At 68.3% G+C, this 56,152-nt stretch carries 52 protein-coding genes and 1 tRNA gene (1 of these 53 cut by a window edge); 23 read left to right on the top strand and 30 right to left on the bottom strand.

Annotated elements, in window-relative coordinates; genetic code table 11:
* Nucleotides 1-151: 151 nt before the first annotated feature.
* From NM961_RS17910 to NM961_RS17920, 3 genes are read left to right on the top strand one after another with little or no spacing between them, the layout of a single operon-like run.
* Complete coding sequence (locus NM961_RS17910; protein ID WP_255915783.1) at nt 152-826, top strand: AsmA family protein; 675 nt, start codon at nt 152-154, stop codon at nt 824-826.
* The gene (gene mutY / locus NM961_RS17915) at nt 823-1,905 is read left to right on the top strand and encodes an A/G-specific adenine glycosylase (protein ID WP_255915784.1); all 1,083 of its coding nucleotides are present in this window, start codon (nt 823-825) and stop codon (nt 1,903-1,905) included. Before NM961_RS17910 ends, mutY begins: the two co-directional genes overlap by 4 nt.
* A complete protein-coding gene (locus NM961_RS17920; RefSeq protein ID WP_255915785.1) occupies nt 1,902-2,174 on the top strand; it encodes an oxidative damage protection protein in 273 nt (90 codons plus the stop codon). The genes mutY and NM961_RS17920 overlap by 4 nt, the downstream gene beginning before the upstream one ends.
* Here NM961_RS17920 and NM961_RS17925 read toward each other — a convergent pair.
* From NM961_RS17925 to NM961_RS17995, 14 genes are all read right to left on the bottom strand, one after another.
* Nucleotides 2,153-3,415 (bottom strand): FAD-dependent oxidoreductase, encoded by a 1,263-nt coding sequence (locus NM961_RS17925; RefSeq protein ID WP_255915786.1) that lies wholly within the window; start codon nt 3,413-3,415, stop codon nt 2,153-2,155. The genes NM961_RS17920 and NM961_RS17925 overlap by 22 nt on opposite strands.
* Nucleotides 3,416-3,650: 235 nt before the next feature.
* Nucleotides 3,651-4,406: a 2OG-Fe(II) oxygenase gene (locus NM961_RS17930; RefSeq protein WP_255915787.1), complete on the bottom strand. Its 756-nt coding sequence runs from the start codon at nt 4,404-4,406 to the stop codon at nt 3,651-3,653.
* Nucleotides 4,403-4,744, bottom strand: coding sequence for an Ada metal-binding domain-containing protein (locus NM961_RS17935; RefSeq protein ID WP_255915788.1), 342 nt, complete (start codon nt 4,742-4,744; stop codon nt 4,403-4,405). Before NM961_RS17935 ends, NM961_RS17930 begins: the two co-directional genes overlap by 4 nt.
* Entirely contained in the window at nt 4,731-5,435 is a 705-nt protein-coding gene (locus NM961_RS17940; protein WP_255915789.1) for a 2OG-Fe(II) oxygenase, read from the bottom strand. The genes NM961_RS17935 and NM961_RS17940 overlap by 14 nt, the downstream gene beginning before the upstream one ends.
* 51 nt (nt 5,436-5,486) lie before the next feature.
* Nucleotides 5,487-6,551 (bottom strand): bifunctional DNA-binding transcriptional regulator/O6-methylguanine-DNA methyltransferase Ada, encoded by a 1,065-nt coding sequence (gene ada / locus NM961_RS17945; RefSeq protein ID WP_255915790.1) that lies wholly within the window; start codon nt 6,549-6,551, stop codon nt 5,487-5,489.
* An 83-nt stretch (nt 6,552-6,634) separates the two neighbouring features.
* On the bottom strand, nt 6,635-7,276 hold the full coding sequence (locus tag NM961_RS17950; protein ID WP_255915791.1) for a DNA-3-methyladenine glycosylase family protein: 642 nt from the start codon (nt 7,274-7,276) through the stop codon (nt 6,635-6,637).
* Entirely contained in the window at nt 7,273-7,830 is a 558-nt protein-coding gene (locus NM961_RS17955) for a methylated-DNA--[protein]-cysteine S-methyltransferase (protein ID WP_255915792.1), read from the bottom strand. Before NM961_RS17955 ends, NM961_RS17950 begins: the two co-directional genes overlap by 4 nt.
* Before the next feature lie 40 nt (nt 7,831-7,870).
* The gene (locus tag NM961_RS17960; protein ID WP_255915793.1) at nt 7,871-8,038 is read right to left on the bottom strand and encodes a hypothetical protein; all 168 of its coding nucleotides are present in this window, start codon (nt 8,036-8,038) and stop codon (nt 7,871-7,873) included.
* A 104-nt stretch (nt 8,039-8,142) separates the two neighbouring features.
* On the bottom strand, nt 8,143-8,793 hold the full coding sequence (gene alkB, locus NM961_RS17965) for a DNA oxidative demethylase AlkB (protein WP_255915794.1): 651 nt from the start codon (nt 8,791-8,793) through the stop codon (nt 8,143-8,145).
* On the bottom strand, nt 8,790-9,512 hold the full coding sequence (locus tag NM961_RS17970; RefSeq protein WP_255915795.1) for a 2OG-Fe(II) oxygenase: 723 nt from the start codon (nt 9,510-9,512) through the stop codon (nt 8,790-8,792). The genes alkB and NM961_RS17970 overlap by 4 nt, the downstream gene beginning before the upstream one ends.
* A complete protein-coding gene (locus tag NM961_RS17975) occupies nt 9,509-10,081 on the bottom strand; it encodes a methylated-DNA--[protein]-cysteine S-methyltransferase (RefSeq protein ID WP_255915796.1) in 573 nt (190 codons plus the stop codon). Before NM961_RS17975 ends, NM961_RS17970 begins: the two co-directional genes overlap by 4 nt.
* 339 nt (nt 10,082-10,420) lie before the next feature.
* On the bottom strand, nt 10,421-10,840 hold the full coding sequence (locus NM961_RS17980; protein ID WP_255915797.1) for a DUF6491 family protein: 420 nt from the start codon (nt 10,838-10,840) through the stop codon (nt 10,421-10,423).
* A gap of 104 nt (nt 10,841-10,944) precedes the next feature.
* Entirely contained in the window at nt 10,945-13,350 is a 2,406-nt protein-coding gene (locus NM961_RS17985) for a M56 family metallopeptidase (RefSeq protein WP_343231929.1), read from the bottom strand.
* Complete coding sequence (locus NM961_RS17995) at nt 13,343-13,735, bottom strand: BlaI/MecI/CopY family transcriptional regulator (RefSeq protein ID WP_255915798.1); 393 nt, start codon at nt 13,733-13,735, stop codon at nt 13,343-13,345. Before NM961_RS17995 ends, NM961_RS17985 begins: the two co-directional genes overlap by 8 nt.
* A gap of 481 nt (nt 13,736-14,216) precedes the next feature.
* On the opposite strand from NM961_RS17995, the gene NM961_RS18000 reads away from it, so the two are divergent.
* A tRNA-Phe gene (locus tag NM961_RS18000) sits at nt 14,217-14,292 on the top strand.
* A gap of 1,101 nt (nt 14,293-15,393) precedes the next feature.
* Here NM961_RS18000 and NM961_RS18005 read toward each other — a convergent pair.
* Nucleotides 15,394-15,759 (bottom strand): hypothetical protein, encoded by a 366-nt coding sequence (locus tag NM961_RS18005; protein WP_255915799.1) that lies wholly within the window; start codon nt 15,757-15,759, stop codon nt 15,394-15,396.
* Nucleotides 15,760-15,921: 162 nt separating this feature from the next.
* On the opposite strand from NM961_RS18005, the gene NM961_RS18010 reads away from it, so the two are divergent.
* Together NM961_RS18010 and NM961_RS18015 are read left to right on the top strand one after the other, a co-directional pair.
* Nucleotides 15,922-16,185 carry a DUF2188 domain-containing protein gene (locus tag NM961_RS18010; RefSeq protein WP_255915800.1) on the top strand — a complete coding sequence of 88 codons (264 nt, stop codon included), beginning with the start codon at nt 15,922-15,924 and terminating at the stop codon, nt 16,183-16,185.
* Nucleotides 16,186-16,248: 63 nt separating this feature from the next.
* On the top strand, nt 16,249-16,962 hold the full coding sequence (locus NM961_RS18015; protein ID WP_255915801.1) for a hypothetical protein: 714 nt from the start codon (nt 16,249-16,251) through the stop codon (nt 16,960-16,962).
* 234 nt (nt 16,963-17,196) lie between these two features.
* On the opposite strand, the gene NM961_RS18020 is transcribed toward NM961_RS18015, so the two are convergent.
* From NM961_RS18020 to katG, 5 genes are all read right to left on the bottom strand, one after another.
* Complete coding sequence (locus NM961_RS18020; RefSeq protein WP_255915802.1) at nt 17,197-18,015, bottom strand: hypothetical protein; 819 nt, start codon at nt 18,013-18,015, stop codon at nt 17,197-17,199.
* Between the two features lie 151 nt (nt 18,016-18,166).
* Nucleotides 18,167-18,844, bottom strand: coding sequence for a class I SAM-dependent methyltransferase (locus NM961_RS18025; protein ID WP_255915871.1), 678 nt, complete (start codon nt 18,842-18,844; stop codon nt 18,167-18,169).
* A 323-nt stretch (nt 18,845-19,167) separates the two neighbouring features.
* Nucleotides 19,168-19,572: a GFA family protein gene (locus NM961_RS18030; RefSeq protein WP_255915803.1), complete on the bottom strand. Its 405-nt coding sequence runs from the start codon at nt 19,570-19,572 to the stop codon at nt 19,168-19,170.
* Between the two features lie 386 nt (nt 19,573-19,958).
* Nucleotides 19,959-22,562 (bottom strand): TolB-like translocation protein, encoded by a 2,604-nt coding sequence (locus NM961_RS18035; protein WP_255915804.1) that lies wholly within the window; start codon nt 22,560-22,562, stop codon nt 19,959-19,961.
* Nucleotides 22,563-22,935: 373 nt separating this feature from the next.
* Nucleotides 22,936-25,083, bottom strand: a complete 2,148-nt coding sequence (gene katG, locus NM961_RS18040; RefSeq protein WP_255915805.1) for a catalase/peroxidase HPI — start codon at nt 25,081-25,083, stop codon at nt 22,936-22,938.
* 449 nt (nt 25,084-25,532) lie between these two features.
* Between katG and nirK the strand changes: the two genes are divergently transcribed.
* Genes nirK through NM961_RS18055 form a run of 3 tightly spaced genes read left to right on the top strand, consistent with a single transcriptional unit; the run spans nt 25,533 to nt 28,347 of the window.
* Nucleotides 25,533-26,993, top strand: coding sequence for a copper-containing nitrite reductase (gene nirK, locus NM961_RS18045; RefSeq protein WP_255915806.1), 1,461 nt, complete (start codon nt 25,533-25,535; stop codon nt 26,991-26,993).
* The gene (locus NM961_RS18050; RefSeq protein WP_255915807.1) at nt 26,990-27,781 is read left to right on the top strand and encodes a formylglycine-generating enzyme family protein; all 792 of its coding nucleotides are present in this window, start codon (nt 26,990-26,992) and stop codon (nt 27,779-27,781) included. Before nirK ends, NM961_RS18050 begins: the two co-directional genes overlap by 4 nt.
* Nucleotides 27,778-28,347, top strand: coding sequence for an SCO family protein (locus NM961_RS18055; protein WP_255915808.1), 570 nt, complete (start codon nt 27,778-27,780; stop codon nt 28,345-28,347). Before NM961_RS18050 ends, NM961_RS18055 begins: the two co-directional genes overlap by 4 nt.
* Nucleotides 28,348-28,402: 55 nt before the next feature.
* Here the strand turns inward: NM961_RS18055 and NM961_RS18060 are convergent, their stop codons facing one another.
* The 4 genes from NM961_RS18060 to NM961_RS18075 all read right to left on the bottom strand — a co-directional run bounded on the left by NM961_RS18060 (nt 28,403) and on the right by NM961_RS18075 (nt 33,423).
* Nucleotides 28,403-28,804 (bottom strand): SirB2 family protein, encoded by a 402-nt coding sequence (locus NM961_RS18060; protein ID WP_255915809.1) that lies wholly within the window; start codon nt 28,802-28,804, stop codon nt 28,403-28,405.
* A 5-nt stretch (nt 28,805-28,809) separates the two neighbouring features.
* A complete protein-coding gene (locus NM961_RS18065; protein ID WP_255915810.1) occupies nt 28,810-30,057 on the bottom strand; it encodes an NnrS family protein in 1,248 nt (415 codons plus the stop codon).
* Nucleotides 30,054-32,318: a nitric-oxide reductase large subunit gene (locus tag NM961_RS18070; protein WP_255915811.1), complete on the bottom strand. Its 2,265-nt coding sequence runs from the start codon at nt 32,316-32,318 to the stop codon at nt 30,054-30,056. Before NM961_RS18070 ends, NM961_RS18065 begins: the two co-directional genes overlap by 4 nt.
* 346 nt (nt 32,319-32,664) lie before the next feature.
* Complete coding sequence (locus NM961_RS18075) at nt 32,665-33,423, bottom strand: helix-turn-helix domain-containing protein (protein WP_255915812.1); 759 nt, start codon at nt 33,421-33,423, stop codon at nt 32,665-32,667.
* 173 nt (nt 33,424-33,596) lie between these two features.
* Here NM961_RS18075 and NM961_RS18080 point away from each other — a divergent pair, with 173 nt between their 5' ends.
* Nucleotides 33,597-34,022, top strand: a complete 426-nt coding sequence (locus tag NM961_RS18080; RefSeq protein WP_255915813.1) for a universal stress protein — start codon at nt 33,597-33,599, stop codon at nt 34,020-34,022.
* 99 nt (nt 34,023-34,121) lie between these two features.
* On the opposite strand, the gene rnk is transcribed toward NM961_RS18080, so the two are convergent.
* Entirely contained in the window at nt 34,122-34,538 is a 417-nt protein-coding gene (gene rnk, locus NM961_RS18085) for a nucleoside diphosphate kinase regulator (RefSeq protein ID WP_255915814.1), read from the bottom strand.
* 832 nt (nt 34,539-35,370) lie between these two features.
* On the opposite strand from rnk, the gene NM961_RS18090 reads away from it, so the two are divergent.
* From NM961_RS18090 to NM961_RS18150, 13 genes are all read left to right on the top strand, one after another.
* Complete coding sequence (locus tag NM961_RS18090; protein ID WP_255915815.1) at nt 35,371-38,838, top strand: Kelch repeat-containing protein; 3,468 nt, start codon at nt 35,371-35,373, stop codon at nt 38,836-38,838.
* Between the two features lie 238 nt (nt 38,839-39,076).
* Complete coding sequence (locus NM961_RS18095; RefSeq protein ID WP_255915816.1) at nt 39,077-40,567, top strand: hypothetical protein; 1,491 nt, start codon at nt 39,077-39,079, stop codon at nt 40,565-40,567.
* A 231-nt stretch (nt 40,568-40,798) separates the two neighbouring features.
* Complete coding sequence (locus NM961_RS18100; RefSeq protein WP_255915817.1) at nt 40,799-41,515, top strand: c-type cytochrome; 717 nt, start codon at nt 40,799-40,801, stop codon at nt 41,513-41,515.
* Nucleotides 41,512-42,804: a c-type cytochrome gene (locus NM961_RS18105; protein ID WP_255915818.1), complete on the top strand. Its 1,293-nt coding sequence runs from the start codon at nt 41,512-41,514 to the stop codon at nt 42,802-42,804. The genes NM961_RS18100 and NM961_RS18105 overlap by 4 nt, the downstream gene beginning before the upstream one ends.
* 37 nt (nt 42,805-42,841) lie before the next feature.
* Nucleotides 42,842-44,281, top strand: a complete 1,440-nt coding sequence (locus NM961_RS18110) for an aminotransferase-like domain-containing protein (RefSeq protein ID WP_255915819.1) — start codon at nt 42,842-42,844, stop codon at nt 44,279-44,281.
* A 92-nt stretch (nt 44,282-44,373) separates the two neighbouring features.
* Nucleotides 44,374-44,580: a twin transmembrane helix small protein gene (locus tag NM961_RS18115; protein WP_255915820.1), complete on the top strand. Its 207-nt coding sequence runs from the start codon at nt 44,374-44,376 to the stop codon at nt 44,578-44,580.
* Between the two features lie 9 nt (nt 44,581-44,589).
* On the top strand, nt 44,590-44,889 hold the full coding sequence (locus NM961_RS18120) for a hypothetical protein (RefSeq protein WP_255915821.1): 300 nt from the start codon (nt 44,590-44,592) through the stop codon (nt 44,887-44,889).
* A gap of 216 nt (nt 44,890-45,105) precedes the next feature.
* Complete coding sequence (locus NM961_RS18125; protein ID WP_255915822.1) at nt 45,106-45,765, top strand: response regulator transcription factor; 660 nt, start codon at nt 45,106-45,108, stop codon at nt 45,763-45,765.
* 206 nt (nt 45,766-45,971) lie between these two features.
* On the top strand, nt 45,972-46,328 hold the full coding sequence (locus NM961_RS18130) for a roadblock/LC7 domain-containing protein (protein WP_255915823.1): 357 nt from the start codon (nt 45,972-45,974) through the stop codon (nt 46,326-46,328).
* Between the two features lie 209 nt (nt 46,329-46,537).
* Nucleotides 46,538-47,452: a hypothetical protein gene (locus NM961_RS18135; RefSeq protein WP_255915824.1), complete on the top strand. Its 915-nt coding sequence runs from the start codon at nt 46,538-46,540 to the stop codon at nt 47,450-47,452.
* A 1-nt stretch (nt 47,453) separates the two neighbouring features.
* The gene (locus NM961_RS18140; RefSeq protein WP_255915825.1) at nt 47,454-48,326 is read left to right on the top strand and encodes an arginase family protein; all 873 of its coding nucleotides are present in this window, start codon (nt 47,454-47,456) and stop codon (nt 48,324-48,326) included.
* 120 nt (nt 48,327-48,446) lie between these two features.
* The gene (gene hemN / locus NM961_RS18145; protein WP_255915826.1) at nt 48,447-49,847 is read left to right on the top strand and encodes an oxygen-independent coproporphyrinogen III oxidase; all 1,401 of its coding nucleotides are present in this window, start codon (nt 48,447-48,449) and stop codon (nt 49,845-49,847) included.
* Between the two features lie 232 nt (nt 49,848-50,079).
* A complete protein-coding gene (locus NM961_RS18150; protein ID WP_255915827.1) occupies nt 50,080-50,814 on the top strand; it encodes a helix-turn-helix domain-containing protein in 735 nt (244 codons plus the stop codon).
* Nucleotides 50,815-50,879: 65 nt separating this feature from the next.
* Here the strand turns inward: NM961_RS18150 and NM961_RS18155 are convergent, their stop codons facing one another.
* The 5 genes in view from NM961_RS18155 to NM961_RS18175 are tightly spaced (each overlapping or abutting the next) and all read right to left on the bottom strand, a layout consistent with a single transcriptional unit that may run on beyond the window.
* Entirely contained in the window at nt 50,880-51,593 is a 714-nt protein-coding gene (locus NM961_RS18155) for a sulfite exporter TauE/SafE family protein (RefSeq protein WP_255915828.1), read from the bottom strand.
* Nucleotides 51,583-51,744 (bottom strand): cbb3-type cytochrome oxidase assembly protein CcoS, encoded by a 162-nt coding sequence (gene ccoS, locus NM961_RS18160; RefSeq protein ID WP_255915829.1) that lies wholly within the window; start codon nt 51,742-51,744, stop codon nt 51,583-51,585. The genes NM961_RS18155 and ccoS overlap by 11 nt, the downstream gene beginning before the upstream one ends.
* Nucleotides 51,741-54,113 carry a heavy metal translocating P-type ATPase gene (locus NM961_RS18165; RefSeq protein WP_255915830.1) on the bottom strand — a complete coding sequence of 791 codons (2,373 nt, stop codon included), beginning with the start codon at nt 54,111-54,113 and terminating at the stop codon, nt 51,741-51,743. Before NM961_RS18165 ends, ccoS begins: the two co-directional genes overlap by 4 nt.
* Nucleotides 54,110-54,619, bottom strand: a complete 510-nt coding sequence (locus tag NM961_RS18170; RefSeq protein ID WP_255915831.1) for a FixH family protein — start codon at nt 54,617-54,619, stop codon at nt 54,110-54,112. Before NM961_RS18170 ends, NM961_RS18165 begins: the two co-directional genes overlap by 4 nt.
* Nucleotides 54,616-56,152: the 3' portion of a 4Fe-4S dicluster domain-containing protein gene (locus NM961_RS18175; protein WP_255915832.1), read on the bottom strand. Its footprint extends 26 nt past the window's final position; the window shows 1,537 of its 1,563 coding nt (coding positions 27-1,563); its start codon lies beyond the right edge, outside the window — the gene reads right to left on this strand; the stop codon is at nt 54,616-54,618. Before NM961_RS18175 ends, NM961_RS18170 begins: the two co-directional genes overlap by 4 nt.

A 56,152-nucleotide genomic window follows, 5' to 3' on the forward strand; every position in this document is an offset into this window, starting at 1 on the left:
GTTAAAAACCACTGGTGGGGGGCGGGGGGGGCTTTGGCCCCCCCCCACGTCCGCTCACGCTTTCCGCCAGGGGGGCCAGCTTGGGCGCGAGCAGCGCTGCCGGACTCTCCATCCTGGGTCATCGCAGCAGCCCGCGCATTATGCCTGCCCCGTGAATATCCATCAATCCACTTTTGGGCATGGCCGCAAGCGCCGCCTGGCCCGGATCGCCGCGGTGTTGCTGTTGTTGCTGATCGGCGGCGGCCTGCTCGCCGTGCGCTACTACGCCCAGCCCGAGCGCGTCGCCGCCCTGCTTGGCGCCCAGGCCCGGGCGCGGCTGGGCCTGGAGCTGGAATTCCGCCCGCCCGCGCGCTACGCCCTGTGGCCGCGCCTGCATCTGGAGCTGGACGAGGTGCAGCTGCGCCTGCCCGCCGACAGCACGCCGCTGCTGGCCCTGGAACGGCTGGACGTGAGCCTGCCCTGGAGCAGCCTGCGCGATTCGCGTCTGGTGATACAGCAGCTGGATCTCACCAGCCCGCGGCTGGAACTGAGCGCGCTGCAGCGCTGGCTGGACAGCCCCGGCGAAGCCGCCACACCGGACCTGGCCATCCATCTGCGCATCAGCGACGGCACGCTGCTGCGCGAAAGCAAGCCGCTGCTGCAGGGCTTCCATTTCGATGGCGCTATCGACGCCCTGGCGCTGCAGGACTGGTGGCAGCGCGCCGCCGCGGCCGCGGCCGATGCTTCGCCGCTGCCGCCGCTGAGCGGCAAGGCGCGCGTGGAGTCGCTGCAGCTCGACGGCATCACGCTCAAGGGCCTGCAACTGGAGACGGAACCGGCGCAATGAATGCAACACCGGATTTCGCCGCCCGCCTGCTGGCCTGGTACGACCAGCACGGACGCAAGAATTTGCCCTGGCAGACGCCGCGTACGCCGTACCGGGTATGGCTGTCGGAAATCATGCTGCAGCAGACCCAGGTCGCGACCGTGATCGGCTATTTCGAGCGCTTCACCGCTGCCCTGCCCGACCTGGCCGCGCTCGCCGCCGCGCCGCAGGACCAGGTGCTGGGGCTGTGGTCGGGCCTGGGCTATTACAGCCGCGCGCGCAACCTGCACAAGGCGGCGAAGATCTGCCTGGCCGAACATGGCGGCGAGCTGCCGCGGGATTTCGACGCCCTGGCCGCCCTGCCCGGCATAGGCCGCTCCACCGCCGGCGCCATCCTCGCCCAGGCCTGGGAATTGCCGCACGCCATCCTCGACGGCAACGTCAAGCGCGTGCTCAGCCGCTACCACGGCGTGCACGGCTGGCCCGGCAGCACGGCGACCGCGCGCGAACTGTGGCAGCACGCCGAAGCGAACACGCCGCACCAGCGCGTGGCCGACTACACCCAGGCCATCATGGACCTGGGCGCAACCCTGTGCGTGCGCAGCCGGCCGCGCTGCGGCGTCTGTCCGCAGGCGGCGGATTGCGTCGCGCGGCGCGAAAACCTCACCGCCCAGCTGCCCGCGCGCAAGCCGCCCAGGCAGGTGCCCACACGCGCGACCTGCCTGCTGATCCTGCGCGACGCGCAGCAGCGCATCCTGCTGCAGCGGCGCCCGGCCAGTGGCGTGTGGGCCGAGCTATGGAGCCTGCCCGAAGCCGCCGACGCGGCCGAGGCGCCGCGCATCGCACGCAGCCTCGGCGCCCAGGCCGGCGCGGTACAGGCACTGCCCCCCTTCACTCACGTCTTCAGCCACTACAAGCTGGAGATCACGCCGCTGCTGGCCAGCGCCCAGGCCCTGCCGCAGGTAGCCGAACAGGCCGGCCTGCGCTGGTGCGGCGCCGAAGAATTCATCCCGCTGGGCCTGCCCGCGCCGGTACGGCGCCTGCTGCAGGCACTGCCGCCAACCCCTGCCGGCGCCGCGGCGCCAGGAGACTACGCATGAGCCGCACCGTCCATTGCGTCAAGCTGCAGCGCGAAGCCGAAGGCCTGGCCTTCGCCCCGTGGCCGGGCGAGCTGGGCAAGCGCATTTTCGCCTCCGTGTCCAAGGAAGCCTGGCAGCAGTGGCTGGCCCACCAGACCATGCTGATCAACGAAAACCGCCTGTCGCCGCTGGATCCCAAGCACCGCGCCTTCCTCGCCGCGGAAATGGAAAAGTATTTCTTTGGAGAAGGCTCGGCCAAGCCGGCAGGCTACGTCGCACCCGAGGGCTGAGTCGCGGCCGCGGCTTGCACTGCCGTGCCGCGCGCCGGCGGCAGCGGTGCCACCGCTACACGGCCGAACAAGCCGCGCTTCACGCCGGCCAGCACCTTGAGCATTTCTCCGCGCAGCAGCGGCGCCTGCCCCAGCGGCCCCAGACAGGCGTCGCGCAAACGGCCGGCCCAGCCGATATCCGACTGGAACAGCGGCGTCAGCCAGCGGCTGACGAACTGATAGATCCAGATATGGCTGCGCCGCTCACGGTCGTAGCGCGCCAGCGCCGCGCCCAGCGTCGCCTCGCTTGCGATGGCGCGGGCCAGCGCGGATGCATCGAGCAGGGCCATGTTCGCGCCCTGTCCCAGCTGCGGACTCATCGCATGCGCCGCATCGCCCAGCCAGACCACACGGCCGCGGTGGAAACGGCGCAGGATCGCATCGCGGTACAGCGCCGGCGCCAGCTGCTGCACGTCGACGATGCTCGCCAGCACGGGCCGCAGCTGCGGCCAGTAATCGCCGACTTCCTCGCGCCAGGCGGCGACGCCGCGCTGCACGGTCTCCTGCAGACACTGCGCCGGCAGGCTCCAGAAAAAACCGATCTTGCGCTGCTGCACGTCTTCGCCCGGCAGCACGCCCACCGGCAGCAGACCGGCCATGCGCCGCGGCCCGTCGTAGCGCTGCAGCAGGCGCTCGCGGAACAGCCCCTGCGGGTCGGCGCACAGACACCACAGCGCGCCCCAGGCATAGGGCCGGTCGCGCCGGGTCAGCGCCGCATCGCGCAGCGCCGAGGCCGCGCCGCCGCCGACCAGGATCAGGTCGTAAGGCCCGTAGCGGTTTCCCGCCGCATCGCGCAGCTCGCCCTTGTCCGCATCTACCGCGGCGATCTCACAGCCGCTGTGCAGGCCGCGCTCGACGGCCGCATCGCGCAGCAGCTGGAACAGTGCACCGCGCTGTATGCCCAGACCGAACCAGTGCGGATCCAGTCCCGCATAGGCCATGTCGATCACGCGCCGGCCGCGCGTGGTCTCGCCGCGCAGCTCGTGTATCGCCTCGCCGCAGGCGAGGGCCTGCTCGAACAGGCCCAGTTCGGCCAGCACGCCCAGGCCGGTAGGCTGCAACAGCAGCCCCGCGCCGACCGGCCGCGGCTGCGCCGCGCGCTCGAACAATTCCAGGCAATGGCCCTGGCGCGCGAGCAGCCGCGCAGCCGCCTGACCCGCCGTGCCATAGCCGACGATGGCGATGTCCAGCCGTCCCTGCATGCAGTGCCTCCGCCCCGATCCGCCATGCCGCTAACTTAGCGCTTCGCCGCCGCCGCAGCAGCGGCGCGACAAATCGCCGCAATCTCGCGCGACAGGCTGCCGGAAGACCGATTCGCGTTGCGCGCGTCCGTCCCGGCGGATCGCAAATCAGACAACGCGCCCGCCTGCAGCACCCGTTGCGCCTGAACTGGTTCGCCAGTCAGCCCGGCACCTGTTGCACCGCCGCGGAGGCAAGCTATTTCGCGTCATGGAAGATGATTCCCAGCGCATGCCGCCGCCCCCAATGCAGCCGGCTCACGCCATGCCGCACGTTCGCGCGATAGCAGCCGCGCGCTGAAGCTGCCGGGTGGTAATTGACCGCCAGCACCACGGCGTCGCCCTGGCGCAGCGGAACCACCTCGGCCCGGCCGGCGTGCCTGGGATTGCTCTGCGTCAGCAACAGCTCGCCGCCGCCGAAATCGCGCCCCGGTTCGTCGAGCAGGAAAATGACCTGGAACGGAAAGACGTGCTCGCCGTACAGATCCTGGTGCAGGCAGCAATAGTCGCCGGGCTGGTAGCGCAGCAGCAGCGGCGTCGGCCGCTGCTGACCGGCCGCATGGCAGATGGCGCGGAATTCCGCATGAGTGGCCGGGAAGCGGCCATCGAGGCGCAGCAGCCCATGCCAGCGGTTGGCGACAGGCGCCAGGCGCGGATACAGCGCCTCCCGCAATCTCGCGACCAGCGGCGGCAACGGATAGCGGAAATATTTGTACTCGCCGCGGCCGAAGGCGTAGCGCTCCATCACGATGCGGCTGCGGAAACGCGCTTCTTCGGCAAAGTAGGCGGCGATTTCCGCGCATTGGGCCGGTGTCAGCAACGCCGGCAGCACGGCGAAGCCATCGCGTCCCACTTTGTCTTCGACAGCCTGCCAGTCCGCGGCGTCGATGCCGCTTTCCGGCGCAGGCGGCGCGAGATCATTTCCAGCGGGAACCGCCGTGAGCAGCGGATTCATGCGCCCGCCCCGTTGCGTCTGCCGCATGCCGGCCTTGCGGGCCGGCCCCTCTTCCACGCCGCATATTCCCGCGGCATGCACACTGCGCACGGCCGGTAGCCCGCGGCAACCGCCGTAGCCTCGTCGGCAAAGAACACGCGCTGCTTCGCATAGCCGCCGCGGGCCAGCGCCAGCAACGCGGCGCGACAGTCCAGGCGGCCGTAGAGCCTGCCGCCGCGATGGCCGCCGAGGGTACCCGGCACGCTGCTGAAAACCGGCTTGCCGTCGGCACCGGTCAAGGTGAATGTGCGCGGCGATGCAGGTATCTGCGCCGCTCCCCGTACCTCAGCGCGCGTCATGGAACGACAGCTCCAGGCCCACGCGCCGGCCTTGACGCACGCGGCTGACGGCATGTTTGAGGTTGACCCGGTAATAGCCTTTGCTGCCGCGGAACGGACGTTCGGCCGTGGCGATGATGGCCGCATCGCCCAGCGCCAGCGGCAGCACCATCGGCCGCGACTGCATGCGTGGACGCTGTTCCGTCATCACGAATTCGCCGCCGGTGAAATCCGTACCCGGCGCGGACAGCAGCGCGACGAACTGCAAGGGAAACACCACCTCGCCATCGTTGCACTGGTGCAGCGCAATGTGGTCTTCGGCGCGAAGCCGGTTCAGATGCGACTGCGCCCGAGCCTGGCCCGCGGACCGGTTGAGCTGCTGAAAGTCCCGCAGCGCGGCCGGAAAGCGGCCAGCCACGCCCGGGATCTCGTTCCAGCGATTGGCGATGACGGCAAGCGGCGGATACAGGGCCGCGCGCAGATTCTCCAGCAGCGCCGGCAGCGCAACGCCGAAATGGATCAATTCGCCGCTGCCCAGGCTGCCGGAGGCCAGCGATGTGCGCACGGCATCCGCATGCGCCGCTAGTTGCAAGAGTTCGCGCGCCGCAGCGGCATCGAACAGGCCTGGCAACAGCGCATAGCCTTCGGCATCAAGCTGTACGGCAATAGCGGCCCAGTCCAGACGCGCGATGCCGGTGTCGGATGGAATCACGGATTTTCCTCGGCGCTCAGATCGGACCTGTGCTTCCCGCACCTGCGCAACTCAGGCCTGGGCTTCGCGGCGCAACAGCTCGCGCTTGCGCTCCACGCCCCAGCGATAGCCGGCGAGATCGCCGTCGCGCCGCACCACGCGGTGGCAGGGAATTGCCACGGCCAGGTGATTCGCACCGCAGGCCTGGGCTACGGCGCGCACCGCGGTGGGCGCGCCTATGCGCGCGGCGATGTCGGTATAGCTGACAGTGGCGCCCGGCGGAATCTCGCGCAGCGCGCGCCAGACGCGCTCCTGGAAAGCCGTGCCCTGCACATCCAGCGGCAGTTGCAGGCCCAGCGCGGGCGCTTCGATGAAACCCACGACCTGGGCGACCAGCTGCTCGAACCCGCTGTCGCCGCCGATGATGCGTGCCCTGGGAAACTGATCCTGCAGCTCCCGCGCCAGCGCATCCGGATCCTCGCCCAGCAGAATGGCGCAGATGCCGCGCTGGCTCTGCGCGACCAGGATGGCGCCCAGCGAACATTGGCCGACCGCGAAACGGATGACCGCGCCGGCGCCGCCGGCGCGGTAGTCGCGGGCGCGCATGCCCAGCAACTGCTCCGAGGTTTCGTAGAAGCGGCTGTTGGAATTGAAGCCGGCGCCGTAGATCGCCTCGGTGATGGAAGCGGCCGGGGCCGCGCTCAATTCCTCGCGCAGCTTGCGCGCGCGGTAGGCCGAGGCATACGCCTTGGGCGTAAGGCCGGTCTCGGCCTTGAACAGGCGGTGGAAATGGAACGGGCTCATGCCGACCTCGGCCGCCAGATCGTCCAGCGCCGGCGGCGTCTCCGCCGCCTCGATCAGGCGGCAGGCGCGCGCCACCAGCGCGGCGCGTCCGGCCGCCGCACTGCCCTGGTCGCCGCGGGCGCGGCGGCTGGGGCGATAACCCGCGGCCTCGGCGGCGGCGGCCGTGGCGAAGAATTCCACGTTCTCGCGCTTGGGCAGCCGCGCTGTGGAACTGGGCCGGCAGTACACGCCGGTGGTGCGCACGGCGTAGACGAAATGACCATCGGCCGCGGGATCCCGCGCCTGCACGGCGGCCCAGCGGGCGGCGTCGGTTGCGTAGGCGGTCGTGCTCATGGCGGCAATCCTGACAGAGTCGGTCACAGGTGCAGAATAGGCCGGGTTCGCGGCGCAAGAACTCCGATTCTTGCGCCGCCAATTCAACGGCCCGGCAGCCGCCACAGATACCAGGCGGCGACGGTGCGCCAGGGGCTCCAGGCCGCGCCTGCCGCGCGCATCTGCCGCGGCGTGGGCGCCTGCTCCAGCCGTTTCAGGCGCCGGTAGCCTTCGCGCACGCCGAAATCGTCCACCGGCAGTATGTCGCTGCGTTCCAGTGAATAAATCAGGAACATTTCAACTGTCCAGCGGCCTACGCCGCGCAGCGCGGCGAGGCGCGCAATCAGCACCTCGTCGGACAGTTGCCGTGCCTGCTCCAGGCTGGGCACGACGCCGTCCAGCGCCGCCTGGGCGATGCCGCGCACGGCCGCCAGCTTGGCCGCGGAGAAACCGCAGGCGCGCTGCGATTCCACCGTGCCGGCCAGCAGCTGCGCCGGCGTCGGAAACGGCACGTCCGGATATAGCGCCAGCAGGCGCCCCAGGATCGCGTCGCCGGCGCGGGCATGCAGTTGCTGGTAGGCGATGGCGCGCACCAGGGCCTCGTACGGTTCGCGCGCCGGCCGGGTTTCAAGCCGGCAGGGACCGACCGCGGCGATATGCCTGGCCCAGTCCGCATCCAGCCCGGACAGGAAGGCAGCCGCGCGGCCGTAAGCATCTGCGGACAATTCGGCGACGGGTCCGCTCATGCGCCGAACCCAGGCAACGCGGCGCTTTGCGGCGAAACCGCCGCGGGCGCCAGTGCGTTCTCGTGGTGCAGCAGCCAGTGCTTGCGCTGCACGCCCCAGGCATAGCCCTTCAGCTCGCCGTTGCCGGCGATGACGCGGTGGCAGGGCACAATGAGCGCAATGGGATTGGCGCCGTTGGCCGCGCCTATGTCGATGGCCGCGCGCGGATCGTCGAACCCGAGCAGCCTGGCCAGCTTGCCGTAGCTCGTGGTCGAACCCGCCGGAATGCGGCGCAGCGCGGCCCAGACCCGGCGCTGCAGCTCGGAGCCGGCCGTTTCCGTGCGCAGCGCGTCCAGCGCCTCCAGCTCGCCCGCGAAATAGCGCGCCAGCGCCCCGGCGATCGCGGCGGGTGGCGCGATCTCGTCAAGCTCCACCACGCCGTAGTGCTCGCGCAGGCCGCGGCGCAGGCGCGCCCGGTGGTCGGCGAATTCCAGCGCACGCACTGTCTGCTGCGCATCGGTAACCAGCAGCATTGCGCCCAGCGGCGAATCCAGATGGCTCAGATACAGTTTCATGGGTCACTCCGGTTCCGGTCAGTTTGCGGTTTCCGCCGCCTCATTTCAGCCGCGTCACGCCCTGGGGGCCGAACAGATAGGCCTCGCCGCTGTGCAGGTGCAGCTCGGTAGCGCCGTCGGCGTTGATGTGCCAGTGCGCGGTGCCGGCCTCGACCAGCGCCTGGCAATGGCCCTGGACCCGGCGGCGCGCTGCGGCCGATTCCGGCAATCGCTCCTGGGAAATCGCGTTCCTGGAAGACCTCGGCGGCTGCGGCCATTCTGGCGGCGGCGCGGCGCAGGAAAACTCCGTTGCTTGCGGCGGAATTCCGCGTTTCATCCGGCTTTGCGGAAGGTGAGATTGATGCGCCGGCTGCCCAGCAGCGGATGCGGTTCGTCCTGCAGCGGCATCACGCCGTGATAGCGCAACCGGTCCGCACCGCCCCATACCATCACGTCGCCATGCCGCAGCGGCAGCTTCAGCGTGGGATCGCTGCGCGCAGGGCCGCCGAACAGGAACCGCGCGCGCATGCCCAGCGATACCGAGACTATCGGCGCCGCATAGTCGCGCTCGTTCCTGTCCTGGTGCAGCGAAAGCCGCGCGCCGGGCAGGTAGCGGTTGACCAGACAGGCGTCAGGCTCGAAGCCGTCGTATCCCGCGGCCGCGGCAGCGGCTGTTGCCAGCTGCGCGAAAGCCGGCGGCATAGCCGGCCAGGCTGCGCCGGTCGCGGGATCGACCGCGCTGTAGCGATAGCCGCGCCGGTCGCTGATCCAGCCCAGCGCGCCGCAGTTGGTCAGCGCGACCGACATGGTGAAGCCGCCGGGCGTCTGCATATGCCGGAACGGCGCGGCGGCCTCGATGCGCGCAATCGCGTGCATCAACGCGCAGGCCCGGGGCAGCGCGTATCCATGCAACAGCACGGCGCCCGGTCCAAGGCGCTGTTCCTGCGCCGCCGCATCGAAAAGTCCGCCGGTTTCCATGCTCATTTCGCATCGTGGAAGATCAGACCGACGGTATGACGCCTGCCGCTGCGGATACGGCTGACACCATGCCGCATCGCCACCGTGCGCACGCCGCGCCGTCCCGGCGCCGGACGCTGGTTGACGGTGAACACCACCGCATCGCCCTGGCTCAGTGCGACGACTTCGGCGTACTGGCCCTGGGCCGAAAGCCCGGTCATGACGAACTCGCCGCCGCTGAAATCCCGGCCGGGCTGCGACAGCAGGATCGCTACCTGCAACGGGAATACATGCTCGCCGTAGAGATCCTGGTGCAGACAGTTGTAGTCGCCTTCGCCGTATTCGAGGATCAGCGGCGTAGGCCGGGTCTGACCCGCCGCGTGGCAGCGGCGCAGGAACGCATCCAGTTCGGCGGGATAGCGCACGGCCGCGCCCAGCCGCAGATTCCAGCGATTGGCAATCGGCGCCAGGCGCGGATACAGCGTCTGGCGCAGCCGGGCCAGCAGCGGCGGCAGCGGATAGGCGAAATACTTGTACTCGCCGCGGCCGAAGCCGTGGCGGGCCATGACGATGCGCGAGCGATAGCCTTCCTCCCGCGGATACAGCGCGGCAAGCGCCGCACATTGCCGTGCCGTCAGCAGGCCCGGCAGCACGGCATTGCCGTGGGCGTCGAGCGCGCGCTCCACGCCGTCCCAGTCGCAGGCCGCGAGCGCAACCGCATCGTCATCGCCGGCCAAGGCTTTCATGCGGCGTGCTGCAGCGCTGCTTCGGCCGCCAGCAGCGCGCGCTTGCGCTGCACGCCCCAGCGATAGCCGGACAGCGCACCGTCGCTGCGCACTACACGATGGTAGGGAATCGCCAGCGCCAGCACGTTCGCGGCGCAGGCCCGCGCCACGGCACGCGCCGCGGCGCTCATGCCCAGTGACTGCGCCACGGCGGCGTAGCTGCGTGTCCCGCCCGCCGGGATCGCGCACAGCGCCCGCCACACCTGCTGTTCAAATGCGCTGCCGCCGATATCGAGAGCAATCGGGTCTGCGCAAAGTTCGGTGTCGGCGAAGCGGATGATGCAATCGAGTTCGTGCCGCAGCCCGGCCTGGTCGGCCTGCAACTGCGCCTGCGGAAAGGCGCCGGCCAGTTGTTCCTGCAGTACCTGCGCATCGTCGTCAAAAAAGATGGCGCAGACACCGTTGCGGCTGCATCCGATCAGCAGCAGGCCCAGCGTCGTCCGGCCGACGGCGTAGCGGATATCGCCTTGCGGCTGGCTGCCCGGGGCGCGGAACCTGTACTTGAAAGCGGTAGCGGCGGAAGTTTTCATGACAGGTCGCTCTCTGCGGCGGATTGGCGAAGCCAGTCTAGAAATCCGCCGTGGACACGAAACTCCGCTACTTGCGGTTGAATTTCCGGCCGGGCGCCGGACTCCCGGCGGCAGGCCGCGGCACGCGGCGAAAGCGGCTGGCGGCGCCAGCCGTCCGGGTGTGGTGTGGTTGCGCCGTCGCCATCGCCGCAAGGAAACAGCCGCCGCGCAGACAACGCAATGCGCCGTCCAACGCAGCTGTTGAAAGCGCCGGCGATTCTTCAGAGCAACGAAAAAACCGCCGCACCTCGCGGCGCGGCGGCTCAGTGATCGCGGCTTGTGGCAACACCGTGCGGCGGCTCAGCCCCCCTTCTTTTCCGCGCCTTGGCCCTTGCGCGCGTCGCGCAGGGCCTTGTAGTCGATGGGCTGGATGGAAGAAATGGTGCAGCGGTCCTTGCCCGCTATCACATGGTCGAACTTGGCGCTGACCTTGTGCGAGGTGGAACTCAGTCCCACCGTCTTGGCCCAGGGCAGGTCGGTGCACGGCGGCAATACCTTGATGAGCCAGGCGGTGTTGACCGCGGTCCAGACCACGACCGCCTCGGTGCCGAAGGCCTCGTAGCTCTGCAGGCGCCAGAACGGCATCTCGCCGACCGGCTCGCCGGCGAAGCGCTGGTATTCGGCCAGGCGTTCGGTCTCCTTGTCGGTCAGCGCCTGGGCCGGCAGGGCCAGGCCCAGCGCCAGTAGCGCGAGCGGAAGCGACAGCAGTTTCAGATTCATGACGGTTCTCCGGAAAGGGTGCGTCAGCAGTGATGGTGACGCAGCGGGACGGCTGCAAGGTCGCAAAGGTCGCAGGCGCCGCGCGCCGTCCCGCCAGCTCCGGTTCAGCCGCGCACCAGTCCCGCGGCCTGTTCCACCTGTTCGCGCTCGAAATCCGACAGGCGCGAGGCCACATCGACCAGGCGCTGACGCACCTGCGCATCGTCGGGCATTACCCGCGCCAGTTCCACCAGCACCGTACGGCATTCAAAATCCGAACCTATGCCCGCCGCCGCGTCCAGTACCGCGAGCGCGCCGTCGCGGCGCAGGCCGCCGCTGCGCAGCAGGGCCAGCAGCGCTTCGCGGCGCTCGAAATCCGAGCCTATCGAAGCGGCGGCGCGGGCATAGCCGGCGGCGATGGCTTCGGCATCCTTGGTCCTGGCCGCGACATGGACCAGCAGTTCGCGGTGCTCGAAATCCGAGCCTATGGCATCGCCAGCGGCCAGGATCTGCAGCAGCGCCGCCGTGTCCTCGCTCTTGCCCAGCAGGGCATCCAGCGCACGGCGGCGTTCAAAATCCGAACCCAGGCCGTCGAGACTGCGCAGCCAGGCCGCGCGCAAGGTTGCATCGCCGCCGACGCGGTCGGCCGCCTGCATCAGCAACTGCGCGCGCTCGTAGTCCGAACCTATGCCGGCGCCGGACTGCAGCACCTTGACCAGCTGCGCCGTGGCAACCTGCTGGCTGTCCAGCGCAGCCGACAGCACCTGGCGCTTCTCGTAATCCGAGCCGATCCTGTCGGCCTGGGCCAGGGCCAGATCGAGTTCACCGGCGCTCAGCGCGTGCCGCCCCAGCAGCTCGGCCAGGTAGCGGCCGCGCGCATGGTCCGACTTGATCAGCGCGATCTCGTCGAGCACGGCCTTGTTGCCACCGCGCTGCTGCAGGCGCGCGATCCGCGCCGGCACATCGATGGCCGCCTCGCGCAGCAGCTGCGGCAGCAGGCGGGCCAGCCAGGCCTCGGCCTGCGCATCCAGCGGCTGCGGCTTGCCGTCGAGATAGAAGGTAGCTTCCAGACCCTTGGCGCCGTTGCGGTATTCGACCTTGCGCGAGGTCGTATCGACGACTTCCTCGATGCTCGCCGTGGCGCCGGCGGCCAGCGATTCCAGCGCGGTCTCCTGCGGGTTGAAACGCACCGCACCGCTGGCCTGGTAGGTCACGCGCCGGCCGGGCAGGCTCCAGCGCACTGACATGACATCATTTTTTCCATGAATGGAAACGCAGTTTCCGGCAACTGCGTTGCAATCGCCGGATTCGTCGCCGGCGCTGCGCGCCGCGACGCGCTCGGCCGCAGCGGAAACCGGCACGACGAAAGCCGGCAGGGCCAGCGCCGCGGCGATAACGCCGGCCAGCACCGCCAGACGCAGACCGCGGGGAATGGTGAACGGTGACATGGGAACTCCTTCGAGCAACTGCTCGGCACGTTGCAACAGAGGCGAACGCGGCGCGGCCATGGCCGCGGCGAACGCGGGGAATCGGCGATCCAGATGCTGCTCCAGGCACTGCGCCAGGCATTCGGCCAGCGGCCGGCCGTCGCCCAGGGCGCGCGCCGCGGCGGCATCGCATTCCAGTTCGGCCAGGGCTTCCAGGCGCTGTTGCGCCAGCGCGGCCAGCGGCAGAGGCCACAGCAGGGCACGCCACAGCGCCAGCACGGCACGCCAATGCGGATCGCGCCGGCGCAGATGCGCCAGTTCGTGTGCGAGCACTGCGCGGCGCTGGTCGCGCGACAGGGACAGCGCCCAGACCGGCAACAGGATGCTGCCGCCCGGCGTGGCCAGCGGGCTGCCGATGGCCGGCGAAATCTTCAGCTCGGGTGCGCTCACCGCAAAGCCGCGCGCGAGTTCCGCCGCGTCGTCCTGCCAATCCTGCGCTTCCAGCAGCAGGGCGGCAGCACGCAAACGCCGCAGCGCGAACGCCGAGAAAACCAGGCGCAGGCCATGCCAGAGGCTGACCAGCAGCCAGAACGCGAGCAGCCAGGGCAAGGCCTGCAGCACCTGCGCGCGCAGGTTGACGGCGATGCCTGTTGCGTCAGGTGCCGACGCGGACATGGCCGGTGCGATGAAACGCGAAGAAGCTGCGCGAGACGATGCTGCGGTCGATGGCCGCGATGCCGTCGAACCCGCAGATGCTTTGCTGGCTGGAGCCGGCGCCGTCACCGGCGCTGCCGGCTGCGCCGACGCGGACGCCCGCGCAGAGGCCGGCCCGGACGATGCCATCGCAGCGCTTTCGCGTGCCGCCAGCTCCACCCGCAGCCAAGGCGCCGGCCCCAGCGAAGAGGCGCCCAACCCCACTTGCAATGCCGCGCTGGCCACGCCGCCCAGCACCGCGCTGCGCCAGACGAACTCCCGCGCCCGCGCGCGCCGCACCCAGCCCAGCCGTTCCACCAGCCAGGCCAGACCGAGGAAAACCAGTCCCTGCAACAGCAGCGTAAGCAGCACAACGCCGGCCAGCGCGGCCAACCCATTCAGCTCACTCATGTTCGCGCCCTCCCCGCGCCAGCTTCTTGCGCAGCTTTTCCAGATCGCCCGGCGCAATCTCCGCCTCGTCCACCAGATGCGATACCAGCGCCCGCGCGTCGCCGCCGAACAGGCTGCCCAGCAATTCGCTCACCATGGACCGCCGCACCTCCGGCTCGCTCACCCGGGCCTGGTAGTAGACCTGGCGCGCATCCCGCCGCAGCGACACCACGCCGCGCTTTTCCAGCCGCGTCAGCATCGTCGCCACCGTCGTGTGCTTGATGCCGCGCTCCGCCGCCAGTACCTCGGCCACCTCGGCCGTACTGCACTCCCCGCGCGCCCACAGCACCCGCATCAGCGCGATCTGCAGATCGCTGAGCACCACATCGCCAGACTTGCCGCTCATGCCCCGGGCCACTCTCTACACCTGTCGTACTACAGTTGTAGTAGAGAGAACTGACCGGGACAACAGGCCGGAAGTCATGGCCCGCCCGGGAAGGCGCGCACCGACGCCGCGCTTCGCGCAACAACGCGCTGCCGCCGCCATCGGCGCAGCCGGCGACACATCCACCCGAGCGAGCGCGGCCACGCAAAACGCGGCCTGAGCAATGGCGATCCCGCTACGTACCTGCCAGGCGTCCCGGCCGAGACGCGCAATCGTTACCGCCGCAACGGTTGCGGGCCGCCCGCCAAGCGGACCTGTCAGCCCCCGCGGCGCCGCGCTTGGCAATCCGCCGAAGCATCGCTCCGCGTCCTGCTGGCAGTCCGCAGCCTGCATCTGGGCAAATTCTGCCCAAGCGAAATCCGCGCTTGACTCCGCCTCCCCATCCCGTTTTAATACGCGACCTCGCGCTGCGGCCTCTCTGGGCGCACACAGCAACGCCTCAGGCCGGGTAGCTCAGTTGGTAGAGCAGGGGATTGAAAATCCCCGTGTCGGCGGTTCGATTCCGTCCCCGGCCACCACTTTTCATCGCAAATCAGCACACTTAGCCACACTGTCCATTGCGGTCCGTTACAGCCTAATGGCGGGAATTGCTGACACGACTACACAGGAACTACACAGAGAATTTGTGTACTTCTGCGCATACCTTTCATCTAAGCATGGTGCGTTGAATTTCGGTCGAATGACCGCATGTGGGCGACAGGGGAATCCTTGTCCATATTGAGGAATTCGACCGTGCCAAATGCCGTTGCTGTCCATTCGCCCGCTCACGTGATCCTTGAAGAACGCTGGTACGTTGTGGGGTCGTTGCGCCCCCGCCACGGTCAAGCAAACGAGGCGTTTTTTGTTGAGCTTGCGTCGCTTTGCCCCGACGTCTCATTCAAGACCGAGCAGTACCCTGTCGATGGCCGTCCAACTCAGCGGTTGTTTGTCGACCGCCGCGCTCACGTCCACCGAGACGACGCTGAAGCTGCGTGGCGACAATTGTCCCAGGCATGGGCCATGAAGACTGGAAACCCGCCAAACCTCGCGGTAGGCGTGACGTAATCCGCCCAGCCGATGAAAAGCCGGCAACGTTGCCGGCTTTTCCTATTTCGTGAACCTATCGCCCCCTACCCAGCCGGACGGTAGCCGCCACTCCGGCTTGAGTGTTCCGAGCACCAACCCAATCCATCCGAAATTGGCCCCGCCGACTGCGGCAACTTGGGTGGAAAATGCTCCAGCGCGCCAAGCGACAAGGTCCCCGGGCTTCAGGGTGGGGCCAACGGGGCCGGCCGTCTCAGCCGGCAAGATAAATCCACCGTCCTCGTTTGCGACGCGAAGCATCACCAACTGATTGCCGGCGCTTGATCGCCTAGTCGATTCAGCCGCACCGAATTCTTTCGCGTCGACGATCAATGCCGGGAGTACGGCGCCCACCGAGATGCTGCAATCCAAGTACTTGCAGGCGTATGCGAACGCCGCGCTGCCGTCCTTGAAATGCAGGGATTCCGGCGCAGGCATCTCCTTCGGAGCTGAGCTTGACTCTCGCCCCGCACGCTGCGACAAGGACACCAACCAAGTGACGATGCACGCGACGCCAGCTATCACAATGGCAAGGAGCACGTATGGCATTGCGGCAGTCACGGCGAACCCTGCTGCGCCAGCAGCCGGCGCTTCTGTTCGGCGAATTCGTCATCGGTCAGCGCGCGGGAGTTCTTGAGCGCGACCAGTTTCGCCAGCTCGTCGGCCACGCTGGGCTTGGCCTTCGGCGCATCCTGTTGCCTGGCCAGCTCACGGGCGCGGCGCATCTTCTCCTGCATGTCGGCCTTGGCCTTCCGTCCGTCCTGCAGCAGCAGTGCGGCCAGAAGCCAGCCAATAGGCCCAAGGAAGAAACCCCACAGGAAGCCCTTGTAGGTCGGGGCGTGCTTCATGCGCGCGACGACAGAGCCGACCAAGCCGCACAGCAGCCCGCCTACGAACACCACCAGCACAACCGAATCGCCCATGCCCGTCTCCCGTTGAACGCCGCTGAGCTGTCGCGAGGGAACGAAGGCTCTCACTATGCGTAGCGCGGAGCGACCTCATGGAGAATCGTTGCGGAAAGTCCGCAGCGGTGGGAGGGCAGAGACTCAAGTAACAGTGGACTGGCAGGCTCAGGAGAACAGGCCATGTCCAAGCGCTACCGTTTCTACGTTGTTCCCGGCACGCTGCCGCCTGAGGCCTGGCTGGTCAAAGCTCAGGATCCGGGCGCGCCCCAGGCTGAGTACATTCAAGGTTTTCCAACTCAGGCAGACGCGATCCAGTACGCCGTGCAGGTCGCTCGTAAGCTATGCGAGTCGGGCGAACTAGCTCAGATCCACGTCCAGCGGCCGGACGGTCGCTTCCGGATCGAGTGGACCTATGGTGATGATCCGCCCGAGCATCAGGGATAGTTCGTTGATAGGTTTTGACCCCGGAGTACAGCCCGGGGGCCATCACTAGGTAGGAGGTGTAGCGTGGGCCTGGCAGCGCCATTGGTGCTATTGGCATTTGCGGCATTTGCCGCACTAGTCGTTCTGGCTGGAGTCTTTGGATTGTTCACAGCGTTACTCCGTGATGCTGCGGGGCGGCGCATGCTGGCGTGGCTAATATGCGCGGCACTTGCGATCTGTGCGATTGCCCCTCTTGCGTTTGAGGCGATGAAGAAACAGCGTGCATCAGAAGAGGCGCGCACCGCGGCCATTGAAGAGCGTCAGCGACAAGAGGAACGACGGCGACTAGCAGCCCCTCCGAGCGAATTTCTTCCAAAAGGCGACGAATGGGAACAGTGGGGCGACTACCTTAGCGCCATTTGGCGGCATTCGCAAAAAGGCGGCGGTCGGCACATTCCTTACATTTTCATTCTGAGGGACGAGTTCAAAGCGCGATATCCACAACGCTTCGGCGGCCTTGCCATCGGAGAAGTGGCGCAGGGATTCACAACGGTCGTAGGGAGACGAATGGGTCCTGGCGAGGTCTTGGTTGTTGGTGCGCCAAACTCCTGGCGCGGTGAAAATGCCCTTGAGCGCTGGTTTAAGACGATTCCTAATGGAGGAGCATCCGGCGCCCGCGTGATTCTCGCCACGCGTGGAAAATCGAGCCCGTCGAGCGCACTTGCAGCTGCAGCCGAACGTACTGGTGCGAAGCTGGAGTACATGGACGCTGGAACCTTGCCGCCGGCTGGGGGCTGAAAGTTTGGCAATCAGCCTGCGGAAGCGAGATTTCGCCGTGCGCAACCTTGCGCGCCAGTTCAGGCGCTTTCTTGGCCACCGTGCCGGCCATGCGCTGCGTGCGCTCGCTGGCGCCGGACTGGGCGGCTAGGTCGGCAACGGTCGCAAGTGGCAACGTTGCCGCTCGATCGCCGCGGCGGGCGCCGCCCGATCCTCAGCTGTAGCCAATTCCGCCAATTGGCGGAACGGGGTGCCTCACCGCCGGTTGAGGTTGAACCCGCCGATGCCGGCCAGGTTCTCCAGGCGCCGCGCCATTTCGCGCGTCAGCACGTCCATGGCCTGGCTGTCCTTCACCAGCGTGTTCACATCAACCGCCTTGCCGACGACTTCGACCTGTATCCGTCCGGAGACTCCGCCACCGCTGGCACCGGATCCGCTGCCGCTGCCCTGTTGCTGCTGCTGGCGCTGCTGTTGATCCTGCTCGCGCCGTCGCTGCTGGTTCTGCTCCAGTAGCTGTTGCTCGCGGGCGATCTGCTCAAGCTGCGCATCGCCCAGGTAGTTGAACTGCCGGCGCAGGGCCTCGATGCGCTGGGCCTGCTCGTCGTACTGCAGATTCTGCTGGCGCAGGCTATCCAGCAGCTCCTGCGCCTGACGCTGTTGTTCGGCGCCTACGGTGAACGTGATGCGGTCCAGGCCATGCGCATTGGTCGCTGCATCCGCGAACGCCTTGGACATCTCCAGCGCGACGGATGCGGCTTGCGAGGCGGAGGAAGCCACCTTGTCCAGCCCCTCCGCGGCCTTGCTGGATTCCTGGCCCATCTTCGTCGCGCTGTCCGCGGCGTCCTCGGCAGCCGCACCGAGCTTGCCCAGCGAGTCCGCTGCATTGTCCGCCGCGGCCGCGGTGCGCGAGCCCACCTCCTCGCCTTGCTCACCCATCGCTGCCAGAGCGGACGTAACGCCCCTGGCCGCGGCCTCAGCGCGCAAGTGGGCTTCGACTTGATCGCGGGCGCCCTGCGTCGACTGCGCGACCGCGGCGCGTGCTGCAGCGGCGTAGGCCTCGAACGCGCGCAGCACGTCCTCCTGGCTGGCCCGGCCGCGCCAGCGAGCCCCTGTCACGCCTTGCCGAACTGCCCGACGGCCTGAGTGGCGCAACCCATGCGTCGCACAGCCGGGAAAGCGGCTACGACGGTGTAGCAGCAGCCAATCCGTTTCCGCGCAGCGGAAGCTAGACCGGGCTGTACGCAACCCAGCCCTTGAACGTAAACCCCGCATAGAACAATTCCACGCCGTCGAATCCAGCCTCTTTCAACAGAGCTTCGTCCTCCTGCGGACTGAGCAGGGGTAGCCGGCTGGCGATGGCCTCGATCGCGCTTTTCGCATTGGATTCGGGTGTTCCCGACGCAACGCCGAAAGCCGCGTAGCGTTCCAGCCAGCGGCGCTTCGCCGTCGCTTCCTGCGGGAAGCTGTGATGGGCCACGACCAGCGGCGCACCGGGTTTCAGGCGGCGGCGCAGCTCGACCAAGGTGCGCAGGCGTTCCTGCGCTTCGATGAAGTGCAGGGTCAGCAGGCAGGTGGCGCCGTCGCAGAGATCCTGCGCTGCAGTATCGATAAAGCCTTCATGCAATTCCACGCGCTGCGCGAGCGACCCCAGCGTGGCCAGGGCCAGTTTCAGCATCTCGGCGGAAGGGTCGATGCCAAGGAATCGCCAGCCCGGCCGGGCTTGGGCAAAAGCCTTCAGCTCCAGGCCGCCGCCGGCGCCGAGTACCAGTACCCGTCCCTCATCGGGAACGGACTCTGCCAGCAGCAGCAAGGCCATCTGTTGCAGGGCATGGAAGCCGGGAACCTGCCGCACGGGGCCTTCGGCATAGCGGGCGACGGCCTGGGGATCAGAGAATAAAGACATGCGGGCCTCGGGGAACGGCGTGGAAGTGGACATGCTAACGCGCTGGCTTGCGCAGGCGACGAAGGAGGCAGAACGTCCGCGGCGACAACGATGGGGCGCGCCGGTGTGGTGAGTACGCGCGAAGTTCCCGGCAGCGACATTGCTCGTCTGCGGACGGTTCGGCTTCAGACACGCCCCCGGCGCTCCTGACAGCCCTGTTGCTGGTCCACGGCTTGCCCGGCATCAGCGACGTGGATCTGTAAACGCAGTCGGCCGTACGGCCTGTGCAATGGACTTGCGGCAGCAATGAGTCCAGCCCTCGTTCATGCCTCAGCGACGGTGCGCTATTCGGGATCCTTTTGATGACGCGCTATCCCCTCGGGCAACACCACCCACGCATGCCGCCGGCATTCGTAGATCGATACCTGCGGCGGCGTGAACCCCGGGTCACCGAACGCACCGACGGCGACCGATACGTGGTTCTGCTCGCCTTCCTCGGTGTGGAACACGGTGGAACCGCAGACAGGACAGAAACGGAAGCGGAACATCGCGCCCTGGTCACCGCTGCGCAGGTATTCGGTGGCATTGCCGCTGACGCGCCAGGGTGCGGCAAAACCGGCCAGGGCCGCGAATACGCTGCCGGTGCGCTTCTGGCAGGCCAGGCAGTGGCAGACGCCCACGCCGCGCGGCTCTCCCTGCACTACGATGCTGAGCTGTCCACAACTGCAGCTCGCAGTCCGGGTCGACATGACGGGCTCCTGTGAAGGTTTTCCGGTAGGTATCGGCATTGTCCCTGGAGCGGTGCGTGCGCAACAGATGGCTGCGCACGGCTGCCGCTTCGGATCGGCGCGGACGAGTGTCCAGCGGCAGGGCCAACGAACGGGTGATCGTCTTCACAGCGATCTGCAACGATGGCCCGCGCCAGGTATACGGGACAGGCGCGGCACTCGCTCGGACCGCGTCTTCCTGTCTGCAGACAGCAAATGTCGCAGTCACGCGCGGAAAATCCATCGGCGCGACAAAAACTGCGCGCCGACGTTGATGCGCAGCCTGGCCGGGCAAATCGCCGGCCAAGCGCGGATGCGGCTACGACGAAAAGCGCCGGCCCGCGCTGCGCAGGCCGGCGCTGCAAAGGCTACGGCTCGAACGAACCGCCTCGGCCGCCGAAGATGCGATCCCAGTCCGTGACCAGGTAGGCGTCGGCAATGGCCCTGTTGCCGTCGCCCGCGCCGTAACCGCTGCCGTAGGAGATGAAGGCCACCGCATCGCCATTAGGACTGAAGCGTGGCCAGGACTGGGTGCCGTCCTCGACGCGGCCGTCGCCGCGCATCAAGGTCGTCGCGCTGCGGCTGGCTACGTCGAGTATGACGGTGGCCGGCACGGTATTGCTCCAGCTCAGCGCGGGAATGTAGCCGCTGTACTGGAAGACCACGCGGGAGCCGTCGCGGGAGATCTGTGGCGAAGCGATGCTGCCGCCGAAGATTATGCTGCCGTTTTGCAAGGTGGACAGGCTTTCCAGCGTGCCGGCCTGGCGGTCGCGCCGGTACAGATAGCGGCCCGGCGCAGGCGTGGGCGCCGCGCCGCTGCCCAGCCAACTGCTGCTGACGAACACCACGTAGCGGCCGTCGGCGGAAATGCTGCCGCTGCCGGAGAAGCCCGCTCCCTGCACCCCGGCGGCGGAGACGCTGACGCGCTCGGTGGTATTGGCCTGCAGATCGCGCACGAACACGTCCTGCTGATTGTTGGTATCGCCGCTGACCAGGTCGCTCGCAGAGGACGAGAACACGACGAAGCGGCCATCACCGCTGATCTGGCCCTCGATCGCCGCGCCGTTGGCAAAGGTACCCGTCGGCGTGGCCGAGACCAGTTCCGGATTGCCGAAGGCGCGGGCGGTTTCGCTGCGCAGCCAGATCCGCTGCAGCGATGAACCCGGCTGGCGCGCGCCGAAGATCACGACGCTGCCGTTGTCGCTGATCACCGGGTTGAAGACGGCGGTGAAACCGTCCGAATCGCGAGTCACTGCCTGCCACTGCCCCGCGTTGCGGTCGTAGCGATACACATTGCTGCCGACGACCGAGCCGAGCGCCAGATCGCCGCAGGATCGCGCGACCACGTAGCGGCCGTCCGGCGTCAGCGCCGGGTTGTCGGTGCTGCAGGCCACTTCGTTGCCGTTGTTGTCCACGCTCAGGCGCTGCAGGGTGCCGGCGCTGCGATTGCGCAGGAACACGTCGTTCAATGCATTCGTATCGCCACCCACCATGTTCGACGCGGCCGAGGTGAACACCACCAGATTCAGATCGGCCGAAGTGCTGATCGCCGCGGTGTACTGGCCGGCGACATGGTTATTGCCCGCGGCCGCAACCAGTTGCGCCGAAGACAGGCTGGGGCTGCTGAGCGCTCCGGTCGTGGTGTTTCTGACGAACAGGTTGAAGCCGCCCAGGGACGGCGCGCCGGCATACAACTCCTGCGCGATGGAAAGAAAGGCGACGTAGCCGCCGTTGTCGGAGAAGGCAGGGCCATAGGAATCGGAACCGCCCTGCGCACCGGTGCCGCTGACGCTGTGGCGCAGGTTAGTACTCGTGGCCAGCGTACGCGAGAACACGTCGATCACGCCGTTGGTATCGTTGACGACGAGGTTGTCGCCGAGGCAGCTGAAGTACACCGTCAGCGCACCCGGCGCTATACGCACATCGTTGCAGGCGCCATTGGACGGCGCGCCGGCGTTCTGCGACAACAAGGTGACGCTGGCGGTGAGGTCGTCGTAGAGATAGGCCTGGCCCAGCGTGTTGGAGCCTGCGGTCAAGGCAGCCCGCGAGGTGAAGACCACCTTGCTGCCGTCACTGCTGATGCGGCGGCCCCAGGACGCCGTGTCCACAGCCACATTGGCCGAGACATTACCCGTGGTGCGGCTGGCCAGGCGGATGCTGCCGCTAGACAGGTCCTTGAGGTAGAGATCGTAGGCCGCGTTGGTGTCCGCAGCGTCGAGATTCGTTCCCTGCGAGGCGAAGACCACCTTGCTGCCGTCGTCGGAAATATCGCCGCCGCGGGCGCCGCCGTTGCTGGCCACACCGGAGGCATTCGTGTCCACGCGCAGCAAGGTGCCGGTCTGGCGATCGAGCCGGTATATGGCGCTCAGGCCTGACGGATCGGCGCCGGGCAGATTGGTCGCATTCGAGGTGAACAGCACATAGCGGCCGTCTGGCGTGATGCGCGGAAAAAAGGAATGGCCGTTGGACTGGCCGACGGTGGGCAGGCCTAGGCGCGTGATCGTGTTGGTCGCGCGCGTCCACAGGAAGATGTCCTCGGTACCGTTGCTGTCGCCGGCGACCAGATCCGACGCCGCCGAATAGAACACGACCAGGCCACCGTCCGCCGTTACCTGCGCGCCGGAGCTGTAGGAATTGCCGCCGCGACCGGACAGCGAGCGCGAGACCAGGGCCAGAGTGCTGGTCTGCTGGTCGTAGGTATAGACATCTTCCAGCCCGAGGCGGTCTTCGCTGAGCAGGGTCGACGCCGTCGAAGAGAACACGACATGGCGCCCGCTGCTGCTGAAGCTCGGTATGAACTGGTTGCCGTCGTTGGGGATGGGGCTGGTGATCGAGGTCTGGCTGATCAGGTCGACCTCGGTGGCGCCGGCGAGGCCGCTGCCCAGCAGCAGGCCCAGCGCGAGCAGACTGCGCGGCGGTGATACGGAAAGAAAGCCGCGGGCGCGGCGTGTGACAACGTTGTGTGGATGCATCCGGTTTCCCCCTGATTGACTGACCCCACGATGCAGCCCGGCGCTGCGGTCGGGGTGGTTTGCTACGGTGGCCGAGGGGCCTGGACGGGTTCCCTCGGGGCGGCCGGGGCCGTGCAGCTGGCCAGCGGGCGCTGGGCTGCGGTCGGATATTAGTGAGGCTTGGAGGGCGATTCTCCCACTGGCGGCATGGGGTGGACAGGAGAGGCGGTTCCGGGCCGGCTTCTTCGATTGGGGGGAACCCGGATTCTTTGTCCCGGCTGCCCGATTCGGCGTTGCCCGGACCAATCCGCAACCTTTCCAGACAGCCTATTCCCAACAAAAAAGCGCCGGCATTACTGCCGGCGCTTTTTATTCCGCGTTGCCCGAACGCAACTCAGCCAAGATCAAACCGATCCAGATTCATCACCTTGACCCAGGCCGCGACGAAGTCCCTGATGAACTTCTGCTTCGCATCGCTGCTGGCGTAGACCTCGGCCAGTGCACGCAGCTCGGAGTTGGCGCCGAAGACCAGGTCGGCACGGGTACCGGTCCACTTGACCGCACCGGTGCGCCGGTCGCGGCCCTCGTAGGTGTCGCCAGCAGGCTTCCACTCCGTGCCCATATCGAGCAGGTTGATGAAGAAGTCGTTGCTCAGCGTTCCCGGCTTGTCGGTGAAAACACCATGCCTGCTGCCCCCGACATTGGCGCCCAGCACGCGCAGGCCGCCGACCAGCACGGTCATTTCCGGCGCAGTGAGCGTCAGCAACTGCGCCTTGTCGACCAGCAGCACCTCGTCGGGAATACCGGGCTTGCCCTTGGTGTAATTGCGGAAGCCGTCGGCGACGGGTTCCATCACGGCGAAGGATTCGACATCGGTCTGGTCCACGCCAGCATCGACACGTCCCGGCACGAACGGTACGTCGACCGCAGCTCCCGCCGCCTTTGCGGCCATCTCGATGCCCACGCCGCCGGCCAGCACGATCAGGTCGGCCAGCGAGATCTTGCCGTAGGCTTTCTGTATTTCCTCCAGCTTCGCCAGCACCCGGGCCAGTTGCGCCGGCTGGTTCACTGCCCAGTCTTTCTGCGGCGCGAAGCGGATGCGCGCACCGTTGGCGCCGCCGCGCTTGTCGCCGTAACGGAAGGTGGAGGCCGACGCCCAGGCCGCCGACACCAGCTCTCCCACCGACAGGCCGGACGCGGCAATCTTTGCCTTGAGCGCATCGATATCCGCAACGCTGGGCACGGGATGGCTGGGCTTGGGCAGCGGATCCTGCCAGATCAGCTCTTCTGCCGGGACTTCCGGACCGAGATAGCGCGCCTTGGGTCCCAGGTCGCGGTGAGTCAGCTTGAACCAGGCGCGGGCGAAGGCTTCGGCGAAGGCCTGCGGGTTGTCGAGGAACCGGCGCGAGATCTTCTCGTAGGCCGGATCCACGCGCAGCGAGAGATCGGTGGTCAGCATCATCGGCAGCTTGTTCGGGCCGCCGTGCGCATCCGGGATGATCGCGTCGGCGTTCTTGGCCACCCATTGGTGCGCACCGGCCGGCGACTTGGTGAGTTCCCATTCGTACTTGAACAGGTTCTCGAAGAAATTGTTGCTCCACTGCGCCGGAGTCCGGGTCCAGGTGACTTCCAGGCCGCTGGTGATCGCGTCGCCAGCCTTGCCCGATTTGTAGCTGCTGCTCCAGCCCAGCCCCTGCGCCTCCAGCGGCGCCGCCTCGACATCGGCGCCGACGTGGTCGGCCGGCCCGGCGCCGTGGGTCTTGCCGAAGGTATGGCCGCCGGCGATCAGGGCGACCGTCTCCTCGTCATCCATCGCCATGCGGGCAAAGGTTTCACGGATGTCGCGAGCGGCGGCCAGCGGGTCTGGATTGCCCTCGGGACCTTCCGGATTCACATAGATCAGGCCCATCTGCACGGCCGCCAGAGGATTCTCCAGCTCGCGATCGCCGCTGTAGCGCTTGTCCCCGGCCAGCCAGGTTTTCTCCGCGCCCCAATAGACGTCCTCGTCCGGTTCCCAGACGTCCTCGCGGCCGCCGGCGAAGCCGAAGGTGCGGAAACCCATGGATTCCAGCGCGACATTGCCGGTCAGGATGAAGAGGTCGGCCCAGGAGATGCGCTGGCCGTATTTCTGTTTGATCGGCCACAACAGGCGGCGCGACTTGTCGATATTGACGTTGTCCGGCCAGGCATTCAGCGGCGCGAACCGCTGCTGGCCGCGACCGCCGCCGCCACGCCCGTCCGCGGTGCGGTAGGTGCCCGCGCTATGCCAGGCCATGCGAATGAACTGCGGACCGTAGTGGCCGAAATCGGCCGGCCACCAGTCCTGGGAGTCCGTCATCAGGGCCAGCAGGTCTTTCTTCAGCGCGGCGTAGTCGAGCTTGCGGAACTCGTCGCGGTAATTGAAGCCCGGGTCCAGCGGATCGGACTTGGACGAATGCTGGCGCAGCAGCTTGAGATTGAGTTTGTTCGGCCACCAATCGCGGCTGGTGGTACCGCCGCCGGCGGCAGCGTGATGGAAAGGGCACTTGGCTTCGGACGACACGGCATCGACTCCAGGGTCGGGTGAAGGAGAGAGGCGTCGCGTGGCTGTGCGACGTTGTGCACTTTATGCCGGCCGCGGCCTTACAGGAAATCGATTGAAACTACCGGCGCGATAAGCCTGGCCTATGGTGCGGCGCAGCGCCGGCAAGCGCTCCCTGGCAACGGGCGCGGGCCGGGCGGAGGCATGGCCATTCCGAGGACTTTTTTGGGCATCCATCGAACTGGCCGCGCACTATCCGGAAGCGCATTTCTGGGGCGGCCCTATTCACGCCCCGCAGGTTCTGGTCCCCACTCCGCAGAACCCGACGCTGCAACCAGGCAGCAATCCAGGCACGTCAGCCCACTCTCCTGCCCCGGCCACCCACATGCGGCCCGCTTGATCTCAGTCAATGCGCGCCCCGATACCGGCGCGGATCCTGGCTGCATCAGAACTGCACGAGGATGCGCCCGATGAAACCGCTGCTTGCGTGGATGCTGGCCGCCGCCCTCGCGGCGCCCGCGGCCAGTCCGGCCCAGGACGCCGCCAGGAAGCCCTCCGCAGAAACCGGGGATACGGTGAAAGCGGTACTGACTTCGCCACCGCAGGTGCCGCCGCCGACCGGCCGCAGCAAACCGGCGAAGGTGGTGGTCGAGCTTGAGGTAGTGGAGAAGGAACTGCCCATCGCCGAGGGCAGCAGCTATACCTTCTGGACTTTTGGCGGCACCGTGCCGGGCAGCTTCATCCGCGTGCGCCAGGGCGACACAGTGGAGTTCCATCTGCACAACCATCCCAGCTCCAAGATGCCGCACAACATCGATCTGCACGGCGTCACCGGCCCCGGCGGCGGCGCCGCGTCGAGTTTCACCGCGCCCGGCCATTCTTCGCGCTTCACCTTCAAGGCGCTGAACCAGGGGTTGTACGTCTATCACTGCGCCACGGCACCGGTCGGCATGCATGTCGCCAACGGCATGTACGGACTGATCCTGGTCGAACCGCCGCAGGGACTGCCGCCGGTGGACCGGGAGTTCTATGTGATGCAGGGCGATTTCTATACCGTGGGCAAGTTCCGCGAGAAAGGTCTGCAGGCCTTCGATATGCAGAAGGCCATAGACGAGAATCCGACCTACGTGCTGTTCAACGGCTCGGAAACCGCGCTGACCGGCGACCGCGCGCTTGCGGCCAAGGTCGGTGAGCGGGTGCGTCTGTATGTGGGCAACGGCGGTCCCAATCTGGTGTCCAGTTTCCATGTCATCGGCGAGATCTTCGACAAGGTCTGGTACGAGGGCGGCACCCATTTCCAGGAAAACGTGCAGACCACGCTGGTACCGGCCGGCGGTGCGATGATCGCGGAATTCCGCCTCGACGTACCCGGCAGCTATGTGCTGGTCGATCACTCCATTTTCCGTGCCTTCAACAAGGGCGCTCTGGGCGTCCTGAAAGTCGACGGGCCGGCGGATCCGACGATCTATTCGGGCAAGGAAGTGGATTCGGTCTATCTCGGCGACAAAGCCGCCACGCTGGCCGCCGTGGACACGGCGGCGCGTTCGGCTGCCGCGGGCACGCTGTCCAAGCAGGAACAGATCGATGCCGGCAAGGCGCTGTACGCGGGCACCTGCTCGGTCTGTCATCAGGATTCCGGCGCAGGGCTGCCTGGCGTGTTTCCGCCGCTGGCCAAGTCGGACTATCTGTCCGCGCAGAAGTCTGCGGATCTTGTCCGCATCGTGCTCAGCGGCCTCAGCGGCCCCATCCAGGTCAACGGCCAGCATTACGATTCCGTGATGCCGCCGATGAGCCAGCTCACCGACGACGAGATCGCCAACATACTCACCTTCATACGCAACAGTTGGGGCAACAGCGGCGAACAGGTGGAAAAGGCCGAGGTGGAAGCGGTGCGCAAGGCCACGCCGCGTGCCGAGGGAGCCGCGCATTGAAGCGCACGGCCGGCCTTTGCGCCCTGCTTGCAGCGGCCGCCGCCGCTCCGGCCGTCGCGACGGAGTGGGCCGCACTGCCGGGAGCAACAGGTTTCCGCACCGTGCTGGCCTATGAGGACACCCAGAATGGTGTGCGTGTCGCGCCGTTCGAGTTGCTGCGCCACCCCGTGACCAATGCAGAATTCCTGGCTTTCGTGCGCAGCAATCCGCAGTGGCGCCGCGGCGGCGTGCCCGCTGTCTTCGCGGAGTCCCGCTATCTGCAGCATTGGACCGCCGACCAGGAGCCGGGTGCGGCACAGTCCCGGCAACCCGTCGTCCAGGTCAGCTGGTTTGCAGCCCAGGCCTATTGCAAGGCACTGGGCGCGCGATTGCCGAGCTGGCTCGAATGGGAATACGCCGCGGCGGCCGACAGCACACGCGCCGACGCACGCCAGGACCCCGCCTGGCGCGAGCGCCAGCTGACCTGGTATGCGCAACCCAGCACGACGCCGCTGGCACCGGTCGCCAGCCAGCCTCCGGATCTGCATGGCGTATACGACCTGCACGGCCTGGTCTGGGAATGGGTCGACGATGCCGGCGCGCTGCTCATCAGCGCCGACAACCGCGACCAGGGCGCAGCGGATCGCCTGCAATTCTGCGGCGCCGGCGCGCTGTCCGCCGCCGACCGCGAAAACTACGCGGTACTGATGCGCATAGCCCTGTTGTCCGCACTCAAAGCCAGCGACACCACGGCCAATCTCGGCTTTCGCTGCGCCCGCAACCTTCCCCCCGGAGAGAAAAAGCCATGAAACCTGCCTGGACAGGATTGCTGGCCGGTCTTCTGCTCAATGGCGCGGCCTGTGCCGCCGGGGCCTTGCCCGGCGATTCGCTGTACCACTTCGATGCGCGTTTCAGCGACCAGAACGGCCACGAATTCACGCTGCGCGAGCGGCGCGGCAAGGCGCAGATCGTGACCCTGTTCTACACCTCCTGCCGCTATGTCTGCCCGCTGATCATCGACAGCGCAAAAAACGTGGAACAGGCACTGACGCCGGCACAGCGCGAACGGCTCGCTTTTCTCATCGTCAGCCTGGACCCGGACCGCGACGATACGGCGGCGCTGCACAGCGTGGTTGACAAGCGTCGCCTGGACCCGGCGCGCTGGACGCTGGCCCGTACGGACAAGCAAAGCCTGCGGCAGCTCGCTGCCCTGATCGACATACGCTACCGGGAACTCGCCGACGGGGAGTTCAATCACACGAGCGCACTGGTCCTGGTCGACGCGGAGGGGCGGATTGCAGGGCGTAGCGACGGGCTGGAAGGCGGGCTAGATGCGGGCTTTGTCGGTGTGGTCAAAGCGGTTCTGGGGAAGTGAGGGCAGCGGCTTGTGGCATGGCGGATTCCCACCACCTCACTGCCATCCCACGACATCAGCCTCCCAGCCGCAGAAATATCCCAAAACCACTATGCGCCCTGGCCACGCTGACAATGAACAGATACACCGACAGCGCCCCGGCAAAGCAAAGCCCTCTTCCCCACCGCGTACGCGCCCGCTTCAAAGCAAACGTGCCAAGCACGATATAGACCGCCAGAAAGACCACCTTCGTCGTCAACCACCCGTGCGTTCCCGGGTACTGGCGGATCAGGCTGGTCAGCATCAGCGCCGCCGTCAGCAGCACCGTGTCTATGGCGTAGCTCGCATATCGCAGCACCGCATGATGGGTCCAGCGCGAATTGACCAGCATCAGCAATCCGCGCGCTGCGAAAAGACTGCCCGAAGCGATGACCGCGGCGACATGCACCGCCTTGATTTGGGGATAGAACTCGATCATCACGCTCAACCCGGCCTGCCGTCCGCCCGCGGGCGCCAGTAGATCGCCGCGTGGCGCAGCACCCAGGGCAGGAAAGCCAGCAGCCAGCCCAGCGAAGAAAGGGACAGCCACAAAGGCGCCTGCGGCAGCTGCTCCCCCACCACGCGCACGACCGCCACCACCTGCAGCGCGCCAAACGCAAACCAGGCCACTCCCGACATCTGCAATGGACGTCCCGAGTGCCCCTGCGTGACCCGCGTGACCATGGCCACGAGCATGGAACCGAAGAACCCTACGGTCAGCGCATGCAGCGGACCGCGCCCCCAGCTTTCCTGGCCATAGAGCGCCAGACTCGCGCTCTGGACCGCATAGAGCACAAACGCCGCCGGCAGCCAGACAAATGCCAGATGCAATACCAGCAACAGTCCGGGCCGGACGCAGCGCCAGGGCTGCCAGCGCAGTGCGTGCAGCGCGAACAGCAGCGCCAATGCCATATCGGGCAGCCATAGCCAGGCCATCAGACCGCACACGTCCAGCACTACGTGCACGACCAGCAGCAACCAGACCACAGGCAAGCTCCAGGCAGGCCGATAGCTGCGGTAGCCGGCACCGACGATGGCGCCGCTGAAAAAGGGGACCATGCGATGACAGACCGTGAAATACAGCGGCAGCAGAAACAGGAAAGTCGCCGCGCGCAGGCCCAGCCACGCCGCGGCCGGCGGAACCAGGCCGCAAAGAAAGCCGCTGAACAATGCGAGACTGACGCCGCCCACCCCCAGCGCCGCAAAACAGGACAGCGCGTGGGCATCGCTGCTTCCCTGCCTGCGCAGGACTCCAGCCAGGTGGTACAGCCCCAGCGCCCAGCCCGCCAGCATCAGGATAAATCCGGCCGGCAATAATGCCGGCCAGATCAGCAGCCCCGCGTGGGCGAGCAGATAGCCGCCCAGAATGCCGCCGAAAACCGGCACATAACACCGTCGCGCCAGTGCCTCCTGGCCCAGCCAGCGCGGGAAGACCGTGAGCAGAAATCCAAAAATAAACGGCGGCAGCATGCCGAACTGCGTTAACGCCGCATGCACCCAGCCGGGCGGCGCCGTCAGGGGCAGCGCCGCGCCGCTGGCCAGCCGGACCAGCACCGCCGCCCACCAGCCCATGGAAAGCAGTACGGCGACGGAGCCGGCAAAAAACAGCATGCGATGCGGCGCAGCGGCAAATACAGCGGCGAATTCCGTGAAGCTGCCCCGCCCGGCCTGCGCCGAAACCTTCCCGGTCACGCTTCCTCTCCCGCTTTCGCCGCGCTCCCGCCGCCGCGCCGCAGCCAAAGCCGCGCGACAAACGCCGCGAACAGGAGTGCACCGACTGCAAACAAGGTATCGCCCGGCACCCGCATCCACACCAGCAGGTGCACGATCGGCTGGCTCATGAACTCCGCCGAACGCGCATGCCAGTAACCCTGCTCCAGCGCCGCCGACAATTGCAGGACACCCAGGGGAAGCAAGGTCAGCAAGGCCATCAGGGACAACCCGATATTGAGCAGCCAGAACGAACCGCGCAGCCATCCCGTGGCCCAGTCCTGCTCCGCGCGCAGGCCGCGCAGGCAGACCAGCATCAGCCCCAGGCCGAGCATGCCGTAAACACCGAACAGGGCCGTATGTCCATGCAGCGGCGTCAGATTCAGCCCCTGCATGTAATACAGCGCCAGCGGCGTATTGATCAGGAAGCCGAACAGGCCGGCGCCCACCAGATTCCAGAACGACACCGCCAGGAAGAACAGGATCGGCCAGCGGTAACGCTGCATCCAGGGCGTGGCGCGCCCGTGCGACCAGGTTTCATGCGCCTCGAGGCCGATCAACGCCAATGGCACCACTTCCAGCGCGGAGAAGGACGCGCCCAGAGCGATCACCGCCGTCGTGGTGCCGGCGAAATACAGATGGTGGAAAGTACCCAGCACGCCGCCGGCCATGAATACGATAGTCGCGAACAGCACGTTCTCAGTCGCCGTACGCGCACGCACCAGCCCCAGGCGCACGAACAGGAAAGACACCACAGCGACGGCAAACACCTCGAAGAAGCCTTCCACCCACAGGTGCACCACCCACCAGCGCCAGTATTCGACCACCGACAGATGACTATGCTCGCCCCACATCAGGCCGGCGGCATAGAAGCCCGCTATGCACACGGTGGACAGGAACAGCAGGCCGACGATGGAGGCAAGATCGTCGCGACGGCGCAGCGCCGGCCACAGCGCCCGGCCCATCAGCACCAGCCACAGCACCAGGCCGATGAACAGGAAGATCTGCCAGAAGCGTCCCAGGTCCACATATTCCCAGCCCTGATGGCCGAACCAGAAATTGTGCGCCAGCCCCAGCTGCTGCATCACCGCCAGCCACTGCCCGGCAAAGGCTCCGGCCACGATGATGATCAGGCAGCCCCACAGCAGATTCACGCCCAGGCGCTGGAAACGCGGCTCGTGGCCGGAAACCGCCGGAGCGATATACAGGCCCGTCCCCAGCCAGGCTGTCGCTATCCAGAGCACGGCCAGCTCGGTATGCCAGGAGCGGCTCAGGGAATACGGCAGAACGTCGGAAAGTGCAAAACCATAGAATTCCCGCTCGACCTGGTAATGCGCGGTGACGGCGCCGAGCAGGATCTGTGTCAGGAACAGGGCGATGACCAGCCAGAAGTATTTCGCCGTGGCGCGCATCGACGGGGTGATCGTGAGCGAGGCCAGAGGATCCTGCGCCGGCGGCGTCAACGGCGGCTCCTTGCCGTGCCAGGCCGCGTAGTGCCAGGCCAGCAGCGCGATGCCGGCGAGCATGAACAGCACACTGAACACTGTCCACAGAAACGCATCGGAAGTCGGCGTGTTGCCTACCAGCGGATCGTAAGGCCAGTTGCTGGTGTAGCTCACTTCACTGTCCGGCCGCTGTGCCGTAGCCGCCCAGGCGGTCCAGAAGAAAAATGCCGCAAGCTGGCGCCGGTGTCCGGCCGTATCGACGCTACCTTCGCGCATGGCGTAGGTTTCGCGCAGCTTGCTCATGGCCGGGTCGTCGCCGAACAGGCTGACATGATGCGCGACCACGGTTTCAATCGCCGCGGCGCGGTCAGGCGACACGGTCAACGAACCGGTATCGGCCGCATAGGTATTGCTGCGCACCTCGCGACGCAACCTGACCGCCAGCGCGGCCTGGGCAGCCTCATCGAGTTCCGCGTACGGCTTGCCGGTTTCGCGCAGCGACCAGCGATCCAGCAGGGCCAGGGCCTCGCGGTGGATCCAGTCCGCGCTCCAGTCCGGCGCAATCAGTGCGCCATGCCCCCAGACCGACCCCAGCTGCTGTCCGCCGATGCTTTGCCACACCTGCCGGCCGGTTTCGAGGTCGGCACGGGTGAACAGCACCTTGCCTTCGGTAGTCACAACCCGGTCGGGCAGCGGCGGCGCCTGCTGGTAGATGCCGCGGCCTACCCAGAGCAGCACGGCAAAGGTCGATGCAAGCAGGAGACCCAGACCTATCCATAGGCGCGAGGTAGTGGACATGACGACTCCGCAGCTGGAGAAAGCCTGAAGCTAGTCCGGCGCAGTCGGCCTGGCGATGACGCAGGTCAAGCGATGCGGAATCAGTGGATGGCTGGAGCAGCGGCCGGGGCAGACAGGAAGACGGGACACGCATGAGCCGTCGAACAACCGGCGCAGCATCGTGCATCCTCGCGAGTTCACTCCGGAATGCGCCGGATATCCGCACGTGCTCATACTCCGCGGATGGCAACACGAATCTCCCGCAACCCGCAAAGGCGACGATGTGACCTAACCAGGAATCGGCGCCGGGCCCGAACCGCTCACTGGCAACACCCATCTTGTCGCACAAGCCGCACAAGCACCGGCTTCAGCGCCGCACCTGAGGCACCGGCAGCAACGCGCCAGCCAGACGCGCGAGTTCGTCCGGACGCAACAGCTCGATCTGCCGGTCGAGCACACGGATCCACCCCTGGTCATGCAGGCGCCGCAGTACGCGGCTCACGGTTTCCGGCGCCAGATTCAGATGATTGGCGATATCGCGACGCACCATGGGCAGGCGAAATACCCGGGCCGAAAAACCGCGGGCAGCCAGACGCCGGCTCAAGCCGAGCAAGAAGGCCGCCAGACGCTCGTCCGCAGCAGGCTCACCGGCCAGCACCGTGGCACTGCCTATGTCTTTGCTGAGCAGGCGGAACAGCTCGGCCTGCACTTGCGGCAGGCGGGTGGTCAACGTGGCCAGGGTACGGAACTCGAAACGGCACAGATAAGCGGTGTCCACCGCGATGGCATCGCAGGGAAACCGCTGCTCGTGGATCGCCGCCAGCCCTATCACCTCGCCGGGCAGATGAAATCCCGCGATGTACTCGCGGCCTGCGCTGCCGGCGTAGACCGTCTTCACCACGCCGCTGCGCACCGCATAGATAGCCTTGAATGGCTCGCCGGTTCGGAAGATATGACTGCCGGCACGGAACGGGCCGATGTGTTCGACCAGAAAGTGCAGTTCGCTCAACGCGATCTTGTCGACATCATGCGCGGCGCAGACCGTGCCGAATACGCAGGTTGAACAAAAATTGGCTGCGTCGCCGTCGTCGGCCGGCGCCGGCGGCTTGCTGCGGAGTTCTGCCATCGTCGCTGGACGCCCGGCCCCTTGAGTGTCAATGCGCACCGGGAGGGTAACTCAGCCGCCCGGGCGAGGCGAGTGTGCCGCAACCGGGCTCCCAGGGCTTGACCTGGATCAATGCATGCCATGTCGTGGCGGCGCAGCATCGCGGCGTCTTGCGGAGCACGAGGACCGCACCGATGAAAGTCCTGCTGGCGGTGGACGGCAGCGAACACAGCAATCGCGCAGTGGACTATGTGGCGCTGCACTGGCTGCCTGCCGATACCGCGCTGGGCATCGTGCTCTGCCATGCCGATCCGGAGCCGCAGCCGCTGGCCCCGCCGGAGGTTGAAGACGCAGCGGATCTCGCCGGCTACCACGCCGGCAACACAGCCATTGCCCTGCGCTACGGCCGCGCCGTATTCGCCAGCGTAGGCCTGTCGCCGCTGGAATGCTGCGTGATCGGCGCACCGGCCGCGGGAATTCTGCGCAGCGCGGTGGAAAACGGAGCCGATGTCATTGTGCTCGGAGCCCACGGCAGCGCGCCGCGACGCCACCGCCGCCTGGGCGCGGTCGTGCAGGAAGTGCTGGCGGAAAGCGATATTCCGGTGCTGGTCGTACCCTGAAGGTTGCTCGCGCGCCAGAGGTCAGCCTGCGCCCGGGCAGCCGGTATCGCGGGCGAAGATTGCGGGTGCCCTCAACGCCCGACCACAGTCATCCAGCCTTCAATGCTTCCCCACCGTCTCCGGCTGATAACTCACCTGGGTGACCTGCACGCTGAGCCTGCGTCCGCCCGGCCCCGGCCAGTCGATGACCTGGCCCACGGAGAGTCCCAGCAGCGCGCTGCCCATGGGAGTGAGGATGGATACCTTGCCGGCGGAAATGTCCGCCTGGGCGGGATAGGTCAGCGTCAGGTGGTGTTCCTTGCCGCTCTGGGTTTCCACACAGACCAGGCTGGAATTCATGGTGACCACGTCAGCCGGCATCTGCGCCGGCGGCAGTACCGTGGCGCGCGCCAGTTCGTCGGCCAGCAGCGCCGCGACGGGAAGGTTTTCCACCTCCGGCCGGGCCAGCAGACGCTCGATCTGGGCCAGATCGGACGAAGACAGGAAAATGGGCGGTTGCGCGGACACAGCGTTCATGGCGTCTTCCAAAAGCAGTAAACCGCGGCAAGCCGCGGCGGGTCCAAGTACGGGGGAAGGATGGCAGGTGCGGCCGACGTCGGCCCTGCGCCCGGATGATACCTGAGCCGGCAGGACGATGGGCCATATCGGCGGATCGTTCCACAGGATTGTATGAACCATTTACGGTGTTAAGACGATGTCGAAACCCTCGCTTGCCCGGCGCGCAGCATCAATCAGCCTTGTTGCGATGCAACACAGGACGCGCATCCGTCCACAACCTGTCGCGCAGCAATACCGCACTCTCCAAAAATAGAAAACGTAAACAGTCCACTACGTCGCCCGAGCGCCAGCCAGCCACTCAACAAGCTCACCCGAAGCGCCCTATCAACCGAAACCATGGGAGGCCGCATCCCTGCGCCAAAGAAAACCGCGGCCCCGCGCAACGCCAACCACAGCCACGCTCTCCCGGCGGCCAGCGCAAACGGAACAAACTGCCGATACGGTCGCAAAAACCAACAGAACGACCACACACAGCCACCCCGTTGCACCCTGTGAACCCCGACGCTGCCGCCCGCACAGCGCAACCCCCAGGCTGCAAAACCAGAAAACCAGCAATACACCGGTTTGAGCCCGGCGTCACACACAGCAGGCCTTGCGCCTTGCCGCATTCCGCCATTCCGTACGCAACTGCGCACACGGTCACGCCAGCAAACGTTTTTCCGCCCGGGGACATCGCGCAGCAACACGGCTGGTGGCATAGTCCCGGCACGCGCACAGTTTCCGGTGCCGTACTCCGACGGGGCGGGCGCGCCGTCGCGGCGGCCGGAGCGTCCCGCGCAGAGGATCGCCCATGACCCGACTCGCCTTTGCGGCCGGCCGCGCCGGCCGTCTGTTCGCCCTGTTGCTGTTGTTGCTGCTGCCAATGCTGGCACTGGCCGTCCCCGATACCTGGGGTCCGGCCCCCAGCCTGAGCACGCCGCGCCGCGCACATACCGCGACGTTGCTGCCCTCGGGCAAGGTGCTGGTGATCGGCGGCATCACCATCGGCGGTGCGCTGCGCAACACCGATATCTACGATCCGGTCGCACACACCTGGACCCGCGTCGGCGACATGGCGCAGGCCCGCTATACCCACACCGCCACGCTGCTGCCCAACGGCAAGGTACTGGTGGTCGGCGGCGGCACCTCCACTGCGATGGAGCTGTTCGATCCGGCCAGCAACACCTGGAGCAGCGCCGGCAGCACCGTCACCATGCGCGCGATGCATACCGCCACGCTGCTGCCCTCGGGCAAGGTGCTCATCGCCGGCGGCGTGGATATGGACGGCGAGACCGCCACCGCCGAACTTTATGACCCGGCCGGCAACAGCTGGAGCGCCGCCGCCTCCATGCCGCTGCCGCGGCGCAATCATGCCGCCGTTCTGCTGCCGTCCGGCCGCGTGCTGCTGACCGGCGGCAACGACAGCAACGGCAACGTGGCCACGGCGCAGATCTACAACCCGGCCACCAACACCTGGGCAGCGGCCGCGTCCATGGCTTCGGCGCGCATCAATCACAGCCTCACCGTGCTGGCCGATGGCCAGGTGCTGGCCGCAGGCGGCGGCGCCATCAGCGGCTTCAACGCCAGCGCGGAGCGTTACAACCCGGTCAGCAACACCTGGTCGCCGGCGGGTTCGCTGAGCAGTGCGCGCCAGTACCACAGCGCCACCCTGCTGCCTTCCGGCCGCGTGCTGGTCAGCGGCGGCGCCAGCGCCACCTCGACGGCAGGCAGCCAGATCTACGATACGGCCAGCAACAGCTGGACCACCACCGGCAGCCTCGCCGCCGCGCGCTCTTTCCATACCGCCACGCTGCTGGCCGACGGCACTGTACTGGCCGTGGGCGGCGCGGCCGATGTCACGCCGACGCTGGCCTCGGCCGAGATCTTCGATCCCGGCGCCAGCCGCTTCGCCGTCTGCGCCAACCTGAGCCTGGCGCGCGGCTATCAGGCCGCGGCACTGCTGCCGGACGGCCGCGTGCTCGTGGCCGGCGGCGAGAGCGGCGCCACGCCGCGCCTGTCCAGCGCAGAAATATACAATCCTTCAACCAATACTTTTTCCATAACCGCCAGCATGACCTCGGCCCGCGCCAATCACGCCGCGGTGCTGCTGGGCACCGGCAGGATCCTGGTCGCCGGCGGGGACAGTGCCGGCAACACCAGCGAAATCTATGATCCGGCCGTTTCCAACTGGGCCAGCGCCGGCACGCTCGCCGTGGCGCGTCCGCTGCCGGCCGGCCTGGCCCTGCTGGCAAACGGCAAGGTGCTGATCGCCGGCGGCACTACCACCAGCAACGCGGCTGAACTGTACGATCCGGCGCTGAACGGCTGGTCTGGCGCCGGCAGCATGAGCCGCCCGCGCGTGTCGCCCACCGCGACCCTGCTTCTCAACGGCAAGGTACTGGTCGCTTCCGACGACAGTGCCGACGTCTACGATCCGGCCGGCAACAGCTGGAGCCCGACTCCGCTGCTGGCCACCGCCCTGGCGCGCCGTGCTGCAGTGCTGCTGCCCTCGGGCGAGGTACTGCTGATCGGCGGCACCACCGACAATGCCACCGGCCAGAGCACCGTCGTGCGCTACAACCCGGCCGGCAACAGCTGGAGCACCGCGGCCAGCCTGCTCAATGCGCGCCATTCCGCCAACGCGGTGCTGCTGGCCTCGGGCAAGGTGCTGGTCAGCGGCGGCAGCAACGTGAATCCGGTACAGGTGGCGGAGCTGTACGATCCGCAGAGCAACACCTGGTCCGCCGTCGGCACCGCCACCGGCAATCATCTCGGCGCAAGCCTGACCCTGCTGCCCAACGGCGAGGCCCTGACCCTGGGCAGCGCCGGCGGCAGCACGCGCTGCGACCGCTTCACGCCGGATCCGCTGGCGCTGGCCAGCCGCCGCGCCAGCATCAGCGGCGGCTACGGGCCGGTCGACGAGGGCGATACGCTGAACCTGAGCGGCAGCAACTTCACCGGCGACAGCGAAGCCGGCAGCGGCAGCACCAACAGCTCGCCGACCAATTACACCTTGCTGCAATGGCAACGTGTGGACAACGGCCAGATCGTGTTCACCGCACCCGCCGCCGCATCGGCACGCTCGGCCACCAGCTATCAGACCGCCGCCCTGCCGCGCCTGCCGGCCGGCCCATATGCGCTGCGCGCGCTGGTCAACGGCGTGCTGCCGGCGACGGCGCCGCTGGTACAGGTACTGCCGCGGCTGACGGTCACGCCCAGCATCAGCGCCGGCACGGGCACAATCTCGCCCAGCCTGCCGCAGGACGTAGCTCAGGGTGACAGCATTCCGTTCGTGCTCACGCCTGGCAGCAATTTCCACATCGGCGCCGTGACCGGCAGCTGCGGCGGCAGCCTGGCCGGCAGTACCTTCACCACTGCACCGGTACTGACGGACTGCAGCGTCATCGTGCGCTTCGACCAGAGCACCTTCACCCTGACCTATACCGCCGGGGCCAACGGCAGCATCAGCGGCCTGACCCCGCAGATCGTCGCCAACGGCGCCAACGGCTCGCCCGTCAGTGCCGTAGCGGCGACGGGCTATCACTTCGCCCAGTGGAGCGACGGCAGCACGGCCAATCCGCGCACTGACGGACCGGTCACCCAGGACCTCAGCGTCAGCGCCAGCTTCGCGCGCAACAGCTATGCCGTCACCAGCAGCGTCGCGGCCGGCGGCCATGGCAACATCTCGCCGGCCAGCCAGAACGTGCTGCACGGCGACAGCGCCGGCTTCACCGTGACGCCGGACCCGGGCTACAGCGCCAGCCTCAGCGGCACTACCTGCAGCGCCACCCAGGGCAGCGGCAACAGCTGGAGTACAGGTCCCATCTCTTCCGCCTGTCACGTGATCGCGACGTTCACGCCGCTGCCGGCGCCGGTGCTGGGCATCACGCTCAGCGACAACCGCGAACATCTGCGCGCGGGCCAGAGCACCACCTACATCGTCACGCTGAGCAATACGGGCAATGCCACGGCGGGCAATGTCGCCCTGAGCAGTGCTGCGCCGGCCGAGCTTGATCCTGTCCAGATGAGCTGGACCTGCAGCGGTGCCGGCAGCGGCGCGAGCTGCCCGGCCTCGGGCAGCGGCCCGCTCAATACCAGCGGCGTGGTGCTGCCGGCGGGACGCACGCTGACCTGGCAGGTCAGTGCCGTGGTCCGCAGCAATACGACAGCGGATTTCGTCGAGTACAGCGTCAGCGCCGACGACAACGGCGGCACGCCGGTGACGGCGGCGGACCGCGACTGGATCGTGCTGTTCCGCAACGGTTTCGAGCTGCCGTGAGCTTTTGGTCCGCCGGAGCCGCGGGCTCCGGCGGACCCAGCCATTTCGCGGCAAAGTTGCTTAGTAGCAATCCCGGCATTTTCCTTGGCGCGACATATCCCCTGCCGGAAAAATCCGCCGCGGTCCGCAATCACGCAATTTCTGCAACGGGAATCCACGCACTGCGTGCCGAGTCCGATTGGGGGAATGACACAGCCATTCCGTCTTCAGCTAGTCGTCACTACAAAGCGGAATTGCCATGAACCGACTCCACCGCTATCTCAGCGCCTGCCTGCTCGCTGCGGCCGGCGTCTCTGCCCAGGCCATGTACGTCAATCCCGACGGCAGCGGCCAGGTGCTGCTGTTCCCGTACTACACGGCGAATGCGGGCCAGACCACGGTGCTGAGCCTGGTCAATCCCACCGACAAGGTCAAACATCTGCAGGTCACGTTCCGCGAGGGCTACAACAGCCGGGAAGTGCTGCAATTCAATGTCATCCTCGCGCCGCGCGACAGCTGGCTGGGCACCGTCTACGGCGCCGATGCGAGCGGGCCGGCGCGCCTGCTCACGCGCGACGAAAGCTGCACCGTGCCGCTGAAATCGGAATGGACCAGCCTGCCCGGCGGCGGCTACGAGAAAGCGTTCTACAAATCCAACTATACCGGCGCCAACCGTGGCGACGGCGGCCCGGCCACGGATGCGCGCACGCGCGAAGGCCATGTGGAAGTGATCGAGCGGGCGGAACTCGAAGGCACGCTGGCCGCGGCCGTGGTCGGCCAGCATCCGCCGCAATGCACGGCCTTGCGCAGTATCGGCGCCACCACGCCGGGCCTGGCGGCACCGGCCGGCGGCATCTACGGCAATTTCGCCGTGATCGACGTGGCCGACGGCACCTTGTTCGGCGGCGCGGCGACGGCGGTCGCGGACTTCACTCCCCAGATCCTGTTCAGCGACGGCGCTCCGCCGTTCTGGCTAGCTCACGGCCACAGCCGCGACGGCGCGACGCAGCCGGAAGCCGATGCGCTGGTCCCCGTCGACGGCCGCCTGCTCACGCTGACCTATGCCGCCACGAACTCCAGGCCGCTGGCCAGCGGCGTCAATGCGCTTTCGGCGCTGCTGATGACGGAAAACCTCTATGGCGACATCAGCCGCGAAACCAGCCTGGGCAGCCACAGCGAGTGGGTAGTCACCACGCCGACGCGCTACCTGCACGCCATGGATCTGCCGGCGACGGAGAGCCTGGCCCAGCTCGCGCCGTTCGACGGCTACTACAACGAACCCACGCCGCAATCCTCCTGCACCACGTTCATGCCGCGCGGCTACGACCGCGAAGGCCGCAGCGTGGAATTCATCAGCGATGCCGAGTTCTTCGCGCCGCCCGGCGCGCTGCCGCAATACGCGCTGTGTCTGAGCACCAACGTGGTGTACTTCTCCGATCTCGCCGCCAATGGCACCACGCCGCTGCTGGGCTCGCAGCTGGGCACGAAAGTGCTGCCCGACATGCAGGCGGGCCATGTGCAGCTGGAGCTGGCCACGGTGTTCGACAGCAACCTGCGCAACGTGCTGCCCGCCGGCCTGCGCGGCCCGGCGCTGCGCGGCCTGCCGGTGATCGCGTTCGAGGCGGTGCGCTACGTGAACGACAACGTCGGCGGCGTGCTTTCCAACTACGGCGACGCCAACCCGCTGCGGCGCAGCGTCAGCTGCGGGGATGATGCAGGGGCGGCGGAGGCTTGCAGTCAGGAGAACTGAGCGCGGGGATCTGGGGAAACGTCGCCGCCGGGTTGGCGGCGACGGGGCCCGGGAGGTGCTGCGAGGGAGGCAAGGCGTGGTGGTCGGCAGGGGGCTTTGAGCGGGCGGTGCGTTTTGCGGGTAGCCCCTTGCTGCGACCCGGCGCCGACCGGTCGAGCCCAAACTGATCCGGTCGAACTCCAACAAAACTGCCGCTGTTCCGGATCAACTGATCCGGTCACCATGCGCAGCATGAGAATTCTCCCCTATCTGTTGCTGCTCCTGGCCGGTGCCGCTGCCGCGGTCCCCGCCGCGGCCCAGTCGCCGGACGGCCTCGGCGAGCGCCTGGCGGCCTGTGCCGCCTGCCACGGCAAGTCCGGCGAAGGCATGGCCGGGTCCGAGTACTACCCGCACCTGGCCGGCAAGCCGGCCCGCTACCTGTTCAAGCAACTGCGCGCCTTCCGCGACGGCAGCCGGCCGTATGCACAGATGCGCTGGCTGCTGCGCAACATGGACGATGCGTACCTCGAACAGATCGCCGCCCATTTCGCCGCGATGCCGCCGCGCACGCGCGCGCCAGGCGCGCCGGCCGCGGTGCTGCCCGCCGCGACCACGCAGCGGGCACTGCAACTGGTGCGCGAGGGCGACGCCGCCCAGGGCGTACCGGCCTGTGCGGCCTGTCACGGCGACAATCTGGCCGGACTGGAGCCAGGCATTCCGGCCCTGGTCGGCCTGCCCGAGGAATACATCGTGGCCCAGTTCGGCGGCTGGATCAGCGGCGTGCGCAAGGCCGAACAGCCCGACTGCATGGCGCAGATCGCGCGCACGCTGGATCCGCGCGATATCCGCGCGGTCGCGGCTTGGCTGGCGCAGCAGGACAGCGACGAGCCGCACCGCCCGGCCGCGGCCGGCAGCTTCGTGCCGCCGCAGGCCTGCGGCGGCATGCCGTCGCGGGAGGTGCAGCCATGAAGCTGGGCCGCCGTTTCGTTTTCAGCGCCATCGTGCTGGCGCCGCTGCTGCTGATCCTGGCCGGCTGGCTGTTGCTGCTGCTGGGCCGCCAGGGTGGTATGGAACCGTTCCGCGTGCCGCAGGGCGCGCCGCGCAAACCGTCGGCCGATGCGGCCGTGATCGCCCGCGGCGACTATCTGGCCAGGCTGGGCAACTGCGCCGGCTGCCACACCGCGCCGGGCGGCCAGGCCTATGCCGGCGGGCTGGCCTTCGACACACCCTACGGCCGCGTCTACAGCAGCAATCTCACGCCGGATACGCAGCACGGCATAGGCGCCTGGTCCAACGCCGAGTTCCGCCACGCCATGCACCACGGCGTCAGCCGCAACGGCGTGCAGTCGCCGGTCTTCCCCTACGCCAGCTTCGCCCAGGTGGACGATGCCGACATCGAAGCCCTGTTTGCCTACCTGGCCACGCTGGCGCCGGCGGCGCGGACGCCGCCGGCCGACCAGCTGGAATTCCCGGCCAATCTGCCCGGCGCCATGACTGCCTGGCGCCTGCTCTACTACCGCCCCGCACCGCTGCCGCAGCTGGCCACGCCGGAACTCGCCCGCGGCCAGGCCCTGGTCGACGGCATAGGCCACTGCGCCGCCTGTCACGGCAGCCGCGGCACCTTCGCCTCGCTGGCGGCCGGCCCGGCCCTGGGCGGCGGCCGCGTCACCGGCTGGTATGCGCCGGCCCTGGACCAGCGCAGCCTGGCCCATTTCGCCGCGGGCGACCTGGCCCGCTATCTCGGCGGCGAGGTGGTGAACGGCCGCGGCGCCTACGGCCGCATGGCCGACGTGATCGGCGCCAACCTGCAACATCTGCAAGCCACCGATGCCGCGGCGATCGAGACCTACCTGCGCACCCTGCCGCCGCCGGCACCCTCGCGCCGGGCCGATGCCAACCAGCGCGTGGCCGCGCCAGCCGACGACATCGCCACCGGCGATCGCCTCTACAACGAACACTGCGCCGACTGCCACGGTGCCGACGGCAAAGGAAAGGACACCCGCTTTCCCGCCCTGGCCGACTCCAGCGCCATCACCGGCCCCGATCCGGCCAACCTGATCAAGCTGATCCAGTTCGGCGCCGCCGCGCCGGTCACCGCCCGGCATGCGCAGCCCTACACCATGCCCCCGTTTGCGCAGCAGCTGTCGGCGCAGCAGGTGGCCAGCCTGGTGAACGCGCTGCGCCAGCGCTGGGGCGCGCCGCAGCGGCCGGTCACCGCCGACGATGTCGACGCCTGGGGCGGCATCGAGCTGCACTGATGCACGCCACCGCCCCGCCGCGCCGCAGGTATCGCGCATGACCCTCTACGAACAGTACGCCGAGGAAATCGCCGCCCTGATCCGCACCGGCCAGCTCGCCCCCGGCGACCGCCTGCCCTCGGTGCGCGAGGCGCGCGCACGCCGCGGCGTCAGCGCCTCCACCGTATTCCAGGCCTATCAGCGGCTGGAGCGCGAGGGCCTGGTGCATGCGCGGCCGCAGTCGGGCTTCTACGTGTCGGCGCCGCTGTCGGCGCGCACGGGCGAACTGGCCGTGACCGCGCCCGGCGGCGAGGCCAACGAGGTCGCCGTCAGCGAACTGGTGTTCGACGTGCTGCGCGCGGCGCGCTCGCCCGGCATCGCGCCGCTGGGCTCGGCCTTTCCGGGGCCGGAACTGTTTCCGCTGCAGAAGCTGGCCAAGGCCGCGGCGCAGGGCCTGCGCCGGCTGGATCCGGCCAGCATCGTGGACAACCTTTCCCCGGGCAATCCACGCCTGCGCGAGCAGATCGCCCTGCGCTACCGCATCGACGGCATACGCCTGCAGCCTGACGAGATCATCGTCACCAACGGCGCGCTGGAAGGCCTCAACGCCGCGTTGCAGGCGGTGACCCAGCCCGGCGACACGGTCGTGATCGAGTCGCCGGCCTTCTACGCTGCGCTGCAGGCGATAGAACGGCTCAAGCTCAAGGCGCTGGAGATCCGCACCGATCCGGAACAAGGCATCGACCTCGACGCCCTGGAACAGGCCCTGACCCGCCGCCGCGTCGCCGCCTGCTGGCTGATGCCGACCTTCCAGAACCCGCTGGGCAGCCTGATGCCCGAGGCGCGCAAGCGCGCCCTGGTACAGCTGCTGGCGCGCCACCAGGTGCCGCTGATCGAGGACGATGTCTATGCCGAGCTGTATTTCGGCAGCCAGCGCCCGCGCCCGGCCAAGTCCTACGACGAACAGGGCCTGGTGCTGCACTGTTCCTCTTTCTCCAAATGCCTGGCGCCGGGCTACCGGGTCGGCTGGATCGCCGCGGGCCGGCATGCCCAGCGCATCCAGCGCCAGCTGCTGATGACGACCATGGCGGTGTCGGTCGCGGCACAGACGGCGCTGCTGAACTACCTCGAAGAAGGCGGCTACGACCGCCACCTGCGCCGCCTGCGCGCCACCCTGATGGCGCGCATGGCCGCGGCGATACAGGCGGTGGAGGCCACCTTCCCGGCCGGTACGCGCCTGAGCCGGCCGCGCGGCGGCTACTTCCTCTGGATCGCCCTGCCCGCCGGCCTGGACGCGATGGCCCTGCACCGGGCCGCCCTGCGCCACGGCATCGGCGTAGCGCCGGGGCAGATCTTCTCCCCCGATCACCGCTTCAGCGACGGCCTGCGCGTCAACTGCGGCCATGAAGGCGCCGAGGTGCTGCCTGCGCTGCGCCGGCTCGGTGCGCTGGCGCGTGCGCTGCTGGCGCGGGATCCGGGATTGGAGATCCGGGACTAGGAACCCCCGGCACCGGCGAATGCCGGCTCTCGCAAATCCCGAATCACCAATCCCTTCCGAACAAAGACCGAACCTCCCAGAGCCTTTCACTCATGAAAACCCTGATCGCCCTGAGCTTCCTCGCCGTCATCGTCTATAACCTTGGCGCCGGCCTGTATTTCATGATGACCGACAAGGGCAACAGCGGCCGCATGGTCAAGGCACTGACCCGGCGCATCGCCCTGTCCATCGCGCTGATCCTGCTGGTGCTGCTCGGCATCGCCACCGGCTTCGTGCAGCCGCACGGCGTGCTGGGCTGAGGCGGCGCGATGAACTCCACTGTCGCGGTCAATCTCGGCCTGATCCTGCTGTTGCCCTGGTACCTGGTACTGGGCATCGTGTTCTGGCGCACGCGCAAGCCGCCGCTGGGCCTGGGCCGGCGCCTGGCCGATGCCGCCGTACTGCTGCTGGCACTGGCGGGCTCCGGCATCGGCGGCTACTGGAGCTTCCACCACGCCGATCCCGGCGCCGGCGCGATCTGGAAGCAGGTGCTGGCCAGCCTGGTCGGCTACGGCGTGTTCCTGCTGGTGCTGGGCGGCGGCTTCCTGGCACGCCGGCGGACACCCTGAGCGCGCAGTTCTGCGGCAACGGCCGCGGTGGCCGGCGCCCGTTCGTCCGTCTGCACACGCCTTTTCGCCGGCAAAAGCCACAAAGTCGCAATTGCGGCAAAACCGGCTGGCGCGGCGCGTCCAAAACGGTATGCTGCGGCGGCCACCATCGAGCACCGTAGTCCCGATGCCAGCCCGATCCCGCGCCCGTGCCCACCGCCTCCGGCTGGGCGCCACATGAAGCCCGCGCTGTTCGCCGACGACGCTGTCATCGTCATCGCCGTGGACAGCGAACTGGTGGCCATAGGGCTGACCGTGGTGCTGAGCACGCGCCGCAACCTGCACGTGGCGGCGGTGGCGCACAGCCTGGATGCCGCCGAAAAGGCAGTGCAGCGCCACCGGCCCGACCTGGTGCTGGCCGGCCTGGAATTCGCCCGGCCATTGCAACAGCGCATCGCACGGGAACCGGCGCGCATGCTGGTGCTGGGGCGCAACTGGCATATCGGCGTGCCCGACGCCGACACCGGCAGCCTCTGCGGCTTCATCAGCTACGCCGGCCGGCGCAACGACTACCTGCCCCTGATCGACACCGTCGCCCACTGCCCGCAGCGCACGGCGGCGGCGGACAGCACGCGCTGCCGCAGCTGCCCGGTGCGCCGTTCGCTGCAGATTCCGCCGCTGGGGCTGAGCAGCCGCGAATACCAGATCTTCACCGGCATAGGCCGCGGCTTCGGCAGCAGCGAACTGGCGGCGGAACTGGGCGTCAGCGTGAAGACGGTGGAAACCCACCGCGAGAGCATCAAGCGCAAGCTGGGCCTGGATAGTGCGCGCAACCTGAACAACGCCGCCGCCGGCTGGTGCCGCGGCGAAGTGCTCGACGAGAACGGCGGAAGTTGAAACAACTACCGGCCTCAGGGATTCCCCGATGCACAGGCCCTGGCGTACTGACTACTCTGAGGTCGCGAACTCCCCGTCACTCCAGCAAGCGGCCGGCGCCCCAGGCGCTGCGCCGGCGGCAGCGTGCACGCCATTCCGGCCGGACGCTGCACAGCGGGACCGCCGGGCCGTCGCATCCGCATCTTTCCGCATCGAGGATTCCAGCCATGGCAAAAATCAATCTTGAACCCCTGCGCGCCATCGACGGCTACCAGGCCGCGGCCCTGGTCGACGGCGACAGCGGCATGTTGCTGGCGGGCGAAGGCTCCGGCATCAATCTCGATCTCGCCGCGGCGGGCAACACCGAAGTGATCCGCGCCAAGCGCAAGGTCGCCAACAGCCTCAAGCTCAACGACACCATCGAAGACATCCTGATCACCCTGGGCCGCCAGTACCACCTGCTGCGTCCGCTGGAATCCAACCAGCGCCTGTTCCTCTACGTCGTGTTGGACCGCGCCAAGGCCAACCTGGCCATGGCCCGCCACGAACTGCGAACGTTTGAAAAATCGGTCGATTTCTCCTGAGCGCGATCGCGCCCCGTTCCTGAAAGTGCGGCAATGCCTGGGCCGGTGCGCCGGCCCGGCGCAGCACGGCCGCGATGCCCGCCATCGCGCGGCGCCGAAGCGGACCCGGTCCGCGCGGCAAGGCCGCGCGGGCCCATTCTGAAATGCCCGCCGCGGCCGGCGCGTCTGCGCCGCGCCGCCGCGGCGGACGCCGGGTACACTGCCATCGCATGGGCCACGAGATCACCGAAGCCTTCCGCGACGCCGGCCTGCCGCTGTGCCGGCAGCTGGCGGAAATGCTGGACGAGCACTTCAGCCACTGCACCGAGCGCCGCGGCTGCGGTTTCACCCAGGCCAGCCGCCACCTCGCCACCTACATCAACCTGCCGCGCGATCCGCTGGACAGCCGCGACCTGCGCCTGTTCCGCCACTGGCCCCTGGCCCAGACCGAAGTCCTGGCGCAGCAACTGCTCGACCGCGGCGAGGCGCGCGGCTGGCGCGCGCTGCTGCGGGCCAGTCCGCAGGAACAGAGCGACCCCGTCGCTGCGGAACTGGCCGGCCTGGGCCAGGCGCTGGCGCGCATAGCCGGGCAGCTGCAGCGCGAGGAAAGCCGCCTGTTCCTGGACCTGTTCAGCCAGATCCTGCACGGCGACGGCCCGCCCGCGCCGGACGTGGCCGGCATGGCGGAAAAGCCCGAAGTGGGCAGCTGTTCCCAGGCCGAGGAATATTTCCTGGAACTGGCCCATGCGCGCGTGCGCCGCGGCGCGGCGGTCAACATCCTCGTCGATGCGGACGGCGCGCCGCGCCTGCTGGAGAAAATCGGGCTCGGCGAAGCACTGTCGGCCATCGTCATCGCCCCCATCCGCATCTGCGGGGTGCGCATCCCCGCCGGCGGCCTGTGCGCGCTGCGCTATGCCGGCGAGGTGCAGGGCCGCGCCGGTCCCTACGGCCTGATCGTGCCGCTGCAGGCATTGCAGGAGGTGCGCTTCCTGCGCCTGACCACGCTGGCGGTGGCGCCGGAATTCCGCCAGCGCGCCTTCACCCGCCAGCTTGAAGCGCAGCTGCGCGCCAGCCTGTTCTCGCCGACGACCACGACCATGCAGCAGCTGGCCGATTTCGCCCGCCGCGCCGCGCAGGGCGCCTGAGATGCGCCGTCTGCGCATTTACTACCGCAGCGAATACGCGCCGCCGCAGCCGTTCATGCTGGCGCGGCTGCGGGCGCTGGCCGACAGCCTGGCCGCCTGTCCGCAGGTGGAAATGCACGCGCCGCAGCCGATCGCGCTGTCCGCCCTGCGCGGCCTGCATAGCGAGGACTACCTGGACGCCTTCCTGCACGGCCGCGAACCGCTGGCTTCCAGCCAGGGCGTGGCCTGGACGCCGGCCCTGCGCGACGCCACGCTGGCCATGCTCGGCGGCCAGCTGGAAGCCGCGCAGCACGCCTTCGCCCATGGCATCGCGATGAATGTCGCACGCGGCTTTCACCACGCATGGTGGGCCCGCGGCGGCGGCTTCTGCGCGCTCAACGGTCTGGCCCTGCTCGCCCATCACCTGCCGCAGAAGAAGGTCTTCGTCATCGACTGCGACGAACACGGCGGCGACGGCACCGAGGATTTCTGCACGCGCCTGCCCAATCTGTACAACGCCTCGGTGTTCGGCACCCGCTACGGCTATGTCGGCGGACCGCGCGCCTGGGCCTTCCCGGTCGATGTGCGCCGCGACGGCTACGCCGTCTACGCCGCCGCGCTGGAGCAGATCCGCAGCCTGCTGGCCGGGCTGCGGCCGGACCTGCTCGTCTACCAGGCCGGCGTCGACTGCCACCGCGACGACCGCAAGGGCCGCGCCGGCCTGAGCACCCACCAGCTGTTCCGCCGCGACCGCAGCGTATTCGGCATGGCCCGGGAACTGCGCATCCCCCTCGTCTTCGTCGTCGCCGGCGGCTACCAGGACGCACGCATACTGGCGCGGCTCAATCGCAATACGGTGCGCGCGGCGGTGGGAACGTTTGCGCGAGATTCGTGATTGGAAATTCGGGATCGGCAAAAGCAGCCCCGCCGCCGCTCCCGCGAATCCCGAATCACCAATTCCGTCTTGTTGATCCGGATCAAGGCGGCTGCGCTGCGGCTGGCGCATCGTGGGCGCATGAAACCGCAATCCGCCACGGCCTTCGACGCCGAACTGCTTGCCCGCCACGACCGTCCCGGCCCGCGCTATACCTCGTATCCGCCGGCCACCGCGTTCACGCCCGAGTTCGGTCCCGGCCACTACCTCGCCGCCGCGCGCGACAGCAATGCCGATCCCATTCCGCGGCCGCTGTCGCTGTATGTACATGTGCCTTTCTGCCTTTCGCCGTGCTTCTACTGCGGCTGCACGCGCATCATCAGCCGCGATCCGGCGCGCAGCGAGCTTTACCTGGACTACCTGCAGCGCGAGATTGAACTGACCGCGCCGCTGTTCGACCGCGACCGCCGCGTACTGCAGCTGCACTTCGGCGGCGGCACGCCCAATGTGCTGGCGCCGCCGCTGCTGGCGCGGCTGATGCAGCATCTGCAGCAGCACTTCCGCCTGCAGCCCGGCGCGGACGTGGAAGCCGGCATGGAACTGGACCCGCGCAGCTGCGACGCGGTCTATGTGGAAACCCTGGCCGATCTCGGCTTCAACCGCATCTCCGTCGGCGTGCAGGATTTCAACCCGGCCGTGCAGGCCGCAGTAAACCGTCTGCAAAGCCTGGAGCAGACCCGCCGCGTGATCGACACCGCCCGCGCCTGCGGCATGCAGTCGGTCAGCGTGGACCTGATCTACGGCCTGCCGCGGCAGACCCTGGAAGGTTTCGAGCAGACCCTGCGCGACGTGATCGCACTGGCGCCGGACCGCATTGCCATCTACGGCTACGCCCATCTGCCGCAGCGTTTCCGCGCGCAGCGCCGCATCCGCACCGAGGATCTGCCCGACACCGCGCTGCGCATCGCCCTGCTCGGCGCCGCCGTGCGCCTGCTCGGCGCGGCCGGCTACGAACATATCGGCCTGGATCATTTCGCCCGCGCCGACGATGCGCTGGTCAAGGCGCAGCAGCGCGGCCAGCTGCAACGCAATTTCCAGGGCTATTCCACGCATGCGGCCTGCGACCTGATCGGCCTGGGCATGAGTTCGATCTCCCATATCGGCGCCAGCTACAGCCAGAACGAACGCGAGCTGTCGGCGTACTACGCGGCGCTGGAGGCGGGCCGGCTGCCGGTGGCGCGCGGACTGAACATGAGCCCGGACGACCTGATCCGCGCCGACGCAATCCAGCAGATCATGTGCCACGCCCGGCTCGACATCGCCGCATTCGAGGCGCGCCATCGCCTGGATTTCCGCAGCCGCTTCGCCGGCACGCTGCGCCAGCTCGCGCCGCTGGCACAGCAGGGGCTGGTCACGCTGTCGCCTGGCCAGATCACGGTGACGCCCGCAGGCCGCTTCCTGCTGCGTGTGATCGCATTGTGCTTCGACAACCACACCGCTCCCGCAGCGGCAGCCGCCGTGCCGCTGTCGCGCGCAATCTGAAGCACTGCCGCAGCGAACAGAACGCGGCGCGCGCAGCGGCATCGCCATCGACAGCAACATACCGCCGGACGCGGCCGGATCTTCGTCGCGCAGGCGCGGCAACGCCTGCGCACTGCCGCCAGGCACGAAAGCGGCAGCGCGGAACCGGCACGCCGCCGGCAACTGCGACATCGTGCCGCGCCGGGCTTTGGTCGTGGATGACCGCACCGCAGGCAGCCACTAAGCTCGCCGGATGGAACCCGCGCCCGTCATCGACCTGGGCAGCCTGCGCCGCAGTTGCGCGCAGTGTTCGCTGCGCCAGCTCTGTCTTCCCGTCGGCATCGGCGCCGACGATGTCGACCGCATCGACCGCCTGGTCAAGCGGCGCAAGCCCGTCGCCCGCAACGAACGCCTGTTCCATACCGGCAGCGCGATGAATCGCCTGTACGTCGCGCGCGAAGGCGCGTTCAAGACCGTCGCCGGCAACGAGGACGGCGAAGAACAGGTGATGGGCTTCCATCTTCCGGGCGAACTCATGGGCCTGGATGCGCTGGGCACCGGCCAGCACCGCTGCGACGCGATCGCACTGGAAACCGCGCAGGTCTGCGAAGTGCCGCTGGAGGATCTGCAGCGGGTCGCCGCCGAAGTGCCCGGCCTGCAGCGCCAGCTGCTGCGCGTGATCGGCTTCAGCATGGGCCGCGACCAGGATCATCTGGAAATGATGAGCCGGCGCCAGGCCGGCGACCGCGTGATGCTGTTCCTGCACAGCCTGTCGCAGCGCTTCGAGGGCTTGGGCCGCGACGGCGCCGAATTCTCCCTGCCGATGACGCGCGAGGACATCGGCAGCTATCTCGGCCTGGTCATAGAAACCGTCAGCCGCAGCTTCACCAAGCTGCAGGACGATGGCCTGATCGCCGTGCGCGGCCGTCAGGTGCGGCTGCTGTCGGCGCGCCGGCTGGCCGAGGCGGTGCACGGCAGGACGAACTGATCCGGCAAACCCCGGCAACGTTATCTTGTGTAATTTTCGTCGCCGCGCTGGACGCTCCGCCGGCGTCAGTGGCAGCCCAGCCCGGCCAGCAACGGCTGCAACAGCGGCGAATGCATCAGCCAGGGCGCGGCCATGGTCAGCACGCCCGACAGCAGCACCAGCACGCCGCCGGCGCGGCGCAGTCCGGGACGGGCGAACAGGCCGCCCAGGCGCAGGCCGCTGTAGCTCAGCGGCAGCATGGCCGGCAGCGTGCCCAGGCCGAAGGCCAGCATCAGCAGCGCGGACTGCAGCACATCGGCCTGCAGCCAGGCCGCGAACAGCACGGCGGAACTCAGGCCGCAGGGCATCCAGCCCCACAGCATGCCCAGGCCCAGCTGGCGCGCGGCGGTGTTCGCCGGCAGCAGGCGCCGGCGCAGCGGCGCCAGCCATTGCCACAGCGCGGCGCCGGATTTGTGCAGCGCAGCCAGGCGCCGGCCGCTGTCGAGCAGGCGCAGGGCGATCAGCACCAGCGCTGCGCCCAGTGCCACGCGCAGCGCCAGTCCCAGCTGCGGCGCCACCATCAGCAGGCCGTGGCCGACACTGCCGACCGCGACGCCGGCCAGCCCATAGCCGAGGATGCGGCCGCCGTTGATGCGCAGCGCGGCGCCGAAGCCGGGACGCCCCTGCCCGGCCAGCGAACCCAGTCCTGTCGCGACACCGCCGCACATGGCCACGCAGTGCACGCTGCCGGCAAGGCCGCTGATCAGCGCGGCGCCCAGAGCGAGCCAGTCAATCGGCATCGCGGCCAGGCGCCTCGTCGTCGACGAGTATCTGCAGCGGTGCGCTGTCCAGGTCGTCGAACTGTCCGCCGCGCACGGCCCAGGCGAAGGCGGCGACGGCGCTGCCGAGCAGGAGCACGCTGAGCGGAACCAGCAGCAGCAGTATCGTCATGGGGCCACCTTGCGCAGACGCAGCGCATTGAGCACGACCAGCAGCGAGGAAGCGCACATGCCCAGCGCCGCCAGCCCCGGCGAGATCCAGCCCAGCGCCGCGAACGGCAGCGCCAGCGCGTTGTAGGCCAGCGCCCAGGCGAGGTTCTGCCGCACGATGCGGCGCGTACGCCGGGCGATGGCGACGGCCTGGGGCACGCGCAGCAGGCTGTCGCCGGTGAGCAGCAGATCGGCGGCGCGGTGCGTGGTCACGGCGCCGCCGGCAAAGGCGAAGGAGACATTGGCGCCGGCCAGCACCGGCGCATCGTTGACGCCGTCGCCGAGCATGGCGACGACATGGCCCTGCTGTTGCAGCTCGCGCGCCCGCACCAGCTTGTCCTGCGGCGACTGGCGCGCACGGGCCTGGCGTATGTCCAGCACGCGGGCGATTTCCTGCACCGCCGCCGGCGCATCGCCGCTGGCCAGTTCCAGCTGCACACCCTGGGCGCGCAACGCGGCGGCCAGCGCGGGCGCATCGGCGCGCAGCTGCTGGCGGATGCCGAAGCGCGCCAGCGGGCGCTGACCGTCGCCCAGCCAGACACCGCCGTCGTCGCGGCCGCCGGCGGCGAAATCGCCGCGGCCCAGCCGGTAATGCAGGCCGGCCACGCGCGCCTGCAGGCCCTGGCCGGCGACCTGCTGCCACTCGCTGAGTTCCAGCGACTGGTTGGCCGCCGCACCGAAGGCGCTGGCCAGCGGATGCGCCGAACCGGCCTGCAGCGCCGCGGCCAGCTCCAGCGCGCGGGCGCGGTCGCAGCCGGCAAAGATTTCCACGTGTTCCAATTGCGTTTTCTGCAAGGTCAGCGTGCCGGTCTTGTCCAGCAGCACCGTGTCGACCCTGGCCAGGTTTTCCAGCGCATCGGCACGCAGCACCAGTACGCCGATGCGGGCCAGGCTGTCCTGGGCCGCGGCCAGCGCCGCCGGTATCGCCAGCGACAGCGCGCAGGGGCAGCTGACCACCAGTACGGCGAGGAAGATCTCGAACGCGCGCGCCGGATCCTGCGGCCACCACAGCGCGAATGCAGCCAGCGCCGCGAGCAGCAATACACTGATGAACCAGGCCGCGACGCGATCGGCGCGGCGCGCCAGACGCGGGCGCAGGGCCTGGGCCTGATCCACCAGGCGCACCAGGCCGGCCAGCTGCGTGGCCGCGCCGGCCGCGCTCACGCGCAGGCGCAGCGGTGCTTCGCTGCTGCTGCCGGCCAGTACCGGCGCGCCGGGCTGGCGCAGCAGCGGCAGCGATTCGCCGCTGAGCAGGGATTCGTCCAGCGCCGCCGGCGCATCCAGCAGTACGCCGTCGGCCGGCAGCGCCTCGCCGGCGGCGACGCGCACCCCATCGCCGGCGCGCAGCCGGGCCAGCGGCACGCGCTCCACGCTGCCGTCGCCGCGTTCGCGGCAGGCGAAGGCCGGCAAGGTATGCGCCAGTGCGTCGGTACGCGCACGGGCGCGGCGCCGCGCCCAGGTTTCCAGCTGGCGCGCGGCCAGCAGCAGGAATACGAACATCACCGCCGCGTCGAACCAGACATGGGTGCCGCCACGCACGGTCTCCACCGCACTGGCGAAATACGCCAGAAGGATGGCGCCGCCGGCCAGCAGGTCCATGCTGGCCACACGCTGGCGCAAATCGCGCAGCAGCCCGGCGATGAACGGCCAGCCGGCGAAGAACACCACCGGCGTGGACACCAGCAGCGCAGTCCAGCGCAGGAAATCCCGCGTCGCCGGCGCCATCTGTCCGGCGCTGTCCAGGTATAGCGCTTCGGCGAACATCATCGCCTGCATCGCGCCCAGTCCCGCCACGCCCAGGCGCAGCAGCTCGCGCCGGCGCAGCTGCTGCTCGGCGCGCTGCTGCGCGGGCGAACCGGCCAGCGCGGGCGCAAAGCCCAGCACGGCCATCTGCCGCAGCAGCTGCGGCAGTTCGATGCGCTGCGGATCCCAGCGCAGGCGGACCCGGCCGGTGGCGGCATTGGCGCGCACCTGCACGCTCGCGTCCATCCGTGTCAGGGCCTGGTCGATCAGCCAGGCGCAGGCGGCGCAGCGCAGCTCGCGCACCAGCACGGTCATCTCCAGCCCGCCGGTGACGGCCTGGGCATGGGCGGCGAGGATGTCCGGATGCAGCCATTCGGCGTAGTCGCCGGCGTCGGCCTCCAGCCGCGCGGCGGCGCCCTGGCGCAAACGGTAATACTGCACAAGTCCCGCATCGCGTATCCACTGCGCCGCGGTGGCGCAGCCGGCGCAGCAGACAGACTGCATCGCACCGTCGATGAGCACCTGCGGCGCCTGCGCCGGCAGGGCCTGGCCGCAGTGGAAGCAGGCGCCCGCGCCGTTGGCGTTCACGGCTGCCACAGCGCCTGCAACTGCGCCGCGCCGGCGCCGGCGGGCAGGCGGCCGCCCAGGCGCCAGCTGCCGTCGGGCGGCTGCAGGCGTAGAGTCCAGGCCGCGGTGCCGGCCGGCGCGGTCTGGCCTATCCAGCGCGCGCCGCTGCGCTGCAAGGTGATTTCGCGGTCCTGCTGCGCCTGGCTGCTGTGGATCAGGCGCAGCTGCAATTGCTCGGCGCCGACCGCATCGCGCCCGGACAGGGACAGGCTCAACCTGCCGTCGGCCGCATCCAGCTGCAACTCCGCGACCAGGCCGGCGCGCGCGGCGGCCAGGTCCGGCGCCAGGTTTTCCTGCTGGATCTGGCCGGTGCGGCGTACCTGCGTGCTCAGCGCATCGGCGCCGCCGGCGCGTACCGCGGCAACCACGATGAGGATGCCGGCGATCACGCCCAGCGCCGGCAGGCCGGCGACCAGCCAGACCATGGGTTCGCGCCAGGCCGGGCGCACGGTGGTTTGCTGATTCATGGCGAAGGTCCGAAGAAAGCGGTCTTGACGCGGGTGCCGGCTTGCGGCGCGTCGGCGCTGCGGATCTGCAGTTCCACCTCGCGCCGTCCGCGCGCCTGCGCCGCCGGCGCGACCAGGGTGAAGGCCAGGCTCTGCACGCTCTCGGCTGCGGCCTCGACGCGGATGGCGCCGCCGCGCAGTTGCGGGCCGGCGCGGTCGGCCACGTCGATGAGATACACCTGGGCGCGGTGGTCCTTGTTGATGAGCTTGAGCGTATAGGCGTTCTCGATGCCGCCGTCGGCAGACACGCGGTACAGCGCATTGCGGTCGCGCAGCACTTCGGCGCCCAGGGTCGCGCGATGGGTCACGCCCCAGGCCCAGCCGCCGATCAGTACCAGCAGCAGCAGGCCGTAGATCACGATGCGCGGCCGCAGCACGCGGCTGGGCCTGCCGTCCAGCGCGTTCTGCGTGGTGTAGCGGATCAGGCCGCGCGGATAGTTCAGGCGGTCCATGACCTGGTCGCAGGCGTCGATGCAGGCGCCGCAGGCAATGCATTCGTATTGCAGGCCGTTGCGGATGTCGATGCCGACCGGGCAGACCTGCACGCACCAGGTGCAGTCGATGCAGTCGCCGAGTTCGGCCGGCTCCGGCGCAGATTCCGCCAGGTTCAGCGAACCGCGATAAGCGTCGAACGCGCCGGTGGTATTGCGCACTTCGGCCTGGTGCGCCGGCGCCCGCGCGCTTTCCAGCGCGTGCGCGATCCAGCGCTCGGCCGCCTCCACCGACAGCAGTCCGCGCGCGCGCTCGGCCACGCTGCCCAGGCCGCGCCGGCGCGCGCCGCGCGCTTCGCCGCGGCGCAGGTCGTAGGCGATGATGAGGCTGTCGCGGTCGAACATGGCGCCCTGGAAGCGCGCATACGGACACATGTACTTGCATACCTGCTCGCGCAGGATGCCGGCGTTGCCCCAGGTGGCGAAGCCGTAGAACACCACCCAGAAGGTTTCCCAGCCGCTCCAGTCCAGCGCCGGAAAACGCAGTGCCAAATCGCGGATCGGAGTGAAGAAGCCGACGAAGGTGAAGCCGGTCCAGGCCGCGAGCACGAACCAGGCGATGTGCTTGCCGCCCTTGCGCAGGAACTTTTCGCGCGTCCACGGGCCGGCGTCGAGCTTCATGCGCCGGGCGCGGTCGCCTTCGGTCCACCGCTCCACCCACAGGAACACTTCCGTCCATACCGTCTGCGGACAGGCATAGCCGCACCACAGCCGTCCGGCCAGGGCGGTGAAGAAGAACAGCGAGATGCCGGCGAGAATCAGCAGCAGTGCGAGGAAGACGAAATCCTGCGGCCAGAACGCCAGGCCGAACACGTAGAAGCGCCGCGCCGGCAGATCGAACAGCACCGCCTGGCGCTCGCTCCACTGCAGCCAGGGAAACACGTAGTACATGCCCAGCAGCAGGAACACTGCGGCGCGGCGCAGGGTGTCGTAGCGGCCGCGCACGTCGCGCGGATACACCTTGCCTTCGGCCTGGTACAGCGAGGCGCCGGCATCGTCCTTG

Source organism: Tahibacter harae (assembly GCF_024437735.1).
In the GTDB taxonomy this organism is placed as follows: Bacteria; Pseudomonadota; Gammaproteobacteria; order Xanthomonadales; family Rhodanobacteraceae; genus Tahibacter; species Tahibacter harae.

Excerpts from the sequence above, each read along its gene's own strand:
- mutY (WP_255915784.1), top strand. The coding sequence starts at position 823 with ATGAATGCAACACCGGATTTCGCCGCCCGCCTGCTGGCCTGGTACGAC.
- NM961_RS17920 (WP_255915785.1), top strand. The coding sequence starts at position 1,902 with ATGAGCCGCACCGTCCATTGCGTCAAGCTGCAGCGCGAAGCCGAAGGC.
- NM961_RS17925 (WP_255915786.1), bottom strand. The coding sequence starts at position 3,415 with ATGCAGGGACGGCTGGACATCGCCATCGTCGGCTATGGCACGGCGGGT.
- NM961_RS17930 (WP_255915787.1), bottom strand. The coding sequence starts at position 4,406 with ATGAATCCGCTGCTCACGGCGGTTCCCGCTGGAAATGATCTCGCGCCG.
- NM961_RS17935 (WP_255915788.1), bottom strand. The coding sequence starts at position 4,744 with ATGACGCGCGCTGAGGTACGGGGAGCGGCGCAGATACCTGCATCGCCG.
- ada (WP_255915790.1), bottom strand. The coding sequence starts at position 6,551 with ATGAGCACGACCGCCTACGCAACCGACGCCGCCCGCTGGGCCGCCGTG.
- NM961_RS17950 (WP_255915791.1), bottom strand. The coding sequence starts at position 7,276 with ATGAGCGGACCCGTCGCCGAATTGTCCGCAGATGCTTACGGCCGCGCG.
- NM961_RS17955 (WP_255915792.1), bottom strand. The coding sequence starts at position 7,830 with ATGAAACTGTATCTGAGCCATCTGGATTCGCCGCTGGGCGCAATGCTG.
- alkB (WP_255915794.1), bottom strand. The coding sequence starts at position 8,793 with ATGAGCATGGAAACCGGCGGACTTTTCGATGCGGCGGCGCAGGAACAG.
- NM961_RS17970 (WP_255915795.1), bottom strand. The coding sequence starts at position 9,512 with ATGAAAGCCTTGGCCGGCGATGACGATGCGGTTGCGCTCGCGGCCTGC.
- NM961_RS17975 (WP_255915796.1), bottom strand. The coding sequence starts at position 10,081 with ATGAAAACTTCCGCCGCTACCGCTTTCAAGTACAGGTTCCGCGCCCCG.
- NM961_RS17980 (WP_255915797.1), bottom strand. The coding sequence starts at position 10,840 with ATGAATCTGAAACTGCTGTCGCTTCCGCTCGCGCTACTGGCGCTGGGC.
- NM961_RS17985 (WP_343231929.1), bottom strand. The coding sequence starts at position 13,350 with ATGAGTGAGCTGAATGGGTTGGCCGCGCTGGCCGGCGTTGTGCTGCTT.
- NM961_RS17995 (WP_255915798.1), bottom strand. The coding sequence starts at position 13,735 with ATGAGCGGCAAGTCTGGCGATGTGGTGCTCAGCGATCTGCAGATCGCG.
- NM961_RS18005 (WP_255915799.1), bottom strand. The coding sequence starts at position 15,759 with ATGGGCGATTCGGTTGTGCTGGTGGTGTTCGTAGGCGGGCTGCTGTGC.
- NM961_RS18010 (WP_255915800.1), top strand. The coding sequence starts at position 15,922 with ATGTCCAAGCGCTACCGTTTCTACGTTGTTCCCGGCACGCTGCCGCCT.
- NM961_RS18025 (WP_255915871.1), bottom strand. The coding sequence starts at position 18,844 with ATGTCTTTATTCTCTGATCCCCAGGCCGTCGCCCGCTATGCCGAAGGC.
- NM961_RS18030 (WP_255915803.1), bottom strand. The coding sequence starts at position 19,572 with ATGTCGACCCGGACTGCGAGCTGCAGTTGTGGACAGCTCAGCATCGTA.
- NM961_RS18035 (WP_255915804.1), bottom strand. The coding sequence starts at position 22,562 with ATGCATCCACACAACGTTGTCACACGCCGCGCCCGCGGCTTTCTTTCC.
- nirK (WP_255915806.1), top strand. The coding sequence starts at position 25,533 with ATGAAACCGCTGCTTGCGTGGATGCTGGCCGCCGCCCTCGCGGCGCCC.
- NM961_RS18055 (WP_255915808.1), top strand. The coding sequence starts at position 27,778 with ATGAAACCTGCCTGGACAGGATTGCTGGCCGGTCTTCTGCTCAATGGC.
- NM961_RS18060 (WP_255915809.1), bottom strand. The coding sequence starts at position 28,804 with ATGATCGAGTTCTATCCCCAAATCAAGGCGGTGCATGTCGCCGCGGTC.
- NM961_RS18070 (WP_255915811.1), bottom strand. The coding sequence starts at position 32,318 with ATGTCCACTACCTCGCGCCTATGGATAGGTCTGGGTCTCCTGCTTGCA.
- NM961_RS18075 (WP_255915812.1), bottom strand. The coding sequence starts at position 33,423 with ATGGCAGAACTCCGCAGCAAGCCGCCGGCGCCGGCCGACGACGGCGAC.
- NM961_RS18080 (WP_255915813.1), top strand. The coding sequence starts at position 33,597 with ATGAAAGTCCTGCTGGCGGTGGACGGCAGCGAACACAGCAATCGCGCA.
- rnk (WP_255915814.1), bottom strand. The coding sequence starts at position 34,538 with ATGAACGCTGTGTCCGCGCAACCGCCCATTTTCCTGTCTTCGTCCGAT.
- NM961_RS18090 (WP_255915815.1), top strand. The coding sequence starts at position 35,371 with ATGACCCGACTCGCCTTTGCGGCCGGCCGCGCCGGCCGTCTGTTCGCC.
- NM961_RS18095 (WP_255915816.1), top strand. The coding sequence starts at position 39,077 with ATGAACCGACTCCACCGCTATCTCAGCGCCTGCCTGCTCGCTGCGGCC.
- NM961_RS18100 (WP_255915817.1), top strand. The coding sequence starts at position 40,799 with ATGAGAATTCTCCCCTATCTGTTGCTGCTCCTGGCCGGTGCCGCTGCC.
- NM961_RS18105 (WP_255915818.1), top strand. The coding sequence starts at position 41,512 with ATGAAGCTGGGCCGCCGTTTCGTTTTCAGCGCCATCGTGCTGGCGCCG.
- NM961_RS18110 (WP_255915819.1), top strand. The coding sequence starts at position 42,842 with ATGACCCTCTACGAACAGTACGCCGAGGAAATCGCCGCCCTGATCCGC.
- NM961_RS18115 (WP_255915820.1), top strand. The coding sequence starts at position 44,374 with ATGAAAACCCTGATCGCCCTGAGCTTCCTCGCCGTCATCGTCTATAAC.
- NM961_RS18120 (WP_255915821.1), top strand. The coding sequence starts at position 44,590 with ATGAACTCCACTGTCGCGGTCAATCTCGGCCTGATCCTGCTGTTGCCC.
- NM961_RS18125 (WP_255915822.1), top strand. The coding sequence starts at position 45,106 with ATGAAGCCCGCGCTGTTCGCCGACGACGCTGTCATCGTCATCGCCGTG.
- NM961_RS18130 (WP_255915823.1), top strand. The coding sequence starts at position 45,972 with ATGGCAAAAATCAATCTTGAACCCCTGCGCGCCATCGACGGCTACCAG.
- NM961_RS18135 (WP_255915824.1), top strand. The coding sequence starts at position 46,538 with ATGGGCCACGAGATCACCGAAGCCTTCCGCGACGCCGGCCTGCCGCTG.
- NM961_RS18140 (WP_255915825.1), top strand. The coding sequence starts at position 47,454 with ATGCGCCGTCTGCGCATTTACTACCGCAGCGAATACGCGCCGCCGCAG.
- hemN (WP_255915826.1), top strand. The coding sequence starts at position 48,447 with ATGAAACCGCAATCCGCCACGGCCTTCGACGCCGAACTGCTTGCCCGC.
- NM961_RS18150 (WP_255915827.1), top strand. The coding sequence starts at position 50,080 with ATGGAACCCGCGCCCGTCATCGACCTGGGCAGCCTGCGCCGCAGTTGC.
- NM961_RS18155 (WP_255915828.1), bottom strand. The coding sequence starts at position 51,593 with ATGCCGATTGACTGGCTCGCTCTGGGCGCCGCGCTGATCAGCGGCCTT.
- ccoS (WP_255915829.1), bottom strand. The coding sequence starts at position 51,744 with ATGACGATACTGCTGCTGCTGGTTCCGCTCAGCGTGCTCCTGCTCGGC.
- NM961_RS18170 (WP_255915831.1), bottom strand. The coding sequence starts at position 54,619 with ATGAATCAGCAAACCACCGTGCGCCCGGCCTGGCGCGAACCCATGGTC.